The following is a 57,671-nucleotide window of genomic DNA, read 5'->3' as shown; positions in this document are numbered from 1 at the left end:
TATTATGATAAAAAGGAGATCGAGCCAGCTTATCCTTTTGGTTATGGATTAAGTTATACCAGCTTCAGGTATGATAATTTGAATATTTATCAACATTCTAAAAATGATATTGATGCCAGGGATTTAAGTGAGATTATAGCTGAAATTTCTTTTACTATTACTAATACAGGAGCTAGAGCTGGTAGTGAAGTAACTCAACTTTATATATCAGCTGAAAATTCCCAGGTCAGGCGCCCAATTAAAGAATTAAAGGGCTTTGATAAAGTCAAACTTGAACCTGGAGAATCAAAGGAGATTAGTTTTAATATAACTGCAGATGATCTAGCTTATTATGAGCCAGAGATAGCCAATTGGCTTACTGAACCAGGAGATTATCAGGTCTTAATTGGCAGTTCTTCTGATGATATCAGGCTTAGAGATGAGATTAATATTGCCAGCCCGATTACTCCAGGGGTGTCGATTAGACCAGAGTATCATCAAAATTCAACAATTGGAGATATTTATCAGGATCCAGAAGCCTGGGAAGTTCTTCAGGAGGAAATTTCAGATAACCCCAAATTAAAACGGTTTGTTTCATTTGATAATGCTGAAATGGATATTGGCATACCTAATTTTCTGGAATACCTACCATTAAGAAATTTAATTACTTTTACTGAAGGTAATTTTACCAGTAAAGATATTGATCGTATTGTTGATAAGTTAAATAAAAGTTAAAGCATGAAAAAATAAAAAACTAATAAATATCAATTAATCAGAAGCTCCGCCTTATTCCTGGGCGGAGTTTTTTTGAACTTAAATTTAAAAATCCTGATGATTCAGGGGGAACTGCTTTTGTAATATTTATTAAAAGTTTTCTATACTGATAATATTTTAAAAAATTATGATATAATAATAAAAGAAGGAGAATTATTATATTGGAGGGATATGATGATAGATCATAAATTAAGAAAGATATTGGATAATTCATATTTTATTGGCGGTTCTCCTTGTAGCGGCAAGAGTACTATTTCAGAGATCTTATCAACAAAATATGATCTAGAATATCTTAAAATAGATGATTATGAACAGGAACATATAGAAAATGCCAGCCCTGAACAGCATCCTATTATGTATAAATGGTCTCAGATGAGCTGGGATGAAATCTGGATGCGTTCAGTTGAAAAACAGGTGGAAGAGGAATTTGAATTTTATCGAGAAAGATTTTCGATGATTTTAAATGAACTAAAGAAATATCAATCTAATAGTAAAGTTATTCTAGAAAGTGCTGCTCTTTTGCCAGAACTGTTAAAAGAATTAGATTTAGAAAAACACAGAGTTATTTTCTTAATACCATCTAAAGAATTCCAAATTAAATATTACTCGAAAAGAGGTTTTAAAGATGGGATTTTAAAGGAATGCCGTCAGCCAGAGGTGGCTTTTAATAACTGGATGGAAAGAGATCATCTTTTTGGCAAAAAAGTCAGGAAGCAGGCTATGGATATTGGCTATAAAGTAATTGATGTTAATGGGGATAGATCTATTAAAGAAAATTCAAGGCTAGTTGAAGCTCATTTTAGATTAAGAGCCAATAGTTAATTTGATCTGGTTTAATTTTTTGCTTTCTGCTATATTATATTAAAATAAGGAGAAGGTTATATGGAAATAATAGGCCATAATAATTTGCATTCATATTTAGAGGTTGTAGAGGATTTTTTATTAGAAAAAGAAGTAGTAAATAACATGCCTATTGGGGTCCTTTATTCATTAATGGATACGGAAGATGATATCATGAAGGACTTATTTTTGAGCAGGGTTGTAGATAATAATAAAAATATATTACTGGCAATAATGACTCCTCCACAAAATTTAATTATTGTTGGTGAAGATAACGATAAAACAACTGAAAAACTAAGATTTTAGAAGAGTGTAAAAAATTAATTTAAGCTTGAATTTGGAGGTTTAAACATGGAAGATGTTTTATTTAATTTTGTGGATTTCAAAGTTATAAATGAGCCTGATCAGAAAAGTGAAATTTGTTTTAATATAATAAACAATCTAAATGACTGGTTTGGTAACGAAGATGCCAATAGAGAGTATTCCCGGGGAGTAAGAGAAGAGTATTTTCTATCTGCTCTGGTTGAAGATATACCTATAGGCTTTATTTCAATTAAAAATCATAATCAGTTTACAGGTGAAATTTATGTTTTGGGGATATTGGAGGAGTTTCACAATAAGGGTATTGGTAGGAACTTGATTGAGATTGCAAGTCAGCAACTGATTAGAGAGAATAAGAAGTTTCTGACAGTTAAGACCTTAAGTGGCTCTAATCCAGATAAGTATTACAAAAAGACCAGAGCTTTTTATAGGTCAATGGACTTCTATCCCCTTGAAGAGATGCCAGAACTCTGGAGTGAAGAAGAACCCTGTTTATTCATGGTTAAAGTTTTATCTTAGCTATATTCATCAGAAATAAGCCTGATTTTAATCTAATTTTAATCTTATTTAAATTTGTTTTAAATTTCTCGGTGTTATCATTAGGCTATCAAACAAAATAAGGAGGTTATCATAGTGATAACATTTGAGAAAGTTGAGAAGTTAAGAGAATATGCAGGTATTTCTTATGAAGAGGCAAAAAAGGAGCTAGAAAAAACTGATGGTGATTTATTAGAGGCTGTTGTTAATCTTGAAAAAGAGGGGAGAATTAAAAAGCCAGAAGCTAATGGTTATTATAAGTCATCTGGTCAGGAGAAAACAGAAGAATCTATGGAAAAGGTTGATATGAGAAAAGAAGAAAAAACCAGGGGGTCTAATTTCACTGAAACTCTTAAGAATATTTTAAGCTGGGTAAGAAAACTTATTGAAAAGGGTAATTCAAATAACTTTAAGATAATTAAAGATGATAATTTAGTTCTTGAGATACCTTTAACAGCCTTTGCATTATTATTATTCTTTGCTTTTTGGATAGTTATACCGGCAATGGTTATTGGGCTTGTCTTTGGATATCGCTATAATCTTGGTGGTCCAGATTTAGATGAGACAAAAGTTAATAAGGCAATGGATTCAGTTTCAGATGCAACCAGGCAGGCTGTTGATTCAATGACTGATGCAGCAGGTAAATTTTCTAAAGATGACAAAAAACCTAAGGGAGAAAATAATAATGGAGAAAATTCTAATTGTTGAAGATGAAGAAAAATTAGCCCGATTTTTGGAACTTGAACTGGAACATGAGGGTTATGAAGTATCTAAGGCATTAGATGGGAGAGAGGGGCTGGCTTTATTTAAAGCCAGTTCCTTTGATCTTATTTTGCTGGATATAATGCTGCCTGCACTTAATGGAATAGAGGTATTAAGAAGAATAAGGCAGGAATCTGATCTACCAATAATTTTACTTACAGCTAGAGATGCTGTTGTTGATAAAGTTTCAGGCCTTGATAGAGGTGCTGATGATTATATAACAAAGCCCTTTGCCATCGAAGAACTTCTGGCCAGGATCAGGGTTGCATTAAGAAAAAACCAATCTAAAAATAATGCTGTTAATCATATTTTAGAAATAGGAAGATTGTCTTTAAATTCTTCCAGCCGGGAGGTTAAGGTTGATAATCAAGTTGTTGAATTAACCAGAAAAGAATTTGATCTACTGGAATTTTTGCTACAAAACAAAAATATAGTGATGGAAAGAACGACATTGCTTGATAGGATCTGGGGTTTTGATTTTGTTGGAGAGACAAACTCAGTGGATGTTTATGTACGGTATCTTCGCTCAAAATTAGAGGAACCATATGGTTTAAATCTTATAAAAACAGTCCGTGGTGTCGGGTATGTGATAAGAGATGAAGAATAATCTTTCCAGGAAAAGCCGGTCATTAACTCTATCAGATAAGATTAGATCATCAATGGCTTTGAAATTAAATTTTAAGATGTTGATAGGTTTATTTTTTGCTTTTATGGCAATCAACCTATTATTATTTTTTATTTCTGCAGGAATTATAATCTGGCAGGCCGAATCTAAGGCTGTAGATATATTAAATAATGATGAATTATTGGAGATATCAACTAGAGGAGAAGAAATATTAGGTTATCAAATTGAAATAACTGATAGAGAGTTAGATTTTTTAGTTTTGCCAGATTTTATTCAAAGTTGGCTGCCAGTTTCAGGTTATATTAATGGTAGGTCTTTAAATTCAAGTAGTTTAAGAGGTCCAGTCTCCGGGTTGCCTGTGGAACAGATAGAGGCAATCAATTATAAAATAGCAATACCTGTTGAATCAGGATATCAATTGATTAGTTATTCTATTGGTCATGATCTAAAATTACTAATCTATTTAATTTTGATGCTTTTATTCTGTCAGTTGCTTTATATTTTAGGTAGAATTAGAAAGAATAACAGAATGATTAGAGAAACCTTAAAACCACTCTCTGATATGGCTGAGAAGGCAAAGAAACTTCAATCTGAAATAGCTGATTTAAGTTCCAGAAATCCAAATGAAACAATAAAGGACCTTGCTGGTGCTATCAGCAGTATAGATGCTGAGAAACTGGATTATCAATTATCAGTTGATGGGTCTCAGGATGAGCTGAAGTCTCTGGCCCATGCAATTAATGATATGCTAAGAAGGATTAATCAGGCATATCAATCTCAGATACGTTTTGTTTCTGATGCCTCACATGAATTGAGAACACCTATATCTGTTATTCAGGGATATGCAGGTATGATTGATCGCTGGGGCAAACATGATGAAAAGACACTGCAGGAGGCCATTGATGCTATTAAAAGTGAAACTGAGAATATGAAAATGTTAGTTGAACACCTTCTCTTTCTGGCCAGAGGTGATAATGAAGCCATTCAGCTAAATAAGATAAGATTTGATTGTTCTGATTTGATTGAAGAGATAATCTCTGAGACTCAAATTATTGACCAGGACCATAAAATTATAACTGAACTTGAGAAGCCAGCTTTTATTGAGGCTGATGAACAACTATTAAAGCAGGCAGTTAGAATACTGGTAGATAATAGTCTTAAATATACTGAGCCAGGCCAGGAGGTGAAGTTGAAAGCATTCAGTAAAGATGACGAGATTGTGATTCAGGTCCAGGATAATGGGATTGGGATAGCACCAGAGGATTTACCAAATATCTTTGAACGATTCTATCGCTCTGATGAGTCCAGGGCCAGAAAGACTGGCGGTACCGGGCTGGGTCTGGCAATTGCAAAATGGATTATTGAACGTCATGGGGGCCATTTTGAAGTCCTTAGCCGTCAGAATATTGGAACTAGAATCAATGTAATTTTACCAATTAATTAAGGATGTGGTCAGAAAATGGTTCAGTATAATGATTATATTAAAGGGATAAAAAATGCACTTGAAGCTGAAGCCAATCCTGAAGATGCTATTCATCAAAAGAGTTATATGAGAGATAAATTTGAGTTTTTTGGAATTAAAGCAAATTCAAGAAGGAAGGCTACCAGAGAGTTCATGAGGAAGGAACGGAGACCTGATTACAATGAATTAGATAATGTGGTTAAAAAGTTATGGAAATTACCTGAACGGGAATATCAGTACTTTGCCCAGGAATTAGTTGAAAAATGTCTTCAGGATTTTGATAGAGAGATTATCGAGCTTTTTGAATATATGGTTGTTAATAAATCATGGTGGGATACAGTTGATTTGATAGCAAAGAAACTGATTGGAAGTTATTTTATAAAATTTCCTGAAGAGAAAGAAAACTATCTGGATAAATGGATTACCTCTGAGAATATCTGGCTTCAACGTTCAGCTCTTTTATTTCAATTAGGATACAAAGAGAAAACAGATGTAGATTTATTATTTGATATTATCATGCATTTAAAAGCTATTGATGAATTTTTTATTCAAAAAGCTATTGGCTGGTCATTGAGGGAGTATTCAAAGGTCGATGCTAAAGTTATCAGGGAGTTTGTTAAAAATAATGATCTGTCTTCCCTGGCTACAAGAGAGGCTTTAAAATCAATAAAAAACAAACAATGATTTCATTTATTTAAATATATTAAAACATAAAATTAAATTTATTAATTTATGTATTGACATATTTAAATGAGTGGTGTATATTAATATTATTAGTTAACATTTTAACATGAATAAAAATTTGAGAGGTGAGGATATTGTTTTTAAAGGTTAAAAGGTTTTATCCGCCAGTGGTTGAAATTATTCCACTATTAATTCTTTTATATACAGTTTTTCTTTTAAGCTTTAGTTATGGTCGAATTTCAAATGGTGTTCCAGTTAATTTTACTTTAACAGGAGTTCCTACTGCCTGGGGAGATAGAACAGTTTTATTAGCTTTTGGAGCTGTTGCAGTAGGTGTTTATTTTTTGCTCTCAATTATAAATTATAAGTTTATATTATCACCTGCTAATCTAATCATAATAAATAAGCATAAAAGTTCAGAAGAAGGAAATCTTTCAAAAAATCAATTTGAAACAATTAGAGTTATTGCAGCCAGGACAATTCTTCTGATCAAATCTTTAGTCGGATTATTATTGCTCTATATTTACAGGGGAGTTGTCGGGATTTCTCTTGGTAATCAGTTCGAATTAGGATTAGGGATCTTGTTAATTGTAGGTGCGATTATTTTTACTGTAATTATAATGACTTCAAAAATTTATTTTATTAAGGAGCGAGGTTAATGAAAATAACAGTTTTTAATGGAAGTCCCAGGGGAATAGAAAGCAATAGCCACAGAATTGTTAAACCTTTATTAGAGGGAGCGGCTAAAGCAGGGGCTAATGTTCAAGAAATATTTTTAGTTGACCATAATATTCAACATTGCAGGGGTTGTTTTAACTGCTGGGATAAAACTCCAGGCAAATGCACTATTAACGATGATATGACTGATATGATTAGTTTATATCTTGAATCAGAGATTATTGGTCTGGCAACACCTGTATATAATATGTATATGACTGGTTTGTTAAAGAATTTTACCGATAGGCTTTTACCACTTGCCACTCCTCATATTCAAGTTTCTGAGGAGGGGGAATTTTATCATGAGGGAAGAGTGAATAGTTTTCCAAGTCAATTTATGATTGCAAACTCTGGTTTTCCTGGTGATAATAATTTTAAGATCATTCAGGCTCTGACATCTTTACAACCAATGGTTTTAGAAGTCTATCGGAATTGCGGTGAATTACTTGCACAACCAGAATACGATAAATATAAAAAAAGGGTAGAAGATTTTTATTCAGAATTATCTAAAGCAGGAAAAGAATTAGTTAATAATGGTTATGTTTCTGATGAGATCGTTGAAAATATTCATAAGGAATTGATAAGTGATAAAGATTACATGAACTTAGGTAATCAGTACTGGGATGACGAATTAGAAAAAAATAAAAAGGGGAATTGATAATGAACAATAAAATAATAAGAAAAGGGATGTTTTTTATTCCTGGCATATTTTTGTTGGTTTTAGTTTTTGCTACTCCAGGTATTGCAGTAGATAATTTTATTGGTGAATGGGAAGGTGCTATTGAAATACCTGGCAGTCCCCTTGAACTTATAGTCGAGTTTCAGCTTGAAGATGATAAATTAACAGGTTCAATGGACATTCCTGCTCAGGGAGCTTATGATATTAATTTAATAATTAATTCTGTAGATAGTAAAAATATTGAGTTTTTATTAGAAGGTCTACCTGGTGATCCTGCAGTAAAGGCAGAGATATCTGATGATGGCAGTTTGATTTCAGGAGACTTTATGCAGGCAGGTATGACTTTTCCTATTGAATTAAGGCCAGAAGGGTTAAAAGAGGTTGAGTTAAATATTTTAGCTTTAGATGATTTTGCTGATTATATAGAATCTATCCGGAAAGACTGGAATACACCCGGGATTGCTGTTGGAATTGTTACTGATAAAGAGGTTTTATTTGCTGATGGATTTGGCTATCTGGATCTTGATGAATCTCAGCCTGTAAATTCTGAAACTCTCTTTGGAATTGGTTCAACTACCAAACCTTTTACAACTATGATACTTGGAATGTTAGTAGATGAAGGAAAATTAAGCTGGGATGAACCGATAAGAAATTATATTGATTTTAGATTAGATAATGACCCAATTAGTGGTTATATTACAGTTAGAGATTTAGTCAGCCATAGATCAGGCCTGCCACGTTATGATTTTACTTTGATCTTTAATCAGGATCTGACCAGAGAGGGAATTCTTGAAAATATTAGATATATGGAAAGAAATCAGGATTTCAGAAATTCTTTTCATTATGGAAACTATAGTTATATTTTAGCCGGGCTAGTAATTGAAGAGATAACTGGCATGAGCTGGGAAGAGGCTGTTCAGGATAGAGTTTTTAAGCCCCTTGATATGAATATTTCTAATTTAAGCATATATGAACTTAAACAGACTGAAAATTTTGCATTTCCATATGTCTCAGAGGATAGATTTGAATCTCTTGCTGAGATTGATTTCTGGGAATTGGGAGCAGCTGCACCAGCCGGTTCAATTAATTCAAATGTGGATGAAATGAATAACTGGATGCAGGTCTATTTAAATAATGGAAGAATAGGAAATGAGCAGTTAATCAGCGGAGGTTCAATTAATAGTTTCTTTAATTCGGCTAATAATATTTCCAGCAGGGGAATGGATTCTTATACAGACCATTATGGCTATGGACTTGGCTGGTTTATCAGTTCATATAGAGGTAATTTTAGAGTTAACCATGACGGAGTTACCATGGGTTTTAGTGCTGGAGTCAACCTGATTCCAGATAAGAATATAGGTATTGTTGTCCTTAGTAATCTCCATGGCAGTCCAGTGACTCAAATTATAGCCAATGAAGCTATTGATCGTCTCCTTGATTTAGAACCAGTTCAATGGAAGGATGATTATCTTGAATTATTAGCCCAGCAGCCAGTAGATTTTACTATGTCATTATTTGACCGGGATAAAAGAAGGGAAGCTACTCTGCCATCTCATGCTTTAGAAGATCTAACTGGAGAATATAATCATCCTTTATATGGCACTTTTTCTGTATTTATTGATGATGATAGGCTGATAGCTGATTATCATGGTACAGAGCTGGAAATGGAGCACTGGCATTATAATGTCTTTACCGGGCATGTTGATATTGCCGGGCCTATGGAGATAGCAATGGAATTTAAAAGTGATTTAGACGGGGAAATTAATCAATTAGATGTTGGACTTGATGTATTTATGACTCAAGATATGATCAGATTTGAAAGGTAAATATTTTTGTGGTTTTTGAATAAAAAATTAACAGGTATTCCTGGCAGGATATAATTGTTTTATATTGAATTAATAAATAGAGCCTGTATTATTTAAGAGATATGAAAGGTGACTGAAATGAAGAGATTATTATTAATTTTTCTTGTTAGCTTATTTATTATTCAGCCGGTTACTGTAATGGCAGAACAGGAAGATAGGATTGATTTAGATGAAATCCAGCAGTCCCCAAACTGGACTGGTTATAATGTGAGAGTGGGGGGTGGCCCTGAATTAGGTCTGTTTCGCCTTGACTTAGGGGATTTAAATAATATTTTAACTGGTAGTGGTTTTCCAGAGTTAAGTAATAATGTATTTGTTTATGGAAGCAGTGGTATAGCTGGCAGAAAAGTTGGCAATAGGTTTGGCGGTATAACCATGAGAGGAACTACCAATAATATTAGTGGGGAGGCAAAATCAGAACTCTCAGTCAATTATAAAGGTCTCCTTTATAAGCGTGGTTTCTATGCAACTAGAGATTTAGAAATTTCAGCAGGGGCATTATTTGGAAGAGGAAATATGGAATTAAGGCTTTTATCTGATGAACCTGGAGACTTTGAGAATATTATAGGTGATATTGCAGATAGTCGTCATAATACTTCAACTATGGAAAAGAGCTTTATTGTATTTAATCCCAGGGTTAATTTGGCATATTCAATCATAGGGCCAATTGATATTTCTGCATCTGCTGGTTATTTATTTACACATGACTTTGGGAGTAGCTGGGAGATAAGTGATAGGAAGATTTCTAATGGGCCTTTATCTAATTTTAGAGCTTTTAATTTAACTTTTCAATTATTTATTGGTTTCTAATTTCAGGCAATTACTTGATGTTTAAACTAAAATAGACTCTATATAAATTAATCGGCTAAAACTATAGCTGATTTTTTTATTTAATTAGTTAAATAATGCAGGAAAAACAAATTTAATCGTGAAATATAAATGTAAGCTTGATATCTCAACATAAAAATTCTTGGGGGTTTTTAAATGCGAGAAGGAAAATATAAGGTATATCAGGTCGGCGAGGAAAGGGTTGTAGCTAAATCTCATGAGGAAGTTGAAAATTATGCAAAGGAAAAGGGAATCTCATCAGATAAAGTTAAGTACAGATTATCTATTGACAATCCTAAGGGCTTAAGTGAAAAATATAAAATGCTTTAATCTATAAGGAATTGATATTATGAGGAGAATCAGCTAATGTCAAACTATATTGATAGATTACGGGAGCAAATTGGAAAAACTCCGATTATACTGGTAGGGGCATCAATTCTTGCCAGAGATGACAATGGCAGAGTTTTATTACAGTATAAATGTGAAACTGGTAACTGGGGTCTTCCAGGAGGCACCATGCGTTTAGGGGAGACAATCAAAGAGACTGCCTGTCGAAAATTATATGAGGAGACAGGGATTAAAGCTGATAATTTAAAGTTGACAGATATATTTTCTGGTGAAGATTTTTATGATATTGATCCTGATGGCGATTGTACGTATAACCTGATTGTACTTTATGAAGCATTTGGGGTTTCTGATGAGCTAATTTCAGAGAGTGAAAAAAGTTCTCTGAATGTAGAATATTTGTATCCAGAAGAAGTTTCAAATTTAGAGTTAAGATCTATGAAGATATTAAATCGTATTGGAATTTTTAGCGAAGATTATATTAGTTAATATAAAAATTATTAAACCCTGGTCTGAGCTTTAGGCCAGGGGTACTTTAGTTATGGCTATCTTTAATGGTATTAGAGGCCTTTTACTTTTAAGAAATATAATATTATAATTGAATTGGGTATAGCTAAAAAATTCTGTAAAAGGAGGTGGAGGTTTAATAGCAGGTTAATAATTTTTCGCTATTAGACCTTAATTATGGAAAGAAGATCTGAAGAATTCAAAGATTTTCTGAATTATTATGTTGATGAAGTAATTCGCCGAAAAATTAAAAAAGAAGATGAAGAGCTTGAATCAGTTGATGAAAATGTTTTAGCTGAGGAACTGAAGTTAAATATTGAAGAGGATATCAAAAATTATTTTAATAATAGATTTGATACAGTTATTTTAAAAGAATTAAAGCAGGAAACTGTAAGATTTTTAGATAAAAATCTGGAGGATTATGATATAATAGCTAGAGAAGATGAATTTGGGCTGGAGATGGAATACTATATTAAATAAAAATTTGAGATTTATAACTGAATAAGTTAGAAAGGAAATGCCATGAAAAAGAATTTTTTAATCTTTTTAATAATAATTTTAATTGGAGGTTTTTTTATAATGACAGAAGTTAATGCAGAAGAAAAGAATCCTATTGTTACAATATCTATGGAAGCTGGCAGAGAGATAGAGGTTGAGCTTTATCCAGAGGTAGCTCCAAATACAGTTAATAATTTTATTTATCTTGTCGAACAGGGTTATTATGATGGCCTCATTTTTCATCGGGTTATCGAGAATTTTATGATTCAGGGAGGAGACCCTGATGGAACTGGAAGAGGGGGACCAGGTTATTCTATAAAAGGGGAATTTGCACAGAATGACTTTGAGAATGATTTAGAGCATACCAGAGGTGTTATCTCAATGGCAAGATCTCAGGCCTATGATTCAGCTGGATCTCAGTTTTTTATAATGCATAAAGATTTTCAACGTCTAGATGGTGCTTATGCTGCCTTTGGTCAAGTTATAAATGGTATGGATGTCGTTGATGAGATTGCAACTGTTAATACAGATCAAAATGATAGGCCAGAAGAGCCAAAGGTTATGGAAACAGTAGAAGTAGAGACTTTTGGGGTAGAATATCCAGAGCCAGATAAGCTCTAGAGGAGATTTGTATATGAGTTTAAAGAGAAAAATATTAATTACAGTTTTACTCTTAGTTCTGGCTGGTTTTATAGCTACAACTATTTTTATCGGTCTGGCTGTTTCTGATGGGTCTACTCAGATGACCAGTCCAGAAGGGACCAGTCTGGCAAGTACAGAGTCATGGCTGGAGGCAAATTGGGATTTTGATATTGATGAATTTAGAGCCAGGTATAATATAGAAAATATCAGGATTGAGTCGACTTCCGGGGATCATGAAATACCTGCTGATTTAATATTATCAGATGGTGAGAAAAATAATGATACAGTTATTTTAGTTCATGGACTTGGAGGTAATCGAGTTTCTGTGTATCCCCAGGCCAGAATCTTTTTAGAAAATGGATATAATGTTCTGACCTATGACCAGAGGAGCTCAGGTGAAAATCTGGCTGATTATAATACCTTTGGATATTTAGAAAGCAATGATCTTAAAGATTATGTTAATTATTTAAGAGAGTTAATTGGTAATGAGTTTAAATTAGGTGTCTGGGGTAATTCATTTGGTGGGGCAACTGCTGGAATATATGCAGGTTCTGACCATGCCAACCAAAATATTGACTTTGTAATCCTGGAGTCTGCTATTAGCAATAAGCGCGAGATGGTCTTGCAACAGTTAGAGCAGGAGTTTGGTTCCGGTCTAATTAGAGATTATATGCTCTCTGTTGGAGAATTATTTACCAGATTTAGACTGGGATATAATTATGCTGATGCAGATGTAACCAGGCAGATAAAAAATTCTGAAGTACCGCTGATGCTTATCCACAGCAGAGCCGATCAATTAACTCCATATCATATGGCTGAAGATATTTATAATTCAATTTCTCATGATAATAAAGTTTTCTATACTGTGGAGGATAGTAGTCATCAGACTGTTTACTGGGATAATTTAATTGAATATGAAATAGAAGTGCTTAGTTTTATTGATGAATATTTAAATGGAATGGAATGATATAAATGGAGCTAACTAATGCAATAGTTAAGAAGCCTGGCAAATCAATGGTTGATGGGATTTCAAAATCAAATTTAGGTAAACCAGATTATGAAAAAGCAGTTATTCAACATAATAATTATATTAAAGCTTTAGAAAAAGCTGGGCTGGAAGTAACTGTACTGGAAGCCGAGGAGGATTATCCTGATTCAGTATTTGTTGAGGACCCGGCAATTGTAACCAGTGATTTTGCTGTGATAACCAATCCAGGTGCTGATTCCAGAAAAGGAGAAACAGAAGCTATTGAATCAGCTATTAAAGAATTTTATTCTGTGGATAATATTCACAGGATTGAAAGCCCGGCTACACTAGATGGCGGTGATATTATCCAGGTTAATAATATATTATATGCCGGGATTTCTGATAGAACAAATACAGCCGGGGTTGAACAGCTTTCTGAGATAGCTGGCAATTATGGCTATAAGACTTTCGGTATAGAAATTGAGAACATGCTTCATTTAAAGTCTGGTGCATCATATATTGGAGATGATACAGTTCTGATAACTGGTATGTTTCTAGGCAGACCTGAATTCTTAAAGTATAATCAGATAATACTTGGTGATTCAGAGGATTATGCAGCCAATTCAGTTCGGGTCAATGATTATTTGATAATTCCATCAGGCTATCCGATGGTTAAAAAGAAATTAGAAGCTGCTGGTTTTAAGCTTATTACTTTAGATGTTTCTGAATTCAGGAAACTTGATGGTGGGCTAAGCTGCTTATCACTGAGGTTTTAAGGGGCAGCTGGAGGTGTGTTAAATTAAAAATATATTAATAGTTGATGATGTTAATCTCATAAGAATAAAATTAAATAATATGCTGAGCAGAGAGGGGTATAGGGTTTTTCAGTCTGGTTCAGTTGAAGCAGTTAAAGATCATTCCTTTTCCAGTAATATTTCTTTAGAAGAAATAGATCTTGCCCTGATAGATTTATATTTTAAAGGTGAAGATGGCTTTGATCTATTAAAATATCTAAAGACTAATTATCCTGATATAAAGATTGTAATAGTCAGTATGGAGGCCAGAAAAGAAAAAATTAAAAAGGCGATTAATCTTGGGGCAGACAATTATATAACAAAACCCTTTGATAAAAGAACTCTGCTGCAAAAAGTTAACTTAATTTTATCTTCGAAAAAACAATATAAAAAAGAAGCTGTACCTTCAAAAGATTTTAATGAGGTTATAAGCAATTTGAAAACTGATCTCTCAATGGAACTCAGCAGGTCTATTAGGTCTGGTCTGGATTTTGCTGTAGTCAGGCTTAATTATCTTAACAGAATAAATAGTTCTGAAATAATAAAATTGAAATCTAACATAACCTCTAAAATTAGAGATATTGATAGGGTTTATTATACCAGTCCCTCTGAATATACTTTTTTATTACCTCTAACTGACAGAGAAGGGGTCAATATTTTTGTGGATAAAATCATGTCTGAGTTTGATGAAAATATAAATGATAATAATGGTAATATCCAGGTTGAATCAATGGTTTTTCCTGAAGAGATTATAAATGAAGCTGATATTAATTATGATATGCATAAGGAATATTTAAATAAATTATTGACTGAAATAGAAATTGATTGAATATTTCAAGAATATAATAATTTATGTTAGCTCCTCCATTATGGAGGAGCTATTTTATGGAATTAATCATTATTAATTGTAAGCTGCATCCTATCATTAAAATAGGTTTTAACACCTAATTTAACCAGTAGATAGGTAGTCAGGGTGACTGCACCTAGAATACCCATCATGATAGCAATCTGATATCTGATTGCTAGAAAAGGACTGACACCTGAAAGGATCTGACCGGTCATCATTCCTGGAAGGAATATAATGCCCATACCGATCATTGAATTGACAGTTGGCAGAATGGCATTATAAAAAGCCTGATTGGCAACCTGTCTGGTTGCCTGTTGAGGAGATGCTCCTAACATTAAGGCTGCCTCAATTTTTTCCGGGTTCTTTTTGATCTGATTAACCAGGTGTTCAACACCTAATGAGATGCCTGTCATTGAATTACCGATTAACATACCTGCAATTGGAATGAAATATCTTGGATAATACCAGGGTGATAAGCCGATTACCAGAATCAAAAAGAAAAATAGTGTAAAAACTGTTCCTGCAAACATTGAAATAGCAGTAACTTTTTTCATATTAAAAGAAAGTTCTGTGCTGACTCTGGAGAAAATATTCTGGATTGCAAAACCTTCCATTATAAGCAAGATTAAAAGGGTTATGCCGGGATGGGGCATCTCAAATATATATTCAAGGAGGAACCCAACTATCACTAATTGGAGGGTCATTCTGGTTGCTGCCAGAATTATCTGTTTTTCTTTATCTATTTTTTGTTTTCTGACAATGATAATTAAAACGAGGACGAAGAAGTATGCTATAATGAGCTGGATTAGCGGAATATCAATTACTCCACCATCTATTCCATTAGTCATTAATTACAGCTCCTTCCTGAACTTTCCCATCTGATATAATAATATGTTCTTGGGCAATATCTTTAGTTAATTCTGGTGAATGGGTGACCATAATAATTTTGCTGCCATTGGTTTTTGCATATTCAGATAAGAAATCAAGGATATGCTTCTGGTTACCTTTATCCAGTGATGCTGTCGGTTCGTCAAGTAATAGTATCTCTGGCTTTAATAAGAGCAGTCTAGCCAGAGCAAGTCTCTGTTTTTCTCCTCCTGATAATTCTGAACTTTTATCGTTAAGTTCTTTATCCACACGTACAATTTCAAGGAGTTCTTTATAATGATCTATATTATCTTCATTGATATTTGCAAAATTTAAAGCTATCTCAAATTCTTCTTGAATGGTTTCCCCAAACATTATTGGCTGCTGGCCTAACATTTTTATTTTTTTACGGATAACTTCTGGACTATATGATTCTAGAGGCTTATCTTTATAAAGAATCTCACCAGAATCAGGTGAGATAAAATTAATTAAAAGCCTTAAAAGTGTTGTCTTGCCACCGCCACTGGGGCCACTGATCGCAGTAATTTTTTTTGATCCAAGCTCCAAATGGTCTATTTTAAGTATATCCCTGTAACTGACTTTATCTAATTTGAACATATTATCCCTCCTAATCTATTATAGTATCTCTATCAATTTAATTCAATAAAATTTCTTTAAATAAATGAGACTTTTGGAGGAGGAAATTTGATTTTTATCGAGAATAAATAGTATTAGAGAATTTTATTATAAATTGTGGAGGGTTCTATGAGAGACTGTAAGTTAAGAAGTTTAATATTAATATCAATTATAGCAGCAATTTCATTTTTGATAATGATCTTTGAATTTGCTCTACCTGTTTTCCCGCCATTTTTGAAACTGGATTTTAGTGATCTCCCGGCATTGTTGATTGGTTTCTCTCTGGGGCCGGCATCAGGAATTGGAGTTGTCTTTATTAGAAATTTACTTCATTTAACTATTACAGCAACTATGGGGGTTGGTGAGCTGGCTAATTTTTTAATTAGTGGAACATTTGTATTTATTTCAGCTTATTTTTATGCCAGGTACAAAAAGGCAGTACTCAGTCTTATAGTTGGTACGGCAGGCATGGTTATTATGGCATTAATAACAAATCTTTTAATTATAATCCCACTGTATGAGGCTATTTTAGACCTTCCCCTTGAGAATACAATTTTAGCAGCAAGGGCCGTTAACCCGGCAATTGAGGGAATTAATAGTTATCTTGCTATGGTAATAGCTCCCTTTAATCTGTTAAAGGCTACTCTGGTTTCAATAGTTTTTTATCCTATTTTTAAGAGGATTAGATTAACATCAACCTATAAAAATATTAAAGGAGATGATTAAGAATGAAAAATATTTCATTATACGAAGAGATTTTTGATAAAGTTGAAGCTCAGCAAAAAAGTTTAGGTGGGGATGCTAATGATGATGTCTTAAGTAAGATGTCTTTAAAGTTTGATAGTAAGGTTTCAAGTCTTGAGCAGATGTGTTATTTAATGGAGGCTACTTTACTTAGAAAGCCAACTGAAGCTACAGTCTATGCTGGTTTTCAGAAGGTTTCCAGGGCTGAGGCTATCTGGGATAGATATCATGAGTTAGCAGATAATGTAGATAAAGTCTATTTATTTGGGGAAAAGGATAAGGAACTTGAACTCCATGAAAATATTGAGTTTGTATATCTACCTGCGAATCATAAATTAATTAGAGAATGGTTTTTGGTAATTGATAAAAAGATAGGGTCCAATATGATGGTTGCTTATGATGAAGATGGTTTTGGAGTTGAAGATTTAAAAGAAGACCGCAATTTTAAAGGTGTTAAGACTTCGAGACCAGAACATATTGAAAAAGCAGTCAATTTACTAGAAGAAATAGTTTAATTTAAAACTAAATATAATAAAAAAAAAGTAGCATTACAATCTGTGATGCTACTTTACTTATTTAAAGATTGAAATTATTCTTGGTTAAAGGTATTATATAATTAACTATTAATTGAGAGGATGATTGCAATTAAGATTTTAAGGTTTAAAAAAGATGAGAGGATAAATTATGGAATTTATGAGAATGGAATATTAAAAGAGATAAAGGGTGATCTTTTTAAGGAATTTAAAATATCTAATAATACTTTTAATCTGGATGATGTTGAGATATTGAGCCCTGTTGAGCCACCTAATATAATTGCCATTGGTTTAAATTATCAAAATCATGCAACTGAGACAGGTCATGAATTTCCTGAGAGGCCGGTAATTTTTCTTAAAGCGACAACAAGTATTACTGGACCTGGGTCTAACATAATAATCCCAGCACAGGCGCCAGATTATGTTGATTATGAGGCTGAACTGGCTGTAATTATTGGCAAGAAGGCTAAAAACATTGAAGCTGCTGAAGTGGATGATTATATTTTAGGTTATACCTGTGCCAATGATATATCGGCCAGAGATTGTCAGTTAGAGATTGACCAGCAGTGGGCCAGGGGTAAATCCTTTGATACTTTTTGTCCTATTGGGCCCTGGATTGAGACTGAGCTTGAGCCTGATAATTTAAGGATTGCATCTATTTTAAATGGCGAGATTATGCAGGAGTCCAATACTGCTGATATGATTTTTGATATCAGGGCTATTGTAAGTTATTGCTCAAAAAATATGACTCTATTGCCAGGTACAGTTATTTTATCTGGAACTCCTGAGGGGGTTGGTATGGCCAGGGAGCCTGAAGTTTATCTTAAACCTGGAGATAGGATAGAGGTGGAGATTGAAGGGATTGGGAGATTGAGTAATGATATTGTTGCTGAATAATAAAATAGAAAAAGGCTAGCAGGATTGCTAGCCTTTTTAGATAGAATAAGCATTAATTTATTCGGCTCTGGTGACTCTATCAAATAACTGGATCCAGTTATTTGCATTATATGGATGGACTTCAAAACCTTCAAAATCAGCATGGAGTACTGAAATTTCTTCATCATAGTCGATAAATGCTTTAGGGTTATCCTCTAAGATAAGTGCCTGGATTTCTCTATAAATTTCTACAGATTCCTGGCTATTAGGATCGACAGTTCTACCTTTATCAAGGAGCTCGTCTACCCGCTCATTATAGAAACCTACCCTATTTAAACCTTCACTATGGAACTGACGGTACATGGCTCTATCCGGATCGATTTGACCGGTCCAGCCAAATACATACATGTCAAAGTCTTTGGTGTCATATAGTCTATCAAGATAGGCACCATACTCCTCGATTCTTATATTCACATTGATATCTAAATTGTTTAATTCATAGGCCAGGATTTCGGCAACTGATTCCCAGAAGTCTCCTTCAGTTACATATAGATTGACTGTTTCTCCACCTTCAAGGCTTGACATTTCAATATACTCTCTGGCTTTGTCCATATCATATTCAGGGTAATCAAGTTCATCATTAAAATGTTCCATATAGGGCATTACTGCTGATTTTCCAGGCTGTCCTAATCCTGCTTTAATATTTTCAATAATTCCTTCTCTATCTAAAGCATGGGTTACAGCTTTTCTAAAGTATGGGTCCTGCATGATTTCAGGATTTTCTGTTGATTCTTGATTGAGAGCAACATAATTATATCTTGGTGTCGCTGTCCTTTTGACCAGAAAATCAGGATCTTCTTCAAGTCTGGCTATATCATCAGTAATCACATTACCGTGATACATATCAATTTCACCGGCTTCAAAAGCTAAAAGTCTGGAAGAATCTTCTGGAATAGGACGGAAATCAAGACGATAGAAATTGGGTACTCCACCCCAGTAATCTTCAAAGGCTGTCATTGTATGATATTCTCCCCGGGTCCAATCTTCATGGACATAGGGGCCAGTTCCTAACGGAGCTTCTGCGAACTCATCATGGCCAACTTCTTCATGATATTCCTCTGGGATTATTCCTAATCTAGCCATATTATTGATCATAAAGGAGTTTGGACTACTTAGATGAAAAACCATTTCATAATCACTAACTATTTCGATTTCATTTATATCGGCATAAATATCTCGATTCGCTCCTGGATTATCCTCGTCTAATAACCATTCATAAGTATACTTGACATCAGCAGCGGTAAACTGGCTGCCATCATGCCATAGAACATCGTTTCTTAAAGTCATTTCAATTCTGGTTGCTCCCTCAAGAATTTCAAAATCACTGGCAAGCCAGGGAATAGGTTCCAGGTTATGGTTTAATTTTACCAGCGGCTCATTGATAAGGTTGACCCTTTCGAAGACCGGAATGCTTGTTTCAATTAATGTGTGAAGCCCTGGTGCTTCAGCTGACTGACCAATAACGACTGTATCTTCTTCGGCGATTACATTACTTGCTCCTCCAATAAATAGACTGAACACCAACATGAGAACTACTAGGCTACTTAGATATACTCTTCTCATTGTTTTCCCCCTTTAAAATATTATATCAAATTTCGACATATTATAATATTATCACTTTAAGGAGTTAAAAGCAATAATAGAATTATTTGCAGGACTTTTAAATTTAAAATAGAATATTGTAATATAAAATAGAGGCAGGTGACAGAATGAATCCACAGAAAAATAAATTTGAGAAGATGGAAGAGTTTTTTGATCTGAGAGCTACTGGATATGATGGACATATGGCTGAAAATGTTAATGATTATGAAGTTTTTTATAACTCTATTGCTGAGCCTATCTTAAAGACTGAAAGTCCGATAAAGTTACTTGATTTAGGCTGTGGGACTGGACTTGAGCTTGAATATATTTTTGCTAAGGCTCCTAATGCAGATGTGACTGGAATTGATCTTTCTCAGGAGATGCTGGATCAATTAATTAGTAAGTATATTGATAAGTCAGATCAGATAGAGGTAATTAGAGGATCTTATCTTGATGTGGAATTATTATCAGATGAATATGATTATATTATTTCTGTAATGTCCTTACATCACTTTCTGCCAGATATTAAGCTGAATTTATATAAGAAGATCTGGAGAGCTCTAAAACCTGGTGGATTTTATATTGAAGGTGATTATATTGTCTCTAAGATTAAAGAAGTCGAGCTGCTGGCAGATTATAATGATAGGCTAGAGAATAATGAGTTTTTGCAAGAGGAGTTATTTCACCTTGATATTCCTTTCTCTATTGAAACTCAACAGGAGTTATTTGATAGAGCAGGATTTACTGATTTTGAACTGATATTTGAAGGTGATGAGGCTGGAGTATATTCTGTGAAGAAATAGAACTGGAGATTTTTGAAATAATTATTTTATTCTGCTTGCACTAGCTGGTTATTTACTTTTATTAGCCTGGTTTGATATAATTAATTAGAAATACTAAATTGACAGGACAGGGTAAAACTGATTTGAAAAGTATATATCTTTAAGGTGTTTTATAAGTTTAATCTTAAAAGTAAGCTTGATGAATTCTGGCTTAATACTAAATGAGAGCTGTAGCAGACCCGGAGGAAAGCAGGAGCAGTCGGAGGATAACTGGAAGATATATATAAAGAATATTGATTAATTAAAACCTGGCTCAAAGATTATTGGGTCGAAGTTAAACCGGAACAAGACCGTTGCAATACCGAATCAATACCGAATCAATACCGAATCTAAACCGAAGAAGTACCGAGGAAAGACCGAGTCTAGACCGAAGAATGACCGTATTTATACTGGATTGATTCTGGAGTGGAATGGAATTAATTTAATAGCTGATAACTAACTCTACTGGAATTTAAATCTGGTAGAGTTTTTTGTTGTTATCTTAAATCTTGATAAATCATTAAATTGATGATATTGTTCAATTAGATTGATTATATTATGAATTAGGTGGTTACAGAGGAGGAAAACTAAATGAAGACGGTATTTAAGAATTTGAGATACATAGATGTTAAAGAGGAAAGGGTTATAGAGGATGGGCTGATTATTATTGAAGATGGCCGGATTGAATATGCCGGCGATGCTGAGAAAGGTCAGGGAGCTGATGGTGAAATAATTGACCTGGAGGGTATGACTCTTCTGCCTGGACTGGTTGATGGTCATATACATTCTTTATTTGATGCCTCTTCTGACCCCTTTGGCTCGCTTGCAGAGGATTCAGCTTCGCTGATTACGATTAAAGCTGTTTCTTTTATGGAGGAGACTGTCAGGAATGGGATTGTTGCTGTCAGGGATATGGGCGGCCTGGATTATTTAGAGTTTGGTTTAAAAGAATCTATTGATAATGGATTGATAGCTGGTCCTGAGATGCAGCTTGCCGGCAAGTTAATAACTATGACTGGTGGCCATGGCCATTTTATTGGCAGGGAAGTTGATAGTCCTGCTGAGGCCAGAAAGGCGGCCAGGGAGCAGTTAAAGGCTGGTGTGGATTTTATTAAGATAATGGCCACTGGTGGCGTTATGACTGAAGGGGTTGAGCCTGGCGCTCCTCAGCTGACTGAAGAGGAGATGGCTGCTGCTATTGCTGAAGCCCATAAAGCTGGCCGGAAAACTGCCAGCCATGCCAAGGGGACTGATGGTATTGAGAATGCTATCAGGGCAGGGATTGATAGTATTGAGCATGGTGTGTTTTTAGATGATGAGGCGATTGAGCTTATGCTGGAAAATGAAGTTTATCTGGTGCCGACTCTGGCTGCAGTACACTGTATTGTGGAGGAAGGTGTTGAAGCTGGTATACCTGAGTTTGCTGTTAAAAAATCTGAAGCTGTTATGGAGAGTCATATTCGGAGTTTTCAGATGGCAAGAGAGGCCGGAGTTAAGATTGCCATGGGTACTGATGCTGGCACGCCTCTTAATATTCATGGCAATAACTTATATGAGATTGAGCTGATGGTTGAATATGGAATGGAGCCGCTTGAGGCAATAAGAGCTGCTACAGTTACTGGAGCTGAGATGCTTGAGCTTGATGATAAGTTAGGCACGCTGGAGTCTGGAAAAGCTGCCCATTTTGTTGTAATTGATGGGAAGCCGGATCAGGATATTAGAGACATCTATAATGTTAAGCAGGTTTATAAAGATGGCAGGCAGGTCAGGTAGTTATAAGTAGTTTAAACTAATACTACATAAATAGGAGTTGAAATTATGGCAATTGAATTTAATCTGGCAATTATAATAGTCTTCATGCTAGGATTGCTGACAGATCATATATTCAAGAAATATAGCAAGAAGAAGCGGAGAGAGGAGTTTTTAAAACATCTGCTGATAGATATGAATCATATCCACCAGGGGTTTGAAGAGGATGTTATAGATAAAATAGATATGAGTATCTGGGAGGATGTTGATGAGCGGTTTTTTAAAGCTGCTAAAAGCCATGAGGAATTTTATAGATTCTATAATTTTTATGAACTATGTTATGACTATAATGAAAAAGATAACCAGGAGGCAATTCAAGAAAGATTAATGGAGATTATTGAAGAAACATTTAAGTCAGAATCCTATCGGAGAATTATTGGTGATAGCAGATAAAAATATTCAGGCCATGCAGGAATTTATATAGTTTTTATATAATAATGTATTATCAGCTTAAATTTTAAGGATGTGGCCAGTATGAATAAGTTTATATTAAAAGATAGGATTAATCCACCATTAATTCAGAGTTCTGTTGAGAAGTTTGAGCTTTACGATGAAATTAGCCGTTCTCTTGAATTAGATAGAGGTTTCTATAGGAATTTAACTCTAATAATTGCTCCTGCCGGTTATGGCAAGACTACAACTCTGGTTAATTATTATAATAGGATTGATAGAGCTGGATGCTGGCTGAGCCTTTCAGAGGAGGATAATTCAATCAGCAGATTTTTAAAGGATTTTTTTAATACCATTAATCAGAGCTTAGATAATCTGGTGATTGATCCTGAAAAATATTTTCAGGCTGCTGGTTCTAATCCAGCCGACAAAATTCTTAAGAACGCTAAAGAACTGATTGCTGATTTTTATAAACAGATTGAAGCTGAAGATATTAATCTATATATATTTATTGATGAGTTAGAGGCTATTAGTTCTTCAGAGCTAAATGCTCTCTTTATCTATCTGATAGAAAATCTTCCTGCAGGCTTACATATTGTGGCAGCTAGCAGAGAAGAGCCTGACTGGCCTTTGATTAGATGGAAAGGTCGTGGGAAAGCAAAAATATTTGATCAGGAACAGCTTATTTTTAATTCTGATGAGATTAAAAGATATATGGCTGAAAATAATCTGAAGATTTCTGCCTATGAGGCTGAAATTATTTACAGGATAACAGAGGGCTGGATTACCGGAATTCAATTCATCTCTCTGATGCCTGACCTATCAGTAAAAAGGCTGAAAGAAAAAGCTTTTAAAGTAGCCAGAGTTGAGATGGTTGATTTTCTTTTAGAGGAGATTTTTTATCAACAGTCAGAAGAAGTTAAAGATATTCTTTTGAAGACAGCACCATTAAAGAATTTCAACCTGGAACTTGTAAGTTATGTGACTGGTTACCAGAGAGAAAAAGTTGAAGAAATGATTGGTTTGATTTATAAGAAACAGCTATTTTTGAAGGTTATTGATAGTAAAGATGAGTCTCAAGATTACTGGTATAGTTATCATCAGATTTTTACCGATGGTATAATAAAGGTTATGGGTCAGACTGAATCTGATTTAATTAAAAGTATACATAGTAAGGCAGCTGATTGGTACCTGGATAAGGGTTTAATTGGTGAAGCAGTTCAGGAATTAGTAAAGGCCAGGGATTTTGACAGGGCAGCATCTGTAATCTTTATGGAGAGTGGTGAACTTTTCCGCCTGGGTTTACAGACAAGTATTTTAAACTGGTTTAAAAAATTTCCTGAAGAGATGTTAACTGACGACCCAAGGCTGATTACTATCAAAGTTATTTTAGAGCTGTTTCAGGGTTATCTGGTTAATGTAGAACCTAAGTTAAAGGTATTAGAGGATTTAACTGGAGCTGGATCTTTTGATAATTGTTCTGAATTTGAAAACAAGAGGTTGGCTGGTGTTGTGGCAGTAGCCTCAATTGTTTATAGGATTTTTTCTGGCCAGAGATCTAATATTGAAAAATATTATAAAATTGTAAATCAAAATTTAGATTTATCTTCATACTGGCGCCAGCTTGCCACTATCTACCATGGAGACAATCAATCATATTTTGGAAAACTTGATGATGCATTAAAGTCTTACCGGTCAATTAGATTAAGTAATAGAGGAGAATATAATTTTTTTGTTGGTTTAGCCGGGCTTAAGGAGTTAGTCCAGCTCTGGTGGCAGGGTCGTTTGAATGAAGCAAGACATCTAACAAAAGAATTATTATATATGGCTGCTCAGGCTGGATTTAACAGGTCTCCGAGATTTGGCTCAATCCAGGCGATTTATGGTGACCTATTTTGTGAGGGTAATGAATTAACTAGAGCTATTGAATTAATTGAATCTGGTTATAAGAATAATGAGGAGAAGGGAGAAGTACTAGGTCAACAGTTAGTTCTTATGTATAAAGTTAGATATTTATTTTCAAAGAGGGAATTTGAGGAGTTAGAGATTTTATTCTATAAGATAGAGAGTATGATGAAGGAGAAGTCTTTTAGCAAACTCCATGATAATTTATCTGGCTGGAAAGCCAGGTTTTTGCTTGAACAGGATGGGGCTACTAATAACCACTGGCTGGAAGCAGTGGAATTGCTTAATTCCAGGGGGATAACTATAGACAGTGAACCTGTTATTACTCAGGAGATGGAATATCTTGCACTGGCCAGGGCTTATCTGGCTGGAGGCAGGTTAGAAGAGGCTGAAGAGTTTTCATATAAGATTTTAAAGCAGTGTAAAAAATATAAAGTTTATCGCCACGAACTGGAATCCTATCTAATTCTGGCAAATATTCATTATCAGCAGGGTGACAAAACTAAGGCTCTTCTACTGGCAGAGGATGCAGTCAAGTTAGCTAGAAGATATGGGTTTTTTAGATTTATTGTAGATGAAGGCAGAGTTATTGGAGAGATTTTACATAAATTAAATTTAAAAGAGGAATATAAAGATCAATTTATTGATAGGCTTATTCAGGAGATTTTATATAAAGAACCTGATTTATCTGAAAGTATTGTTTCTAATAGGAAAGAAACTGAATTGATAGAACCTCTTAGTGATAGGGAGATAGAAATACTTGTTGAGATAGCCGCTGGATACTCAAATAAGAAGATTGCTGATCGGCTGGCAATATCTCCTGGAACGGTCCGCTGGCATAGCAGTAATATCTATGGTAAATTAGGAGTTGGAAATAGAACTGAGGCGGTGGCCAGAGGTCAGGAGTTAGGTTTTATTTAAAACAAAATAGTTGATTTTATCGATAGCAGGCTTTTCTGGTCTGCTATTTTTTTATGTTCCCAACAGAAAACAAACGGAAAACCTATCATTTGTCAGGTTACATTATCTTTTATTAGAGATATGATTTAATTAAGAAAAATATTTAGGAGGAATTAAAAGATGGCCTTAATTAAATTGAGTTCAGTTAAGAAAATTTATCAGGATGGCGAGATAGCGGTCAAGGCATTACGGGGAGTTAACTTAGAGGTTGCAGAGGGGGAGTTTGCAACAGTTTATGGTCCATCAGGTTCTGGTAAGACTACGCTCTTAAACCTGGTTGGCGCTTTGGATAAACCTACAAGTGGCAGGGTTCAGATTAATGGTTCAAGTATTGGTGAGTTAAATAAGAATGAGCTGGCAATTTTAAGGAGAAATAATATTGGCTTTATCTTTCAGAGCTATAATCTAATTCCTGTACTGACAGCCTATGAAAATGTCGAGTTTGCTTTAAAGATTGCTGATGGGAAGAAAGTTTCGAAAAATAAGGAGAAAGCTATTAGGATTCTAGAAGATGTCGGTCTCGGTGATATGTTATCGAGAAGACCTAATGAGCTGTCAGGGGGTCAGAAACAGCGGGTGGCAATTGCCAGGGCTTTAGTCAAAGAGCCGAGGCTGGTCCTGGCTGATGAGCCAACAGCCAATCTGGATTCAGAGACCAGCAAAGAGGTTCTGGAGTTAATGTTAAGAATGAATCAGGAGTTAAAGACTACTTTTATCTTTTCAACCCATGACCCAATGGTTATGGATTATGCCAGCAGGCTTTTAGAGATTAGAGATGGCAGTATCTCCCGGGAAGAGAGGAGGTAGTTTCATGTATTTAATGAAGATAGCAGTTAGAAATCTTTTCAGGAGGAAATCCAGAACATTTATAATTGCAGGGATGCTGGCCCTGGCTATATTCTTTGCCCTGATCTTTGATTCATTTATGGGGGGGATGATGGATCTGTCTTTCTCAAATATTATAGATTTTGAATCAGGTCATATGGAGGTCGGACTGGAGAGCTTTTTTGATGATGACGATCTTGATTTGGATAATCTATTTTTCTATAATAGTGAGCTGACAGGTGAAATAGATTCTCTAAATGGGCATATTGAAAATACTGCAGTTATTGATTTTTCAGCTAATTTGATTGCCGGCAGAGAAGAATATCCGGCACTGGTCAGGGCTGTAGAACCTGAATCTTTTCAAAGGGTCTTTAAATATGATGAATATTTAGTTGCCGGCGAGTTTGTTAGAGAAGGACAGCCAGGACTTGTGATCGGACAGGATTTAGCCGACCTTTTAGAGCTTGAGGTTGGAGATTATTTCACTCTTTTATTCCAGGATAGAAATAATTCCTTTAATACTTTACAGGGAGAGGTCCAGGGTATTGTTCATACCCCTAATCCAGATATGAATTTAGGGATGGTTATTGTTGATAAAAGTTATGCTGCCAGTTCATTAGGGGCAGAGTCGGCAGAGGCAAGTCAGATTCTGGCCAGGTTTGAAAATAGAGAGATTGCCGTCGAGCAGGCTTTTTTATTGTCTGAAAGGCTGCAGGGGACTGATTTTTCTGCCAGGTCCTGGCGTGAATTCTCTGATACGATGGTGGCCATGGAGGCCTGGGGCGATTTAGAGATCCGCTTTATTATGGCATTGATTCTTTTAGTTGGGGCGATTGGAATTGTTAATTTAGTCGTGCTCTCAGCCCTTGAGAGAGTTGAAGAGATCGGTATGATGAAGGCTATGGGTTTAAAAGAGTCAGAGATTGTTAAAGTTTTTCTTCTTGAATCAGCCGGGGTTGGAGTTGCAGGAGGCTTATTCGGACTCTTTTTAGGAAGCCTGGCAACAGTTTTTTTAAGTAATATTGGAGTAGATTTACAGGTTTTATATGGTGATGCGACCCTGGCCATGGGGATTCCAATAATCGGCAGGGTTTATGGAACCTGGAATTTAGACTCTTATATTATATTCTTTGTTTTTGGTCTGATTGTTTCAGTTGGAGCAAGCCTGATACCATCTTACTGGGCTGCTAGAAAAGACCCGGTAGATGCTATTTATCATAGATAGGAGGAATTTTTAATGGGAGATTATATAAAGATAGCCTGGAGAAATTTAAACCGGAATTTTGTGAGGACTTTGATTGCGATACTGGCAATCGGGGTCGTTGTTGCCATAGTTGTATTTAGTAGAGGTACTATTATTGGTTTTGGAGAAAATAGTTATGGGATGTATATAGATTATCAGTTTGGCCATGCCAGATTGATCAACCAGGAATATGAACACCGGCAGTCGCTTTTAAGTCTTGATTATACAGTTGATGGTTATGAAGGGGTTAATATAAATGTGATGATCTCAGAGCTTGAATCTTTAGCTGAAGTTGATTATTTATTGCCCAGACTCCAATTTGGGGCGGCATATAGTGGAGATAATCTTTTCAGGATGGCAGGAGTTGGGGTTGACCCTGAACGAGAAGAATATCATGGAGTGATTGAGAGTGACTTAATTGCTGGCAGGCTTCCTCAGTCAGGTAATGAGATTGTTGCCGGCGCAGAGCTTTTAGAAGAATTAGGCTATAGCCATGGTGATAGCATAACACTTATGTTTAGCGATCTCTTTCAATCTCTGCAGGGGAGGACCTTTGAAATTGTCGGGGTAAGTGAGACAGGGTTTTCAGAGTTAGATAGATATTTATTTTATTTACCTTTAGAGACTGCTCAGAATATCCTGGGGCTGAAGGATCAGGTGACTGAACTGATGGTCTATATCGATAGCAGGGATAATTCAGGTCTTTTACAGGGAGCTTTAGGAGCTTATATTTCTGATAAGGGAATAGCTGATATCTATGCTGTTGTTCCCTGGGAAGAAGGCAATCCGATGCTTGAATTATTATTGGAATTTGATAGCTTCTGGGCAATAATCTATGCCGGTTTTATTTTAATGGGTTCTGTTGTTGTAATCAGTACTTTGAAGATGATAATCCGGGAGAGAAAGTCTGAGATTGGAATGATGTCAGCACTTGGTTTGAAAAATAAAGATATCATGAAAATTTTCATTTTTGAAGGATCGTTTATCGGTGTTTTAGGAAGTCTGATCGGAGTATTGTCAGGAGGGTTTTTGACTTATTATTTATCGATGAATGGACTTCATGTTGAATCCTATGCCGATACAGTTGCAGGAACAGATATGCTGGTAGATACTGCATTTTATCCTGTTCATAGTTTTGAGAATTTAGTTATTAGTTTTTTATTTGGAGCTGTCATTGTAACGATTGCCTGTCTTTATCCGGCCTGGAAGGCTTCAAGACTCAATCCGGTAGAAGCTTTAAAAGTAGATGCATAATAATTTATGGAGGTATTAAAATGAATAAGCTAAATAAATTTATTGGAATGGTGGTTTTCATTATGGCAGTTACTATAACTTTTCAGTTTAATATTTCGGAAGTTTATGCTGATGACTTATCAGGGAGAGAAATAATGGAATTGGTTGATCAGAATCAATTTTTAGATTCAGTTCGGCTTGAATCTGTTATGACGATAATCGATGGAAGGAGAGAGTCTATTAAGGAGCTAACCACTTATTTAAGGAGTGATGGTCAGGAGACCAGTGCTAATGTTGAATTTACTAATCCGAGAGATCGGGGGACCAGGTATTTGATGCTGGACAATGAATTATGGATGTATTTTCCTGATGCAGAGGATTTAATTAGAATCTCCGGTCATATGCTGGAGCAGGGAATGATGGGAAGTGACTTTTCTTATCAGGATGCCCTGGAATCTGAGCGACTGGCCGATCTGTATTACTTTGAAATTATTGCTGAAGAAACTTTTCAGGACCGACCAGTTTATGTTGTTGAAGGTATAGTCAGGGATGGCGAAGAGGTTGCTTATTATCGGCGAAATTTTTATGTCGATGCTGAAAGGTATGTAGTTTTAAAAGAAGAGATGTTTGCCAGAGAAGGTAGACTTTTGAAAGTTATGGAGGTTGAGGAGGTCGAAGAGATTATTGAAGATCGCTGGCTGCAGATAAGGATGGTAATGGAAGATAAGATCCGTCAGAGTACAGAAACGATTTATGAGATAAAAGAGATTGAATTTGATTATGAGATTCCTGATAGTTACTTTGAGCTTGATGCATTACAATAATCAATAAAATTTTGATAATCCCCTGATCTGGTGTTTTCAGCATCTAAATCAGGGGTTTTTTAATTTATTTTTGTATAATACTTGACAATCTTACTAAGAATACATATACTAATTATAGAATCCCATAGGGGGTATATAAATTAGCTTTATAAGGAGGAGTAAAGTATGTCTACTAAGAAAATAACTTTTTCTGTAATGGGTATGACCTGTGCATCCTGCTCTCAGGCTGTTGAGAATACTCTTGCTGATACTGATGGCATCAGTGAAGCTTCAGTAAATATAAATACAGAGAAGGCAACAATATCATATAATCCTGAAAGTATTGGCTTTGATGATTTAGAAGAAATTGTTGAGAAAAGTGGGTATAAAATTAAAAAGAGTAAGATTGAGTTACCGATTGCCGGGATGAGCTGTTCATCCTGTGCTCAGGCAATTGAAAAGAATATTGCTAAGCTGGATGGTATTTTAAAAGTTAATATTAATTTTGCAACAGAGAAAGGCATGGTTGAGTATATGCCTGATCTTGTTGGCAAAAAAGAGATGATCAAGGCTATAGAAGATGCTGGATATCAGTTGAAACAGGAAGAAGTATCAGAAGAATCTGGAGAAATAGATCAGGAAGAAAGGGAATATACAGATGCCAGAAAGAAGGTCATGGCTGCATTTGCATTGACCATTCCAGTATTTATTTTGATGTTTGGAAATTTATTTGGCTATTCGCTACCTGTAGCTGGCTGGGTGCAAGGATTGATTGAGGCAACTCTAGCTTTCCCTGTTGTATTTATTCTTGGCTATGAGACCCATAAAGGTGCCTTTAATTCTCTCCGTCATGGCAGTGCCAATATGGATGTGTTGATAACTCTTGGTACCTTTGCAGCTTTTGGCTATGGAGTTTCGGCTTTCTTCTTTGATGTAGATCGTTTCTTTGGGCTGGCTGCCGGTATTATGGCATTCCATTTAATTGGCCGTTTTCTGGAAGCCAAGGCCAAGGGTCGGGCTTCTCAGGCAATCAAGAAACTTTTAGAGCTAGGGGCTGATACAGCCAGAATAGAAGTCGACGGTGATGAAATCGAGGTTCCAGTGGAAGATGTTGAAATTGATGATATTATGATTGTTAAACCTGGGGAGAAGATTCCGACTGATGGTACTGTTATCAGTGGCAGGAGTGCAATTGATGAGTCAATGGCAACAGGTGAATCGATGCCTGTTGAAAAGTCAGAAGGCGATGAAGTAATTGGTGGAACGATTAATAAACAGGGAGCTTTAAAGGTTAAAGCGACAAAAGTTGGCCAGGATACTTTCCTTTCACAGGTAATTAAAATGGTTGAAGAGGCCCAGGGAACTAAAGTTCCGATTCAGGCATTTGCTGATAAGGTAACATCTTATTTTGTGCCAACAGTTATTGGGCTTTCAATTTTAACCTTTATTCTCTGGATGATCTTTGGTGGAGCAGATATTGTTACTAATGCTATCTTTGCCAGTATCGCCGTTTTAGTTATTGCCTGTCCCTGTGCTTTAGGCCTTGCAACTCCAACTGCTCTAATGGTTGGTACAGGTAAAGGCGCTGAAAATGGAGTATTAATCCGGGATGGAGAAGCTGTTCAGACAATGAAGGATATAACAGCGATTGTTCTGGATAAGACAGGAACAATTACTAAAGGTGAACCTGAGGTTACTGATATTGTAGCTGTTGGTGATTATAATGAAAATGAGGTACTCCAGCTGGCTGCCAGTGCAGAGAAGTCATCTGAACATCCTCTAGGAGATGCAATCTTTAAGAGGGCTGAAGAGAAAGGTCTTGAATTTAAAGAGATATCAGACTTTGAAGCAGTCGTTGGTCGAGGCATTAAAGCCAGCATAAATGGTAAAGATATCCTGGTTGGTAATCAGAGATTAATGGAAGAAGAAAATATTGATATTGAAGATTTAAAGGAGAAAGTTATCGGTTTTGAAGAAGAGGCAAAAACAGCAATGCTTGTGGCTTATGATGGCAGGGCAGCTGGAATTATTGCAGTTGCTGATACTTTAAAAGATGATTCAGTTGCAGCTATTGCTGAATTCAAGAAGATGGGTTTAACGACTATTATGATCACCGGAGATAATGCAAGAACTGCTAAAGCGATTGCTGATGAAGTTGGTATAGACAGGGTAATATCTGAAGTCATGCCTGATGATAAGTCATCAGAGGTTAAAAAGCTTCAGTCTCAGGGTGAGATTGTGGCCATGGTTGGTGATGGTATCAATGATGCACCTGCTTTAAAACAGGCTAATGTTGGAATTGCAATCGGTACCGGTACTGATATTGCGATTGAATCATCAGATTTAACTCTGGTTAGAGGAGAATTGAGTGCAGTTGTCTCTGGATTTAAATTAAGTCGCTATACTTTCTCTACAATCAAGCAGAATTTATTCTGGGCCTTTATCTATAATACAGTAGCGATTCCAGTTGCAGCCTTAGGTTTCCTTAATCCAATAATTGCTGCTGGTGCTATGACAATTAGTTCTATAAGTGTTATTTTGAATTCGACTAGATTAAAGGGTAAAGATATTTCCATTTAAAGAATCTAATATTAAATTGATTAAACCTGCAGCCAATCAAAAGCTGCAGGTTTTATTATGGTTATGCTTTTCTAACTTTTGGGAACCAGTGTTGTGTCCTTAAACAGATCTGAACTATAATTAGCATGACAGGTACCTCAATTAACATGCCAGTAACAGCTGCAAGAGTTGCACCTGAATCTATACCAAAAAGAGTGATTGCCATGGCGATTGCTACTTCAAAATGGTTGCTGGCAGCAATCTGAGAGGTTGGAGCTGCATCTTCATAGGTTAAACCAATTTTCTTAGAGACAAAGTAACCGATTGCAAAGATCAATGTTATTTGAACTGTAAGTGGAATTAATACCATTAAAACGTTGGTGGGGTTAGATAATACCAGCCCGGATTGAGGGGCTACAATTATAATTATTGTAAATAGTAAGGCTGCTGTTGAAATATAGTGAAGTTTATCAGTAAATTGTTCAAACTTTTCTTCACCATATTTATTTAATAAATACTGTCTTGTGAAATGGCCAGCAATCAAAGGCAATCCTACATAAGCAAATACACCAAAGGCGACTCTGGCTATAGGAACTGGCACATCAGCAACTGGTAATAAGAGGACTGCGAGAGGCCCATAGAGAACAACCATTGATAAAGAGTTAATAGCTACCATTACGACAACATGGCCCATATTTCCTCTGGATAAGTAGCCCCAGACTAATACCATTGCAGTACAGGGGGCTATACCAAGAAGAATCATTCCAGCCATCATTTCACTGGCCAGTTCATAACCTATAAAGTTGCTATAGACTATTCTCATGAAGAACCATGCTATAAAGGCCATTGTGAATGGTTTGACTGCCCAGTTTAGAATTAGGGTTGTTGCAATTGGTTTTGTCGATTTACCAGCTCTTACTATCTTCTGGAAATCAGTCTGGACCATTATCGGGTAGATCATTAAAAATAGTGCTATTGCAACTGGTACAGGGTAGCCAGCGATTTCAATAGCTTCAAAGGTTTCAGTTATCTGAGGAAAGATCTGTCCTAAAACCAACCCAGCAATTATGCATAATCCGACCCAAACTGTGAGATATTTCTCGAAGAAACCTAAGTCATGTTCTTCAGACATATATATTCCCCCCTATTGATAAAATTACTATATTCGTATCTGCTCATATTAATTATAACAATTTGAGATTTGACTTTCAAATATAGCCATTAATTGTTGACATTTTAGATTATTTAGGTTATTATTTGATTGAATTCGGTTAAAGTAATATCGATTAAAGATTGGAGGAAATCATGATGGCTGATTTAATTGATATCATTAAAGCTTTAGGCCAGGAGAATAGACTTAGGATTTTAAATCTGCTGAATCAGCAGAAACTCTGTGTCTGCGAACTGCAGAATATCATGGATGAAAATCAATCAAATATTTCTCGTCATTTAAATGTTTTAAAGAATGCAGGTATTATCTCCAGTGAAAAAGATTCTCTCTGGATTTACTATTATCTGGATAAAGAGACTTTAGAAGAGTATCCTTTCATTGTTGATGTTTTAAATAATGAACTTGAAAAGGTTGAATACTGCCAGGCTGATAATGAGAGATTAAATCTTTATCAGGAGAGCAATTTAGATTGTAGTGATTTAAAAGATAGTGATGTGTTTGAGCCTTTAGAAAAATAATTTGATCTATAGATTTTGCCGCCGTTATTATTACGGTGGTCTTTTTTTATTTGATAAGATATAATTATAATATAGTAATATTTTAAGAAAGGTGATAATTATGATTTCTCAAAAGTTGATTGATAAAATTGAGCAGCGTTTAAACTGGTTGCAGGCTTATTTTTATAATACTATTGAAATTTTAAATACTGAGATAGCTGAATCGGCTGATTATATAGATAGGTCTGAAATTCATCAGCTTGAATTTGAGGAAATTGAGCAGGGAGAAAATTGGGGTAGTGAATGGAGTTCAGCCTGGTTTAGGGCTGAATATGAGCTTGCTGATAATATTAGTGACAGGGACTTGTTTTTAGCAGCAGATTTAGGTGGGGAGTCTATTGTTTATATTGATGGTCTGGCCGCCGGTGCTATCGATAGAGAGCATAATGAAATTCCACTTCAGGACAGGGAATTAGTTTCTGGAAAACACCAGGTTCTTATTCAGTCATATTGTGGTCATGAAGTCCCTGACTATTTTAGTCCAAGTCCGACTGATATCGACCCCAATATGATTGCTAATGATGAGTCACTTTATAGAATACCCTCCAGTTTTAGTTACATAAAATTAGTTGAGAGAAATAAGGCTGCCTGGAAGCTCTATTATGACCTGGCAACATTACTGGGGACTGCTAAAGAACAGGATAAAAATAGTTTGAGATTTAATCAATTAATTAAGAAACTATCTAAAGCGGTAGATTTGATTGACTGGGAGACAGAAGATAAAGTTAAACAGAATAAGCAATTTAATAATGCTGCAGAGTTTATTCAAGCTGAATTAGAGAAAAGGAATTCTCCGACGACTCCATCTTTAAATCTGATAGGCCATGCCCATATAGATGTTGCCTGGCTCTGGCCATTGAAAGAGACCAGAAAAAAATCTGGTAGAACCTTTGCAACCCAGCTTAGAATGTTTAAGAAATATCCAGAGTTTAAGTTTTTGCAGAGCCAGCCCCAGTTATATAAGTATTTAGAAGAGGACTATCCAGAAATTTATTCGAGAGTTAAAGAGGAGATAGAAGCTGGTAACTGGGAGCCTGAAGGTGGAATGTGGGTTGAATCTGATACCAATGTACCGGCAGTTGAGTCATTAATCAGGCAGTTTTTATATGGGAAGAAATATTTTAATGATAAGTTTGGGGCTGAATCTAAAGTCCTCTGGTTACCGGATGTATTCGGTTATAGCGGGAATCTTCCCCAGATAATGAAGGGCTGTGATGTTGATTACTTTATAACTTCAAAAATAGGCTGGAATGATACCAACCGATTTCCCTATGACCTTTTCAAATGGCAGGGGATTGATGGTTCAGAGGTTTTAACTCATTTTATCAAGACGACCTATAATGGTGAAGTCGATCCCTACAGTGTCCAGCAGATCTGGCAGGAATTTAATCAGCCAGAAGATAGTGAAAGGGTTATCCATTCAATTGGTTATGGTGATGGTGGTGGCGGTATAACAATGGAACATCTTGAATATGCCAGGCGCCAGCAGGACCTTGAGGGTCAGCCGAAATTAGAGTTTGGCTTTATAAGAGAATTCATGGATGAATTGAATGAAAATAGGGAGGAGTATCCTGACTGGCAGGGAGAGCTCTATCTTGAGTATCACAGGGGAACCTATACCAGCCAGGCATTGACTAAATGGTATAACCGGAAATTAGAGATAAAGTTAAGGAATACTGAAATATTAGGAGTTATGGCCAGAGGTAATGGTTTTGATTATCCTGCTGAAGAACTGGAAAGCTGCTGGAAAGATTTACTTGTAAATCAGTTCCATGATATTCTGCCTGGGACTTCAATTGCGGAAGTCTATCAGGATACTGTCAGAATGTATCAGGAGATCGATGAAAAACTGGATAGAATTATAGAAAATTCAATTGAATCTTTATTAGAAGATGAAGTTAGAGATGAGTATATTAATGTCTGGAATCTGCTGGTTAATCAGAGGGATAGTATTATTAGATTGGATCTGGCTGATATTGAAAATAGGATGATAATTGATGATGCTGGAAGAAGTTTGCCTGTTCAGGTTGTTGAAAATCAGCTTATCTTTATGCCAGTTGAGCCGCTGCCGGCAATGGGAGTTAATAATTATAAAATTCAGGACGCCACTGAAAATCAGCAATATGTCAATGAAAATATTGTTGGTCCTGTCAGGGTCGACGAGATTTCTAATGGTGATATACTTTATAAGGTTGAAAATAACAGGGTAAGTTTAAGTATTGACAGGTATGGCAGGCTAGTATCATTTATTGATAAGGACAGGAATCGGGAATTAACTAAAGAGACTGAGAGTTTAAATCAGCTTATTCTGGCAGAGGACCTGCCAAGAAATTGGGATGCCTGGGATATTGAAGATTATTATTTTGATAAAGCAGAAAGCTTAAAACCAGAGTATGATATAGAACTGATTGCAGCCGGTCCTTTAGAAGTCAGAATTAGATTTAAAGGGAGCTTTGGTGAGAAATCAAAGCTTAGCCAGGATATAATTATTCAGGCTGATAGCAGAAGAATTGATTTTGAGACTGAAATTGACTGGCAGGAGAGGCATAAACTTTTAAAGGTAGAATTCCCCTTTGATATCCATACAGATCAGGCGGTTTATGAGATCCAGGGAGGATATTTAAAAAGACCTGTCCATGATAATACTTCCTGGGATAGAGCCAGGTTTGAAGTACCTGCTCAGCGCTGGGCTGCACTGGAGGAACCTGACTTTGGAGCTGCTCTCATAAATGATTCAAAATATGGATATCAGGCTATTGATAATAGATTAATGCTAACATTATTAAAATCAGCTACTGGACCGGATCGACAGGCTGATCAGGGTTATCATAAATTTACATATTCGGTATTACCCTATCAGGAAGGAGTCAGTCATGGCCTGGTTAATAGAGAGGCAGCTGATTTAAATAACCATTATATCGTAAGTAATGGGAAATCCAGTTACAGTAATAATTTATTGGATTTAGACAGGAATTTGAAGGGAATAGAGCTTCTTGCCATAAAAGAGGCTGAAAATAGTAATGGTATTATCATAAGATTAAATGAAACTAGCGGTCGGAGGCAGTTTGTTAGTATAGATTTGAAAGAAAAATATACTGAAATAACTGAGGTTAATATGATTGAAAGGGAGCAGGCAAATCTAGCAGGAAATACAGACCATTTAAAGATTGAATTTAAACCATTTGAAATTAAAACTATAAAATTAAATCCTTAAAAATCAGTCTAAAATAGTTAAAAAGCTTTATTTAAGAAAGTTTCTATTATATAATATGATGGAGTTTGATAATAAAATAATGGAGGGATAAAGATGTCAGAATTAAAGGGAACAAAAACAGAAGAGAATTTATTAAAAGCATTTGCCGGGGAGTCGCAGGCCAGAAATAGGTATACATATTATGCCTCTCAGGCTAAAAAAGAAGGTTATAAACAGATTGAAGCAATTTTTATGGAGACAGCCAGAAACGAGAAAGAACATGCCAAAAGATTTTTTGATCTTTTAGATGGAGGTATGGCTGAAATTACAGCAAGTTATCCTGCTGGCGGGATTGGAGATACTGAAGAAAACCTTGAAGATGCCGCATCAGGAGAGAATGAAGAACATACTGAACTCTATCCAGAATTTGCTGAAGTTGCCAGGGAAGAAGGTTTTCCAAAAATAGCTGCAGCCTTTGATAAGATTGGAGAGGTGGAATTAGAACATGAGAAGAGATTTCTCAAGTTACTGGAAAACTTAAGAGAGAAGAAAGTCTTTGCCAGAGACGAAAAAGCACGCTGGAAATGCGATAACTGTGGCTATGTCCATGAAGGAGAACAGGCGCCTAAAAAATGTCCTGCCTGCCTGCATGGTCAAAAATACTTTGAGTTAAAAGAAGTTAATTATTAAAACTTCATAAATTGATTTATTTCGCCCTCTATATTTTTTATAGAGGGTTTTTCTTTTTTTGCAGGAAAATTTTCTTTAATGGTTAATTATAAGCAGATACAATAAAATATAAAGGGGTTGATTTAATTGATTAGTAATTCAAGGGTTATAACTGTAAGAGGTTCAGGTAATGTTTTGATACCACCAGACTGGATAATAATTGACCTGGATTTAGTTGCTGCTGAATATAAATATGATGATACATTAAATGCTGCCAGTAAACAGTTGTCTCAACTTAGAGAATCCCTATATTTTGTTGATTTTGAGAAAGAGGATATTAAAACTAAGAGATTTAATGTCAATACTGTATATAGCAGTTATAAAGATAAAAATGATAACTATCGACGGGTTTTTGAAGGTTATAAAGCCAGTCATGACCTTTTTATTGCCTTTGATTTAGATACTGCTAGATTAGGGGAAATTCTTAATGCAATTACAGAATCAGAGGCCAATCCAGAGTTCTCCATTGATTATACAATTAAAGATAAAGCTGCTGTAAAAAATCAGCTTCTTAAAAATGCTGTTGAAGATGCTAGAATAAAGGCAGAAATTCTGGTTGAAGCTGCCGGTGTCCAGCTAGGTAAGGTTTTGAGAGTAGATTACGATTGGAGCGAAGTTAGATTTCGACATGATTATAATGTATCTTATGAAGATTCTATGATGCTATCTGAGAGTCTAGATTTTACGCCCGATGAGGTTAAAGCTTATGATAATGTAACAGTTGTCTGGTCGCTCGAATAGTGCTAATATTTAATGTAGTTATTTAATATAAATTTGCTCCAGACTATTATATAATAATTATATGGTAGGTGATAAAATGAAAATAAAATTGATTTTAATATCACTTATAAGTCTTATGATTATTATGAATCCAGGAATAGATGCTGAGGAAATAGATTTTACAATCCTCCATACCAATGATGAACATTCTGAGATAGTTCCTCATTCTCCATATCTAGATGCAATTCAGGGGGATGAGGATAATAGTTATGGTGGCCTGGCCAGGCTGGCTGGAGCTGTTCAGGATGTCAGAGCTGAAAGGGATAACACTTTACTCTTCAGTGGTGGAGATATAATAGGAGGGACCCCTTTTAGCTGGCTGGCATCTGAAGGATATGGGGCTGAAATTAGTATTATGAATCAGATTGGCTATGATGGAATAGTTTTAGGTAATCATGAATTTGATTATGGAGTTGATATTTTAATTGAGTTTTTTGATTATGCCGGTTATCCTCAAACTTTAGAGGAGACAACAATTTTAGGCAGTAATATACATGGTCCGGAGAATTACCAATTTAATAATTATTACAGACAGGAAGAGATAATAGAGATAGAAGATTTAAAAATAGGTTTATTCGGATTAATCGGAAGAGATGCATCTTCTATAGCTCCTGATACAGGTCAACTTGAATTTGAAGATCCAATAGTTGAAGCTGAAAATAGAATTGAGAATTTAAAGGACCAGGATGCTGACATTATAATTGCCCTGACCCATTCTGGCCTGACTGAAGATAAGGAATTGGCTGAAGAATTTAGTGAGATTGATCTAATAATTGGTGGTCATTCTCATGATCTATTAACTGAGCTGATTATTATAAATGATACAAAAGTATTTCAAGCAGGCGAGTATCTTGAGTATTTAGGTGTTATAGATTTTAATTATCAATTTGCAGAAAATCAACTAATAATGGAGAACTATGAGCTTGTGGAATTAGATAGTAATATTGAAGAAGACCCAAATATTCAGGGAGAGATAGATTATTATATTGGAGCGTTGAATCAGCTTATTTCAGAAGAGACCGGCGGCAGGTTTGATGATATTAGAGAACCGATAGCCAGAACCGACTATCCAATTGAGAAAGAACCTTATAAATCCGAGCATCCAATGGGGAACTTTGTGACAGACGCAATCAGGCTTATTTCTGACCAATACCTTGAGGAGGATGTAGATATAGCTTTTCTAGGGAATGGCCAGATTAGAGGAGAATTAATTCCAGCAACTAATACTGGTGAAATTGCATTGTATGATTTAATTAAGCCTGCTACTATGGGGACTGGCCCAGAAAACAATTATGGATTTCCATTAGTTGGGGCTTATTTAACTGGTGAAGAAGTAATAACTTTATTAGAGGTGGCCGCACTGGTACCAGTAGTGCAAGAGGATCGTCATTTCATGCAGTTTTCTGGTATCAGATATAGTTATAACCCTGAGAATACAGTGCTCTTTAATATACCTGTGCTAGATTTTCCAGTGCCAACGACCAATGCAGTTTTATCAGCAGAGAATTATACTGGTGATGGTTATCAATTAGAGGACTCAAATCAATATGAAACTTTTGATGAGGATGAATTATATTATCTGGTTACAGATTCTCATATGCTCTCATTAATTAGCCTGGCTGAAGAGACTATACCCTGGCTGGATTTAAAACCTAGAGATAGTGACGGGGAGCCAATGGTAATTGATGAGATGGAGGAGTATTTGATTCAAGGTGAAACCGGTAATTTAAAAACCTGGGAGGCTATAATTGAGTATGCTGAGAGCTTTGAATCAGGGGATCAACTCCCTGAAATATCAGATTATTATCAGGCAAGTTCAGGAAGAATTAATGAGGTAGATTCATTAAGTTATAGCCAGGTTATATTAATTATACTGGCAATATTTATTGGAGCTATAGCTTTATTTAAGTTAAAAGCTTAAGCAGGTTTATAATAGAGAGGGTGAGATATATGTTAAAAAGCTCATTAACAATAATGAAAGTTGCTGGCATACCAATAAGGATTCATGTAAGTTTTTTAATTATTCTCCCCTTTTTTAGCTGGGTTATTGCGACTAATATTGGCCAGATAGCCAGGATGGCTGCAATTGATCCAGGAAATGTTGCTTTAAATCCACTTATTATCGGTTTTATTCTGGCGGTAATGCTTTTTATCAGTGTGACATTTCATGAGATTTCCCATTCGCTGGTTGCCCAGAAGAAAGGGATCAAAATAAATAGTATAACATTGATGTTACTCGGTGGAGTAGCCCAGATGGATGATGATCTTCAAAATCCAAAAGACGAGGCATTAATGGCTGCAGCTGGGCCATTATTTAGTCTGATCTTTGGCGGTCTGCTTCTTTTTATTATTCGGCCTATGATTACAGGATTTAATGCAGATATTAGATTGATGGTTTATTATCTCGGCTATATAAATATTTTTCTAGCTATATTTAACCTGTTGCCAGCCTTTCCTTCAGACGGTGGTAGAATACTCAGATCATTAATAGCCCTGAAAACAAGCCATTATAAGGCAACTAAAATCGCAACGGCAATTGGCAAAGCATTTGCCCTTCTTATGGGCTTTTACGGTTTTCTATATGGCCAGATAATTCTTATGCTAATAGCATTCTTTATCTATATAGGTGCAAGCCAGGAGAAAGAGACCAGTCTGATGCGGGATGTCTTCGGTCCATTTAAAGTTAAGGATCTGATGACCGAAAAGGTGATAACAGTTAGAGAAGATATTACTATCTCGGAGTTATTAGATAAGATGCTTAAAGAAAAACATTCAGGATATCCAGTTGTTGATAGCGAGGGCAACTTATCAGGTTGCGTGACTCTTGAAGATATTAAGGATATTTCAGAGCAGAGCCAGGAATTAAAATCAGTTGAAGAAGTTATGGCCTGCAATATTATTTCAGTTCATCCTGAGGAAGATCTCTTTGAAGCCTTTAAGAAAATGTCCAGGTCAGAGATCGGGAGATTAATGGTAATAGAAGATGGTGAGCTGATAGGTATTTTAACCCGCTCGGATATTATGAAAGCCCATCAGCTCAAGATAGTTAAAGATAAAAAAGAAAATAAATAATTTATCCAGTTTAATCATCGTCTTCTTGTCAGATAGAGGTTTCTCAGATAGTTTATTTTCTCTCTTAATTTAGATTTTTCTGATTCAGATATTTCAGGTTCTGGTCTGTCAGTATCTTTTAGTTTTCCTACAGGTTGGAACCTTTTATTATTAATTAAATAAAGATGGTCCTGATATAAGACCTGGGGTACTTCATGGAAATAAAGTATTGGATACTCCTTATCATCAAATATCGACTTTCCTAAGAATTCCTCAGGCATTTCTTTTTTGCCTAATAAATCAAGAATAGTTGGTGAAAGATCAAGGATACTAACTGCTCTTTCATCAATCGCTGGTTCGATATCTGGATGCTTGATAAACAGGGGGACATGTTCAGGCTGTTTAATATTTCTACTTAGTTCATATTTTCTGCCAGAGCTGTAAGATTCCCTATTTATTAATGATTCGTGATCTGAATAGATAATTATCAGGCTATTCTCCTTTAAGCTTCTGGCTTCAAGCTCATTAATAAACATTTCAATAGAACTATCGACAAATGATAAAGAATTATATAAATTCCTTACCAGTTGGTCATCAATATCTTTAAAAGCTTCGACTTCTTCAGATTGGGGATAGTAGTCAAAAGGATTATGACTGGTGACAGTTATAAAGAATCCGAAAAAAGGTTCACTGGCTTCTTCTAAAAAATCAAGGGATTGTTTAAAGAAATCATAATCATTAACTCCCAGGTCCCTATCTGTTTCCATAACAATATGATCAAATGAGTAATCATCCTCAGTATAGAACTTATCGAAGCCGAGTTCGTTAAAAGCGACATCTCTATTAAAGAAATCACCTTCATAACCGTGAAAAGCCAGGGTCTGGTAGCCGGTTTGATTTAAAATATTTGTAATTGATTGAAATTGACTCATATCATTTATTCGATAAGTATAATTTTTATTAACCGGGTATAAAGATGTTAAAAAAGAAAAGTCAGCATTAAAGCTAGCTCTAATATGCTGGACAATAAAATTAGGAAAGTAGAGGCTTTTATTTTTTAATTTATTAAGGTAAGGGGTGATTTCCTGATTATTATGTTCGTGATTGATCATCTTCTCATCTAAGGATTCAACCTGGATTACTATTATATTTGTTTCACCATCAATTAAACCACGGCCTGCAAGTTCATTATCAATAAAGTCTGGAACAGGCATATCGTATTTAGATTTGGCCTGATAAGGGTTGACTTGTTCGTATATTTCCATCAGATATAGAGGAAAATAACCATAGACATTAACAAATTTAGAGCTAGATCTATGATAAAGTTCCTGGGGGCCATAACCATCAAATATATTGTTGGTATAATAAACCTGGCCAATCAGAAGCAGTAAGACCATGATTAGATAAACTGTCAGACGCTTTTTGCTGTATTTAAAACTTAAGGTTTTCTGGAAAGACTTTCTATTATTTTTAAACTTATAATATAGAAATGAAATAAAAGAAATATCTAAAAAGAAACCAAGCAATATTAAAGGATTTATATTTTCAAAGAATATTCTCATATTACCATAACGGCCTGTATTCTCACTCATTAGATAATCTATAATACTAAAGTAATTACCGAAATAAGAATAATAGAGGTAGCCAACAAAAAATATTATTGAAAATATGATATATGTCCAGTAAAGTTTACTTGATTTTCTTTGCCTGATAAACGGAGTTATTATCAGGAGATAGAATAAAATTATTGTCAGATTCCTTATAATCAGGCCGAGATAAGAGGGGACATTAAAAAATATCAAGAGAATATAATTATATTTAAATAAAAAAGCTAAAAGAATATATAATTGAAATGAATTATTAATATAATAAGAAGTTTTTGCTTTATTAATAAGTATCAACTCCTTTAGAATCAAATGAATAATATGCTAAAAAAATGAATATTATTCGCTTTGTATTTTGTTTATTATATATGATTGCCGGTTACCCGACGGTTACCAGGTGGTATCTTTTAGCAAATTTCACAAAGTAATAATTATGCATATTTATCCTTGATTAATGCCTTGTCGTGGTTGCCAATTAAATCTTCTCGACCGGCTTTTTGCAATGCTTCGTAGACCAGATTATAATTTCTGGAATACCTATACTGGAGCAGTGCTCGCTGCATCTTCTTTTCCTTACGGGATTTTGGGACATAGACCTGTTCCATAGTTTTAGGGTCGTATCCGGTATGATACATTGTAGTTGATGAAGTTCCTGGTGTCGGATAAAAATCCTGGACCTGCTCAGGCTGATGGCCAATATCCCTTAAATATTCAGCCAGTTCAATTGCCGATTTCAGAGTGCTGCCAGGATGGCTGGAAATAAGATAGGGTACCAGGTATTGCTCTTTATCAATTTTATCGTTAATTCTATAAAACTTCTCCCTAAATTTATCAAAGACCTGGCTATCAGGTTTGCCCATTAATTCCAGGACCTCTGGTGAGATATGCTCTGGTGCCACTTTTAGCAGTCCACTCACATGGTGTTTGCAGAGCTCTTCAAAAAAGGTATCATCATTATCAGCCATTATATAATCAAATCTTAATCCGGAGCGGATAAAGACTTTCTTAACACCTTCAAGATTTCTTAAAGTTCTTAAAATATCAAGGTATTCGCTATGGTCGACCTTAAGGTTGCCACATGGCTCAGGAAAGAGACATTCTTTATCCTTACAGACACCTTTATGAAGTTGCTTTTCACAGGCCGGATTTCTAAAGTTAGCAGTCGGCCCACCGACGTCATGGATATAGCCCTTAAAATCATCATCAGCAATTATCTTTTTTGCCTCTGCAACAATTGATGATTTGCTCCGGCCAACGACCATCTGGCCCTGATGAAAATTTAAGGCACAGAAAGAACAGCCACCATAACAGCCCCGGGAGCTGGTTATACTAAATTTAACCTCCCTGATAGCCGGTACCCCGCCAGCAGATTCATATGCTGGATGATAATCTCGCTGATAAGGTAGAGAGTATACTAAGTCCATCATCTCCCTATCTAAAGGTTTAGCAGGGGGATTTTGAACCAAATAGCGATCTTTATGGCGTTGAATTAAGATGTTTCCCCGAATGGGATCTTGTTCATCAGACTGGATCTTAAAACTTTTAGCATACTTTCTCTTATCTGCTGCAACTTCTTCATAGGAATTCAGTTCAATTCCACCATAAAGATTGTCCTTATCTCCGATAATATAGCAGGTACCTGGAATATGTCGGATATATTCTATATCAAGGCCACTATCAAGATTCTCTGCAATTTCAACAATCTGTCTTTCACCCATGCCATAAACTAAGAGGTCAGCCCGGCTGTCAAATAAAATCGACCTCCTAACTTCATCATCCCAGTAATCATAATGGGCGAAACGTCTGAGACTGGCTTCAATTCCACCAATTATAATCGGGACATCTTTGTAAGCTTCCTTTAACCTATTGCAATAAACGATGGTAGCCCGATCAGGTCGCCTGCCAGATTGGCCACCAGGTGAATAGGCATCATCCCTCCGCTTCCGTTGATTAACTGTATAATGGCTGACCATTGAGTCCATATTGCCAGCAGTGACTAAAAAGCCAAGTCCAGGTTTACCAAGTTTTTTGAAATCCTCGATAGATCGCCAGTCAGGCTGGGCAATTATACCGACTTTAAAACCGGCATCCTCAAGTACTCGGGCTATGATTGCTGTTCCAAACGAAGGATGATCAATATAGGCATCACCGGTAACTATTATAAAATCCAGTTGTTGCCATTCTCTTGCTTCCATATCTTTTCTATTTATAACCATAAACTGGTCACGATTCATAAAATTACACTCCTAATTAAATTACTTAAAACAATAATGTAGATTGTTTTTAATTATATCATTTATAATAATTCTCTACAATTGCAGGTATTTTTGATTATTTAGAGAAATAAGATAATAGGCCTGATTAATCATGAGAGGAGATATAATTATGGTTAATAATAGTCAGCTTGATATTTCAAGTCTACCTGATATTCCAAGCGAAGTTGCTAATGAATATAAAGATAAGTTAAATCTAATTATCAATAGAGTTAATAATACTTTGAATAGTAGAGATGATATTAATAAATTAATCGGTTATAATTCCTTAAGTACCATGCATGATCTCAATGAAAATAATGCAAAATTCATGAGTAATCTTTTCCAAATTAATGACTATCAGCTATTTAAAACAACGTTACCCTGGGTATATAAGGCTTATTATAATCAGGGTTTCAGTTATAAATATTTCCGGGTTGAAATTAAGGTCTGGATTGAGGCAGTTAAGGAATTCATAAAACCTGAGTTCAGAGAAGAGATAATAGCTGTCTATAAATGGATTTTAGATAATCATGAAAATATCATTCAGCTTTCAAAAGAAGTAAAAGTAAATAATGAAGAGATTCCTGAGAAATGGCAGAAGACATATAGCCAATTTTTACAGTATCTTTTAGCTGGAGATCATCTTGAAGCAGATAAACTATCTAAAGAAATTATAGAAACAAAAGAAGATGCTAGAGATTTTTTTGAATATGTAATTAAAAATGCTCTTTATGAAGTTGGCGAACTCTGGGAAAATGGCAAAGTATCAATAGCAGAAGAACATATGGCTTCTTCAATTTCTTCAAGAGTTCTCTCAAATATTTACATGAATTTTTTAGATAATATTTCCGAAAAAGGTAAGATTGTAATTACATCAATTGCCAATGAATTTCATGAGCTAGGAGCAAGAATAATTGCAGATTCTCTGGAATTAGAAGGTTGGGATGTTAAGTATTTAGGGGCAGATACTCCTTTAATTGATTTAATTAAGTTATTGGTCGACCATAAGCCATTTGCTCTAGGATTATCAGTTTCTATGAGTTTTAATTTAGAAAATCTTATAAATGCAGTTAATAAGATTAAAGCTACTCCAGAGCTTGAAGATTTAAAAATTTTTGTTGGTGGTAAAGTCTTTAATGAAAATCCTGGACTCTGGAAGAAGACTGGGGCAGATGGATGGGCCAGGAATTCAGAGAAAGCAGTTGAGATTGTAGAAGATTGGTGGCAGGAGGAGAATAAATAATGATAGAAAAAATTCATCAAAATTGTCCTCATCCATTTGACACCTATCTTGACAGGTTAACTAATAATATTATAATTTTTTATGATAATCAGCAGAAAATATTAGAATTTAATCAGGGGTTTAAAAAAGCAGTTAATATTCCTGAAGAAAAGTTATATAATCAAACACTGGAAAACATTTTTACTGGTAATAGCATGGAACTATTAAGTTTTCCAACAAAAGAAAATTATAATAAATTTAATTTAGAATTAGATCAAAATATTACAATTAAAAAAGTGGAAAAAGAATATATCTGTCATATATTCAAGTTAGAAAATTACTATTGTCTGATCGGTGAAGATACAGGTTCAGAGGGAGAAGAAGTTTTGAATAAGATATCCAAATTAAATAATGAGTTATCAAGTATTACCAGAGAACTAAGCAAAAAAAATATGAAATTAGAAAAAGCCAATCAACGGATTAAAGAACTTTCTAGAAAAGATTCACTAACAGATCTCTATAATCGACGAGCCTTCATGGAATATTTTGAAAAACAGTTAGCTCAATCCCAGCGGCATCAGCACAGATTATCTTTAATCATTGCAGATATTGATGATTTTAAAAAAATTAATGATACATATGGCCATTCTGCTGGAGATGATGTTTTAGAAAGTTTAGGCCAGTTACTAAATCAGGAAACTAGAAAAGAAGATATGGCAGCCAGGGTTGGCGGTGAAGAATTTGCAATTTTACTCACCAAAACTGATACAACTAATGCATGTAATTATGCAGAAAGGTTTAGACAGAAACTTAAGAGTATAAAATTAGAATCTATTCCAGAGACTGTAACTTTAAGTTTTGGGATAACTGCAATAAGACCTGATGATGACCTTGATAGTCTTTATAAGAGGTCAGATGAAGCTTTATATAAAGCCAAAGAAGCTGGCAAAGATCGGATTGAGATTATAGAATAATTATAGAAATTAATTGCATTAGTCGTCTAGCCTGAAAAATGGCTAGATTTTATTTTGTATATATATTTATTATATATACAATTCTAAAAAAACTTAAAATTTTTAAATTTAATAACCCCCTTGACTTAATGTTATTGGTGTTAGTATTAAGCAGACATTTAGATATGGTATTGCCAGAGGTTTATTTTCTAATGAAGCTGGAATGGGATCAACTCCTCAGGCTCATGCAGTTGCTAAGGTTAAGCATCCAGCTCAACAGGGTTTAGTTGGTATTTTTGGAGTTATTTTTGATACATTTATTGTCTGCACAATGACAGCAATGGTTATTGTTACTACAGGAGTTTTTGAAGCAACTGACGCTAGAGGAGCAGCTTTAACTCAGGCAGGTTTTGTTGAAAGTTTTGGAAATGCTGGAGAAAACTTTATTGCAATTGCATTATTCTTTTTTGCCTTTACAACTATTATAAGCTGGTATTATTTTGGAGAATCAAATATAAAGTATCTATTTGGTAAATCAGGATTAACTCCTTACAGGATAGGCGTTTTATTATTTGTAATTGTTGGTGCAACTCTTGAAGTTCCAATAGTCTGGGAAATGGCTGATACTTTTAACGGAATAATGGTCATACCGAACTTAATTGCCCTAATAGGAATGGTATCATTAGTAGTTGATATCTATGATGATTATGAGGATAACTTCTTAAAGAATCAATCAGCAAAGTATGAAAATAAAAATTATAAGCAGGCTAAATAAAATATTAATTATATAATAAATTAATACTACTAAATTGGCAGGGCTAATTACCCTGCCTCTTTATATTATTACCTACTTTAGGTTTTTTAGCAGGAATTAGAGGAGAAAACGAGAATTATATAATAGATAGAGTGATAAAATGAAAATAATGCATGTAGTTTAAATTACTGGTAGAGAATGCTGAATCAGGCTTTAGAGGCAATTCAGTTCAGATAGAATATAGTTAATAGGTATCTGATTTTGAGTGAAATTAAATCTCTATAATTTGAATTAAATAAAACCAAAATAATTTTACTTATATCTATGAATCAGGGTAGTAGAGATGAAGGAGGAGGTAGGAGGGGTGCTGAATCAATTAAGAAGAAATTTTATTCTAATAGTATTTATATTATTTCTTATTGCCTGTATTTCTGGGAACAGCAGTGCAGCCAATATATGGAACTGGCAGAGTTATGAAACAGACCATTTTGAAGTATTTTTTCAAGAAGGTTATCAGTCTCAGGCTATTGAAACTCTTTATTATTTGGAAAAGCATCGCTCTGAAATTGCAGGATTAACAGGGAATGAACTTGACTATAAAATAAGTTTAACCCTTGAAGATATTGGACTTTTTACAAATGGTTATGCCAACCCTGTCTTTAATAAGATGGGTATATTTACTAATAATCCTGCCAGTATTGCTGGCAGAGCCACTTATGAAAATTGGTTGAGAAGACTGGGGATTCATGAACTTACCCATATGGCTCATCTCCAGAATCTTTCTGGAGGCAGCAAAGTGACTACTAGAATATTTGGTGATATAATGTCACCTAATATTCATAGTCCTCTCTGGTTGATTGAGGGTCTGGCCATCTACATTGAGTCTCAACAGTCACCAGCAGAAGGAAGGTTAAATGGTGGCTATTATCGCTGGTTTGCAAACAGAGCAGCTGCTGAAGAAAGTTTACCAGAATTAGAGGAGATAATTTATAATCATAATTATTTTCCTGGAGGCCAGCAGTATTTATATGGTGCTGTTTTTATTGATTATCTTGCCAATCAATATGGTGAAGCTAAGTTCTCTGAATTATTTAATACCTATGGTGCTTATTACTGGGCGGCAATCACTGGTAATTTTTTCCCTGGGATTGGACTGGATAGAGCTGCTAAAGAGGTTTATGGCAAGGCTTTTTCAGAGTTATATCAGGATTTTAAAGAATTTCTTATCGAAGATAATTGGGATTTTGAATTTTCAGGTCAGGAAATTTTATCTAATGAAAATGGCTATCTGTCCGGGATGACATCTAAAGATGAGAGCTTATATTATTTTAAATCCAATAGTTATAGTTCAGCTCCATTTGAATATCACAGGATTAATCGGCTGATAGAATTTGATTTGATTAAAGGTCAGGAGAAAGTTCTATTAGAAACTGTAGCAGGTATTCATGGTGGCATAGAGGTTCAAAATGGTTATGCTTATTTTCTTTTAGGTGATAGCAAGTCTGGCTATCCAAATATTTATAATAATACCAGAGGTATTGTTACTAATTTATATCGATTGAATTTAGAAACTGGAGTTAAAGAAAAGCTTATAAGAGATGAAATTAGAGATTTTGCTGTATTAAATGACAGCATATATTTTGCCACTGCCAGGAAAGATAATTATGGCTCATATGTATATCAATATAAGGATCGAAAAGTTGAAAAGGTTGGCTATATTTCAGAGTTAATCGGAGAATTAAAAGCCTATCAGGATATGCTAATAACGGTGAGCAAAGGTAATCAGTCTGCCTGGAATATTAATTTATTGGATCCTGAGAATCTTGAATTGAATCCGATAGTGGCAACTAAAATGCCTGAGAAACAGATAAGTATTGCTGGAGATATTATTTATTATGTAGCTAATTATTTTGATTATGAAGCCATTTATAGTTATGATTTAAAGTCAGGCAAATCTTATCAACTAACAGATGATATCTATGCAAGAAATCCAGTAATTGCAAATGATCAACTTTATCATTTAAGCTTTAACCTGGATGGAATGGCGATTTATAGACAGGATATTAATGAAGTGAATTATGACCAGGCAAGACCTGTTGAAAATTTAACTGTTGGCTCGGAAATTAATTATGATCTTGCTGAGGTTGGCCAGGAGCTTAGAGTAAACAATGGGTTCACCAGTAATATAGGTTATCTATTAAATCCTGAGGTTAGATTGTTGCCAGTATTTATATATAGTGAAGATGGAACCGGGCTTAATTCTTATCAGTTGAGTTTAAATCAGGCAGGAAGCTTTGATTTTAATATTACCAGTAGATTGCTGGCACCATTAACTATTAGCTATAATAATTTTGGTCAGGAATCAGGGAGATATAATCAGTTGAGATTTAATTATCCTCTGTATCGTTCTAATTTAAATGGCCTTTCAGTAATTGATCTTTTTTATCAGACTGATTTTAATTATCATAGATTTGGTTCAGGAATTGGTTTTAGGTATCCTGGCCACCGACTATCATTAAATCTTCAGGCAAATTTCTCTGGCCAGGAATATTTTGGCCGCATAAGATATCAGAAACTTTTTTCAAAGGGCAGGTTGACTATTGATACATCATTAAGTCAGGAATTAAAGCCAGGCTATTCTGCCAGAGAGTTTGAGGTATCAGGGAATAGTGGCTATAAAATAGGCGCTGATTTAACATATAAATTAATTGAAATTCACCAGGGAAGTTGGAATCCAAATATATTTTTTGGGGATCTTTTTATTAAACCATTTATTGATTATCAGAGTTATGATTATAATCTGTTAAGTGGTGGATTTGAGCTACTATTAGAAACAGGAACTGCCAACTGGTTGCACCTGGTTCCTAGGCTTGGGCTGGCAGCCAGTTCTGAAGAGGTAAAGACATATTTCGGTTTAGAACTTAAATTTTAATATCTGAGGTGTGAAAATGACAGAAAGATTATATTATAATGATTCCTTTAAACAGGATTTTAAAGCAAATATCATAGATTATTTTGAAGAGAAAGGGAAATATCATATTAGATTAAATAAGACTGCTTTTTATCCAGAAGGTGGCGGACAGCCAGCAGACAATGGAAGTATAGGAGAGAGTAAGATCAGTTATGTTTATGAGGATAGTGGCAAGATATTTCATGTTGGGGATAAACTACCCTCTAAAAAAATCGATTTGGATTGTAAGATTAACTGGGAAAGACGTTTTGATTTAATGCAGCAGCATTCAGGTCAGCATCTTCTTTCTGCAGTTGCAAAGGACTTATATCAGGCAGAAACAATAGGTTTTCATTTAGGAGAATCAAGCCTTACTATTGATACAGATATTAAACTTGCTCAGAAAGAGATAGAAAAGATTGAAACTAGATGTAATCATTTTATATACAAAAATAAGGATATTTCAATTGAATATCCTGGTGACAACGAAGATGATATCAGGATTGTAAAGATAGCTGGCCTCGATAGAAATCCCTGTGGAGGTACACATCTTAAAAGTACTGGTCAGATCGGAATCATTTCAGTAATTGGGTCAGAAAATTATAAAGTAGGTACCAGATTTCATTTTTTGTGTGGACAAAGAGCAGTTGAAGATTATCGTTTCAAAAATAATTTAACAGCTTTTTTAAGAGATAAACTATCTGTTAATAATAAGAAAATTATAGCTGAAACTAATAGGTTATTAGAAGAACTAAATAATAAATCAAATACAATAGATAATCTTAAAAGCCAACTTTTAAAATATAAAGAAGCTGAATTAATTAAGGATGCAGAGGAGATAGGAAAGTATAAACTTATTATTAATAGTTTTGATAATCTCGGGTTTACAGAAGTCCAGGAGTTGGCCAGTTTGCTTGTTTCAGTTAATCAGCGAATAGTAGTTTTCGGGCAGCAGGATGGCAAGACTGCAAGAATGATACTGGCAAGATCAGAAGATATAGCTGAGTTTAATTTGAACCCAGTAATTCAAAAAGTAATGCCTATATTGGATGGTAATGGTGGAGGACAGCCCGATTTTGTTCAGGGAGGAGGCAGTAATCCAGATAAATTACCAGAAGCACTAAGTAAGGTTAGAGAAATTATTTTAAAAAGTATCTAAAAAAGAGATGATAGTATGAGCTCATTTCAGTTAAAGATAATAGCTATTACAACAATGTTAATTGATCATATTGGTTATGTTATTTTCCCTGATCTTATTATTCTGAGAATCATTGGAAGACTGGCATTTCCGTTATTTGCTTTTTTAATAACTGAAGGTTATTGCCATACTTCAAATTTTAATAAATATCTGGCCCGGCTAGCTATACTTGCAATAATATCCCAATATCCATTCTGGCTGGCCTTTGGTTTTGATTCTGGATTAAATATATTTGTCACTCTAGCTTTAGGATTAATTGCAATTGCTCTTAGTGATAGATTTGGAAGTATCATACCAGTTGTATTGCTAGCATCTCTGGCAGATATTATTGGTGCTGATTATAGGTTTTTTGGTGTTTTTTTAATCTACTTTATTCATCATTTCAGGTATGATTATAAGTATATGTTAATATCAGTAACAGGTTTATATGGATTTTTTTATTTATTTATTGGATTAATGAATCCTGGAGATTCAACATTTTATTATATTCAGCTTTTTGCTCTTATTTCATTTATTCTGATAAAATTTTATAGTGGTAAACAGGGGTTAAAATTAAAATATTTCTTTTATTTATTTTATCCTGTTCATTTATTAATTCTTGGGTTATTCTTTTGAACGTAAGTAGTTTATAATAAGTTAGGAAAATTATAAAATAAAAATTTTATTATATTATAGTCCTAAAAAAATTAAAATTTGGCAATAGAAAGTCAGGTGATAGGAATTAAGATATTAGTCGATGGAGATGGATCTCCAGTAATTCAGATAACTGAAAAGATTGCAAAAGAATTTAGCTATAAATTAATTATTTTTACTAATTATGCCCATCAGATAGAATCTGATTATGCTAAGATTAAAAAGTTAGATATAGAATCTCAGTCAGTTGATATGGAGATAATAAATAGAGTCGAAGCAGGTGATATAGTTATCACTCAGGATTATGGACTGGCTGCTCTGGTTTTAGGAAAAGGAGCTACTGTTCTCAATAACTCAGGCAATAGATATACTGAAGAAAATATAGATAATCTTCTGGCTAAACGCCATTTATATGCTAAAATGAGGAGAGCAAATAAACGTCACCCAACTCATAGCAAGAGAACTCCAGAGGAAGATAAAAATTTTAAGAAATGTTTAATTAGGTTATTAGAAGGGCGGGATTAATATCTTTAGAAAAAATAAATTTTTAATTTTAATATTCGCACTCGCATTTCTGCTGATATTCAGTTTTAATGTTGCAGCAGAATTAACAGTTCATTTTATCGATTTAGGCCAGGGAGATGCTATTCTCTTGCAGCATCAAGAAGGTGATACAGTTTTAATTGATGGTGGTGATAGATTTGCCAGTGTTGAAGAGAAATTAATTTCATATCTAAATGAGGCCGGCGTTGATAGATTTGATGCGATTATTGCTACTCATCCTCATGCTGATCATATTGGAGGTTTATCTGCAGTAATTGAAAAATTTCCAGTTGATGCTATTTATGATAGTGGTAGAGTCCATACATCTCAGACCTATGAAGATTATTTACTTTTAATAGATGAAAAAGATCTTACTTTTAAAACGCCTAGAAGAGGAGATAAAATAGAACTGGATAATCTGACATTTGATATTATTCACCCTGGCGAAGATACAGAAAAATATAGCTTGAATGATTCTTCTATTGTAACTTATCTTCAATATGATCAGATATCATTTATATTTACCGGTGATATTGAGGAATTTGCTGAAAGAGAAATCTTAGGTACTGGTATTGATATTTCGTCAACTATCCTTAAGGTGGCTCACCATGGCAGCAGAACTTCTACTAATAATTATTTTCTTGAAGCTGTAAATCCTGAAATAGCTGTTATCCAGGTAGGCGAGGATAATAGATTTAATCATCCAGCGCCAGAAGTTATAAATTTACTCGAGAAAAATGATATTGAGATTTATAGAAATGATTTAGATGGTGATATAATTGTTAATACAGATGGGGAGTATTATTCTATTGAAACAAATAGATTAAATCAAGATGATTTAGATCAAGCAGAGGAATCTGAAATAAGCGAACCTGAAGATTCAGAAACTAATTATAGCCAAATTAATATTAATCAGGCTTCTAAGTCTCAACTTGAATCACTCTGGGGGGTTGGACCTGTAACTGCTGATAATATTATTGAATATAGAGAGGACAATGATGAGTTCCAGACAATTGAAGAAATAAAAGAAGTCGATGGAATTGATTCAAACAAGTTTAATAGATGGAAAGATCAAATAACTATATAATCCAGGAGTTGTATATTATGAAAGTAACAGTCGATAGGATTGAAAATGGAATTGCTATTTTATTAATTAGACCAGAAGAGAAATATAGTTTTGAAATACCAGTTGAATATCTTCCAGAAAAGTCAAATGAAAGTGATATTCTTTCATTAGAATTTAAAAAGGAGATAAGTGAAACTGAGGAAGCAAAAAAAAGGGTGAAAAATCTTATTGAAAAATTAAAAAATAAATAGCAAAACCCCATCTGAGGGTACAGATGGGGCAAATGAAAATTACTGATGTTATTATTATAACACTAACTATAATTTATGGCAAGTAGTTTAATAAATTATAAAAAGATAATATTTAAAATTATCCCAATTAAAAAGGCAACTGATGGAGTTCCAATCCAGCCAAAGAGAATTTTTTTAGCCATTTCAAAATCCATCATATTAGTGCCTTTGACCAGACCAATCCCTAATACTGCTCCAACAATAGCCTGGGATGATGAGACCGGTATACCTATTCTAGCAAAGATATAAAGTGTTATAGAATGAGCTATGACTGTTATTAAAGCAGTTAATGGCGTTAAAGCAGTAATTCTTCTGCCAATGGTTTCCATGACTCCTCTACTAAAAAATATACCAAGTCCAATAGCCATACCACCTATAATACCAGCAAGTTCTGGTTCAAACATGCCAGCTTCAACAAATACACCTACAACATTGGCGACATTATTGGCCCCTAATGAATAGGCTCCATACATTCCTGCCAGTACAAGTCCAACCCTAACAAATGTCTCAAAATATTTAAGATTATTAATTCTATGTTGTACAAATATTGAATATAACTTATATAGAATAAAAGAAATCACAAGGCCTCCAATCGGAGTTAATATCCATGCAAATAAAATTGGTATAAGTGGCGAAAAGTCAACAGTTCCTGTTAAGATGTTGCCACCAATTATGGCTCCAACAACAGCCTGTGATGTTGACACTGGCAATTCCAGTACGGTCATTAAAGTAACAGTAAGGGCAGCAGCCAGTGAACTTAAAAAGGCTGTTAAAAGTGTCTGTTCTGCCAGGCCACCAAGGGTTTCCATGCCTCCAGCACCCTCAAGACCAGAACCGATAATAACAAAAATTACACTTAATAAAGCAGCTGTTTTAAATTTAAGAGCTTTAGTAACAACAGCAGTTCCAAAGATGTTGGCTGCATCATTTGCTCCAAGAGTTCCGCCTAAATATACTCCAGATAAAAGGTACCACATAGAAATTCCCCTTTCTTAGCTACTCTATCCTCGTCTTACTGAGATTACTATCTCTATTACATCTCCAACCTTTTCAATAACATCTGCCAGGTCAGATATATTTTTTATCAGATTTCGATGGGAAAGTTTACTGGCCGTATCTAGATCTTCATTCTGCCCAACACTTCTAATTAATTCTTCTTCTATATCATCAAGTTTAGATTCAATTTCTTCAAGTTGATGGGCATAGACTAAAGCCTGGTCCATATCTTTAAAGAGAAGGTTTAAACCTTTAGTTAATTTACTATATTGTTCTAAAAGCAATTCTTTCATCTCTTTAGTTTTTTCAATTTCAAGATACTCAAATTTTAAGCCAAGAAAGATTATCTCATCTATAATATCTTCTGAAAAGTCAGCTATATCATCAATAGATTCAATTAAGTTTAACATATCACTTCTGGTATGGGGCATTAAGCTACCGTTTAAAATGCTAGTAATAATATCCCGTCTTTTCTCATCTGCTTTGCTTTCATATCTATGGACAATACTGGTAAGCTCTTTAACCCTTTCACTTTCTCCTTCTTCTAAATAAAGAAAAAGGGCTTCAAGAGATTTTGTCATACAAACCCCAACCATTTCACCAAAATCAGCAAAATCAGATTCTAGCTTATCGAAATCACCAAATAATTTTGCCATACTTTTATACCTCCTCTAAATTTTTGAAATAAAAAACCTTTTTGACACAGAAATCCAGCGGAGAATTTACTGCTCAAAAAGGCCTCTCTAATATCTCAACCTAAATATTTAAATTTTTTAACAATTTACTTGCTCAAATTATACTATAAGTATTATTTATTTGTCAAGTCTTTAAGATTTTTGCTATCCAATATATTTGATGTTATATTATATTAATAGAAATAAAACTTATTAATTGGAGGAAAAGATGAATTATCAAGAGATAGCAAAATCATATAATTTAGATGAAAGTATTAGTAAAATATTAATAAAGCGAGGCTTTAATACCAGAAAGAAGTTAAATGATTTTTTTAGTCCTTCTATAGATAAACTTCAGTCTTATAATGATATTCCAAATATAGAAAATGTGATTGACTTATTAAAAGAACATATTGAACATGGCTCAATAGTTATTTTTTGCGATTTTGATTGTGATGGTCTGACATCGGCTGCTATTCTTTATAAGGCAGTTAAAAAATTTGATTCTAGAGCTAATATCAAAATATTAAGTGG

General features: G+C 34.7%; 54 protein-coding genes and 1 pseudogene (2 of these 55 only partly in view). 47 read left to right on the top strand and 8 right to left on the bottom strand.

Annotated elements, in window-relative coordinates; genetic code table 11:
- The 19 genes from I0Q91_RS04735 to I0Q91_RS04645 all read left to right on the top strand — a co-directional run.
- Positions 1 to 714 carry the end of a glycoside hydrolase family 3 C-terminal domain-containing protein gene (locus I0Q91_RS04735; protein ID WP_270453221.1) on the top strand. The gene continues 1,629 nt to the left of window position 1, outside the view, so the window shows 714 of its 2,343 coding nt (coding positions 1,630-2,343); its start codon lies beyond the left edge, outside the window; the stop codon is at positions 712 to 714.
- A gap of 213 nt (positions 715 to 927) precedes the next feature.
- On the top strand, positions 928 to 1,575 hold the full coding sequence (locus I0Q91_RS04730) for a hypothetical protein (RefSeq protein ID WP_270453219.1): 648 nt from the start codon (positions 928 to 930) through the stop codon (positions 1,573 to 1,575).
- 60 nt (positions 1,576 to 1,635) lie between these two features.
- Complete coding sequence (locus I0Q91_RS04725) at positions 1,636 to 1,899, top strand: hypothetical protein (RefSeq protein ID WP_270453217.1); 264 nt, start codon at positions 1,636 to 1,638, stop codon at positions 1,897 to 1,899.
- A gap of 45 nt (positions 1,900 to 1,944) precedes the next feature.
- Complete coding sequence (locus I0Q91_RS04720; protein ID WP_270453216.1) at positions 1,945 to 2,433, top strand: GNAT family N-acetyltransferase; 489 nt, start codon at positions 1,945 to 1,947, stop codon at positions 2,431 to 2,433.
- 114 nt (positions 2,434 to 2,547) lie between these two features.
- Positions 2,548 to 3,159: a DUF4342 domain-containing protein gene (locus I0Q91_RS04715; RefSeq protein ID WP_270453215.1), complete on the top strand. Its 612-nt coding sequence runs from the start codon at positions 2,548 to 2,550 to the stop codon at positions 3,157 to 3,159.
- Positions 3,137 to 3,820 (top strand): response regulator transcription factor, encoded by a 684-nt coding sequence (locus I0Q91_RS04710; protein WP_270453214.1) that lies wholly within the window; start codon positions 3,137 to 3,139, stop codon positions 3,818 to 3,820. Before I0Q91_RS04715 ends, I0Q91_RS04710 begins: the two co-directional genes overlap by 23 nt.
- Positions 3,810 to 5,282: a sensor histidine kinase gene (locus tag I0Q91_RS04705; RefSeq protein WP_270453213.1), complete on the top strand. Its 1,473-nt coding sequence runs from the start codon at positions 3,810 to 3,812 to the stop codon at positions 5,280 to 5,282. The genes I0Q91_RS04710 and I0Q91_RS04705 overlap by 11 nt, the downstream gene beginning before the upstream one ends.
- Positions 5,283 to 5,297: 15 nt before the next feature.
- On the top strand, positions 5,298 to 5,984 hold the full coding sequence (locus I0Q91_RS04700; protein WP_270453211.1) for a DNA alkylation repair protein: 687 nt from the start codon (positions 5,298 to 5,300) through the stop codon (positions 5,982 to 5,984).
- A gap of 134 nt (positions 5,985 to 6,118) precedes the next feature.
- Positions 6,119 to 6,643: a hypothetical protein gene (locus tag I0Q91_RS04695; protein ID WP_270453210.1), complete on the top strand. Its 525-nt coding sequence runs from the start codon at positions 6,119 to 6,121 to the stop codon at positions 6,641 to 6,643.
- Positions 6,643 to 7,359 carry a flavodoxin family protein gene (locus tag I0Q91_RS04690; protein ID WP_270453208.1) on the top strand — a complete coding sequence of 239 codons (717 nt, stop codon included), beginning with the start codon at positions 6,643 to 6,645 and terminating at the stop codon, positions 7,357 to 7,359. The genes I0Q91_RS04695 and I0Q91_RS04690 overlap by 1 nt, the downstream gene beginning before the upstream one ends.
- A gap of 2 nt (positions 7,360 to 7,361) precedes the next feature.
- A complete protein-coding gene (locus I0Q91_RS04685; protein WP_270453207.1) occupies positions 7,362 to 9,206 on the top strand; it encodes a serine hydrolase in 1,845 nt (614 codons plus the stop codon).
- 108 nt (positions 9,207 to 9,314) lie between these two features.
- A complete protein-coding gene (locus I0Q91_RS04680) occupies positions 9,315 to 10,055 on the top strand; it encodes a hypothetical protein (RefSeq protein ID WP_270453206.1) in 741 nt (246 codons plus the stop codon).
- A 174-nt stretch (positions 10,056 to 10,229) separates the two neighbouring features.
- The gene (locus tag I0Q91_RS04675) at positions 10,230 to 10,403 is read left to right on the top strand and encodes a hypothetical protein (RefSeq protein ID WP_270453205.1); all 174 of its coding nucleotides are present in this window, start codon (positions 10,230 to 10,232) and stop codon (positions 10,401 to 10,403) included.
- Positions 10,404 to 10,439: 36 nt separating this feature from the next.
- Positions 10,440 to 10,907: an NUDIX domain-containing protein gene (locus I0Q91_RS04670; protein ID WP_270453188.1), complete on the top strand. Its 468-nt coding sequence runs from the start codon at positions 10,440 to 10,442 to the stop codon at positions 10,905 to 10,907.
- 195 nt (positions 10,908 to 11,102) lie between these two features.
- Positions 11,103 to 11,405, top strand: a complete 303-nt coding sequence (locus I0Q91_RS04665; protein WP_270453186.1) for a hypothetical protein — start codon at positions 11,103 to 11,105, stop codon at positions 11,403 to 11,405.
- Between the two features lie 99 nt (positions 11,406 to 11,504).
- Entirely contained in the window at positions 11,505 to 12,044 is a 540-nt protein-coding gene (locus tag I0Q91_RS04660) for a peptidylprolyl isomerase (protein WP_270453185.1), read from the top strand.
- Positions 12,045 to 12,057: 13 nt separating this feature from the next.
- Entirely contained in the window at positions 12,058 to 13,032 is a 975-nt protein-coding gene (locus I0Q91_RS04655; RefSeq protein ID WP_270453184.1) for an alpha/beta hydrolase, read from the top strand.
- A 5-nt stretch (positions 13,033 to 13,037) separates the two neighbouring features.
- A complete protein-coding gene (locus I0Q91_RS04650) occupies positions 13,038 to 13,808 on the top strand; it encodes a dimethylarginine dimethylaminohydrolase family protein (protein WP_270453182.1) in 771 nt (256 codons plus the stop codon).
- Between the two features lie 22 nt (positions 13,809 to 13,830).
- Complete coding sequence (locus tag I0Q91_RS04645) at positions 13,831 to 14,655, top strand: response regulator (protein ID WP_345790955.1); 825 nt, start codon at positions 13,831 to 13,833, stop codon at positions 14,653 to 14,655.
- A 62-nt stretch (positions 14,656 to 14,717) separates the two neighbouring features.
- Here the strand turns inward: I0Q91_RS04645 and I0Q91_RS04640 are convergent, their stop codons facing one another.
- Together I0Q91_RS04640 and I0Q91_RS04635 are read right to left on the bottom strand one after the other, a co-directional pair.
- Positions 14,718 to 15,521, bottom strand: a complete 804-nt coding sequence (locus tag I0Q91_RS04640) for an ABC transporter permease (RefSeq protein WP_270453180.1) — start codon at positions 15,519 to 15,521, stop codon at positions 14,718 to 14,720.
- Positions 15,514 to 16,158: an ABC transporter ATP-binding protein gene (locus I0Q91_RS04635; RefSeq protein ID WP_270453179.1), complete on the bottom strand. Its 645-nt coding sequence runs from the start codon at positions 16,156 to 16,158 to the stop codon at positions 15,514 to 15,516. The genes I0Q91_RS04640 and I0Q91_RS04635 overlap by 8 nt, the downstream gene beginning before the upstream one ends.
- A 147-nt stretch (positions 16,159 to 16,305) precedes the next feature.
- Here I0Q91_RS04635 and I0Q91_RS04630 point away from each other — a divergent pair, with 147 nt between their 5' ends.
- The 3 genes from I0Q91_RS04630 to I0Q91_RS04620 all read left to right on the top strand — a co-directional run bounded on the left by I0Q91_RS04630 (position 16,306) and on the right by I0Q91_RS04620 (position 18,350).
- The gene (locus I0Q91_RS04630; protein WP_270453178.1) at positions 16,306 to 16,902 is read left to right on the top strand and encodes an ECF transporter S component; all 597 of its coding nucleotides are present in this window, start codon (positions 16,306 to 16,308) and stop codon (positions 16,900 to 16,902) included.
- 2 nt (positions 16,903 to 16,904) lie between these two features.
- Positions 16,905 to 17,435 (top strand): DICT sensory domain-containing protein, encoded by a 531-nt coding sequence (locus I0Q91_RS04625; protein WP_270453177.1) that lies wholly within the window; start codon positions 16,905 to 16,907, stop codon positions 17,433 to 17,435.
- A gap of 120 nt (positions 17,436 to 17,555) precedes the next feature.
- The gene (locus tag I0Q91_RS04620) at positions 17,556 to 18,350 is read left to right on the top strand and encodes a fumarylacetoacetate hydrolase family protein (RefSeq protein ID WP_270453176.1); all 795 of its coding nucleotides are present in this window, start codon (positions 17,556 to 17,558) and stop codon (positions 18,348 to 18,350) included.
- A 57-nt stretch (positions 18,351 to 18,407) separates the two neighbouring features.
- Here the strand turns inward: I0Q91_RS04620 and I0Q91_RS04615 are convergent, their stop codons facing one another.
- Entirely contained in the window at positions 18,408 to 19,952 is a 1,545-nt protein-coding gene (locus I0Q91_RS04615) for an ABC transporter substrate-binding protein (protein WP_270453174.1), read from the bottom strand.
- A 146-nt stretch (positions 19,953 to 20,098) separates the two neighbouring features.
- Between I0Q91_RS04615 and I0Q91_RS04610 the strand changes: the two genes are divergently transcribed.
- From I0Q91_RS04610 to I0Q91_RS04570, 9 genes are all read left to right on the top strand, one after another.
- Positions 20,099 to 20,773, top strand: a complete 675-nt coding sequence (locus I0Q91_RS04610) for a class I SAM-dependent methyltransferase (protein WP_270453172.1) — start codon at positions 20,099 to 20,101, stop codon at positions 20,771 to 20,773.
- Positions 20,774 to 21,382: 609 nt separating this feature from the next.
- Entirely contained in the window at positions 21,383 to 22,564 is a 1,182-nt protein-coding gene (locus tag I0Q91_RS04605; protein ID WP_270453170.1) for a metal-dependent hydrolase family protein, read from the top strand.
- Between the two features lie 45 nt (positions 22,565 to 22,609).
- On the top strand, positions 22,610 to 22,993 hold the full coding sequence (locus I0Q91_RS04600; protein ID WP_270453169.1) for a hypothetical protein: 384 nt from the start codon (positions 22,610 to 22,612) through the stop codon (positions 22,991 to 22,993).
- 81 nt (positions 22,994 to 23,074) lie between these two features.
- Positions 23,075 to 25,816 carry a LuxR C-terminal-related transcriptional regulator gene (locus I0Q91_RS04595; protein WP_270453168.1) on the top strand — a complete coding sequence of 914 codons (2,742 nt, stop codon included), beginning with the start codon at positions 23,075 to 23,077 and terminating at the stop codon, positions 25,814 to 25,816.
- Positions 25,817 to 25,975: 159 nt separating this feature from the next.
- Positions 25,976 to 26,662 (top strand): ABC transporter ATP-binding protein, encoded by a 687-nt coding sequence (locus tag I0Q91_RS04590; RefSeq protein WP_270453167.1) that lies wholly within the window; start codon positions 25,976 to 25,978, stop codon positions 26,660 to 26,662.
- Positions 26,663 to 26,666: 4 nt separating this feature from the next.
- Positions 26,667 to 27,905: an ABC transporter permease gene (locus I0Q91_RS04585; protein WP_270453165.1), complete on the top strand. Its 1,239-nt coding sequence runs from the start codon at positions 26,667 to 26,669 to the stop codon at positions 27,903 to 27,905.
- Between the two features lie 12 nt (positions 27,906 to 27,917).
- Entirely contained in the window at positions 27,918 to 29,177 is a 1,260-nt protein-coding gene (locus tag I0Q91_RS04580; RefSeq protein WP_270453163.1) for an ABC transporter permease, read from the top strand.
- A gap of 20 nt (positions 29,178 to 29,197) precedes the next feature.
- Positions 29,198 to 29,980 (top strand): outer membrane lipoprotein-sorting protein, encoded by a 783-nt coding sequence (locus I0Q91_RS04575; protein ID WP_270453161.1) that lies wholly within the window; start codon positions 29,198 to 29,200, stop codon positions 29,978 to 29,980.
- Between the two features lie 165 nt (positions 29,981 to 30,145).
- Positions 30,146 to 32,539, top strand: coding sequence for a heavy metal translocating P-type ATPase (locus I0Q91_RS04570; protein WP_270453159.1), 2,394 nt, complete (start codon positions 30,146 to 30,148; stop codon positions 32,537 to 32,539).
- A 61-nt stretch (positions 32,540 to 32,600) separates the two neighbouring features.
- Here I0Q91_RS04570 and arsB read toward each other — a convergent pair whose 3' ends face one another.
- Complete coding sequence (gene arsB / locus I0Q91_RS04565; protein WP_270453157.1) at positions 32,601 to 33,650, bottom strand: ACR3 family arsenite efflux transporter; 1,050 nt, start codon at positions 33,648 to 33,650, stop codon at positions 32,601 to 32,603.
- Between the two features lie 176 nt (positions 33,651 to 33,826).
- Between arsB and I0Q91_RS04560 the strand changes: the two genes are divergently transcribed.
- The 6 genes from I0Q91_RS04560 to I0Q91_RS04535 all read left to right on the top strand — a co-directional run bounded on the left by I0Q91_RS04560 (position 33,827) and on the right by I0Q91_RS04535 (position 42,020).
- Positions 33,827 to 34,207 carry an ArsR/SmtB family transcription factor gene (locus I0Q91_RS04560; protein ID WP_270453156.1) on the top strand — a complete coding sequence of 127 codons (381 nt, stop codon included), beginning with the start codon at positions 33,827 to 33,829 and terminating at the stop codon, positions 34,205 to 34,207.
- Positions 34,208 to 34,307: 100 nt separating this feature from the next.
- The gene (locus I0Q91_RS04555; protein WP_270453154.1) at positions 34,308 to 37,460 is read left to right on the top strand and encodes an alpha-mannosidase; all 3,153 of its coding nucleotides are present in this window, start codon (positions 34,308 to 34,310) and stop codon (positions 37,458 to 37,460) included.
- 93 nt (positions 37,461 to 37,553) lie between these two features.
- Positions 37,554 to 38,129 carry a rubrerythrin gene (gene rbr / locus I0Q91_RS04550; RefSeq protein WP_270453153.1) on the top strand — a complete coding sequence of 192 codons (576 nt, stop codon included), beginning with the start codon at positions 37,554 to 37,556 and terminating at the stop codon, positions 38,127 to 38,129.
- Between the two features lie 126 nt (positions 38,130 to 38,255).
- Positions 38,256 to 38,909 (top strand): SIMPL domain-containing protein, encoded by a 654-nt coding sequence (locus tag I0Q91_RS04545; protein ID WP_270453151.1) that lies wholly within the window; start codon positions 38,256 to 38,258, stop codon positions 38,907 to 38,909.
- Positions 38,910 to 38,985: 76 nt separating this feature from the next.
- Complete coding sequence (locus I0Q91_RS04540; RefSeq protein WP_270453150.1) at positions 38,986 to 40,869, top strand: bifunctional metallophosphatase/5'-nucleotidase; 1,884 nt, start codon at positions 38,986 to 38,988, stop codon at positions 40,867 to 40,869.
- Positions 40,870 to 40,898: 29 nt separating this feature from the next.
- Positions 40,899 to 42,020, top strand: a complete 1,122-nt coding sequence (locus I0Q91_RS04535) for a M50 family metallopeptidase (protein WP_270453149.1) — start codon at positions 40,899 to 40,901, stop codon at positions 42,018 to 42,020.
- A 14-nt stretch (positions 42,021 to 42,034) separates the two neighbouring features.
- On the opposite strand, the gene I0Q91_RS04530 is transcribed toward I0Q91_RS04535, so the two are convergent.
- Positions 42,035 to 43,591: an LTA synthase family protein gene (locus tag I0Q91_RS04530; RefSeq protein ID WP_270453148.1), complete on the bottom strand. Its 1,557-nt coding sequence runs from the start codon at positions 43,589 to 43,591 to the stop codon at positions 42,035 to 42,037.
- A 443-nt stretch (positions 43,592 to 44,034) separates the two neighbouring features.
- Complete coding sequence (locus tag I0Q91_RS04525; protein ID WP_270453147.1) at positions 44,035 to 45,837, bottom strand: YgiQ family radical SAM protein; 1,803 nt, start codon at positions 45,835 to 45,837, stop codon at positions 44,035 to 44,037.
- A gap of 151 nt (positions 45,838 to 45,988) precedes the next feature.
- Between I0Q91_RS04525 and I0Q91_RS04520 the strand changes: the two genes are divergently transcribed.
- The 9 genes and pseudogenes from I0Q91_RS04520 (at position 45,989) to I0Q91_RS04480 (ending at position 55,428) form a co-directional block, all read left to right on the top strand.
- On the top strand, positions 45,989 to 47,101 hold the full coding sequence (locus tag I0Q91_RS04520) for a cobalamin B12-binding domain-containing protein (RefSeq protein ID WP_270453146.1): 1,113 nt from the start codon (positions 45,989 to 45,991) through the stop codon (positions 47,099 to 47,101).
- Entirely contained in the window at positions 47,101 to 48,054 is a 954-nt protein-coding gene (locus I0Q91_RS04515) for a diguanylate cyclase (protein ID WP_270453145.1), read from the top strand. The genes I0Q91_RS04520 and I0Q91_RS04515 overlap by 1 nt, the downstream gene beginning before the upstream one ends.
- Positions 48,055 to 48,184: 130 nt before the next feature.
- Positions 48,185 to 48,808, top strand: a pseudogene (locus I0Q91_RS04510) (alanine:cation symporter family protein); the annotation flags it as partial.
- A gap of 343 nt (positions 48,809 to 49,151) precedes the next feature.
- Positions 49,152 to 51,719 carry a gluzincin family metallopeptidase gene (locus I0Q91_RS04505; RefSeq protein WP_270453143.1) on the top strand — a complete coding sequence of 856 codons (2,568 nt, stop codon included), beginning with the start codon at positions 49,152 to 49,154 and terminating at the stop codon, positions 51,717 to 51,719.
- Positions 51,720 to 51,735: 16 nt separating this feature from the next.
- Positions 51,736 to 52,896, top strand: coding sequence for an alanyl-tRNA editing protein (locus tag I0Q91_RS04500; protein ID WP_270453141.1), 1,161 nt, complete (start codon positions 51,736 to 51,738; stop codon positions 52,894 to 52,896).
- Between the two features lie 15 nt (positions 52,897 to 52,911).
- Complete coding sequence (locus I0Q91_RS04495) at positions 52,912 to 53,550, top strand: TraX family protein (RefSeq protein ID WP_270453139.1); 639 nt, start codon at positions 52,912 to 52,914, stop codon at positions 53,548 to 53,550.
- A 96-nt stretch (positions 53,551 to 53,646) separates the two neighbouring features.
- Positions 53,647 to 54,093, top strand: a complete 447-nt coding sequence (locus I0Q91_RS04490; RefSeq protein ID WP_270453138.1) for a YaiI/YqxD family protein — start codon at positions 53,647 to 53,649, stop codon at positions 54,091 to 54,093.
- Positions 54,089 to 55,198, top strand: coding sequence for an MBL fold metallo-hydrolase (locus I0Q91_RS04485; protein WP_345790953.1), 1,110 nt, complete (start codon positions 54,089 to 54,091; stop codon positions 55,196 to 55,198). Before I0Q91_RS04490 ends, I0Q91_RS04485 begins: the two co-directional genes overlap by 5 nt.
- Before the next feature lie 17 nt (positions 55,199 to 55,215).
- Entirely contained in the window at positions 55,216 to 55,428 is a 213-nt protein-coding gene (locus I0Q91_RS04480; protein ID WP_270453137.1) for a DUF3006 domain-containing protein, read from the top strand.
- A 95-nt stretch (positions 55,429 to 55,523) separates the two neighbouring features.
- On the opposite strand, the gene I0Q91_RS04475 is transcribed toward I0Q91_RS04480, so the two are convergent.
- On the bottom strand, positions 55,524 to 56,444 hold the full coding sequence (locus tag I0Q91_RS04475; RefSeq protein ID WP_270453135.1) for an inorganic phosphate transporter: 921 nt from the start codon (positions 56,442 to 56,444) through the stop codon (positions 55,524 to 55,526).
- Positions 56,445 to 56,468: 24 nt separating this feature from the next.
- Positions 56,469 to 57,119, bottom strand: coding sequence for a DUF47 domain-containing protein (locus I0Q91_RS04470; RefSeq protein WP_270453133.1), 651 nt, complete (start codon positions 57,117 to 57,119; stop codon positions 56,469 to 56,471).
- Positions 57,120 to 57,366: 247 nt separating this feature from the next.
- Here I0Q91_RS04470 and I0Q91_RS04465 point away from each other — a divergent pair, with 247 nt between their 5' ends.
- Positions 57,367 to 57,671: the beginning of a single-stranded-DNA-specific exonuclease RecJ gene (locus tag I0Q91_RS04465; RefSeq protein ID WP_270453131.1), read on the top strand. Its footprint extends 1,309 nt past the window's final position; the window shows 305 of its 1,614 coding nt (coding positions 1-305); it begins with the start codon at positions 57,367 to 57,369; the stop codon falls past the right edge of the window.

Origin of the sequence: Halonatronomonas betaini, from assembly GCF_015666175.1 — a bacterium.
Lineage (GTDB): Bacteria > Bacillota > Halanaerobiia > Halanaerobiales > Halarsenatibacteraceae > Halonatronomonas > Halonatronomonas betaini.
This window is presented reverse-complemented; position numbering and strand designations above follow the sequence as displayed.

Excerpts from the sequence above, each read along its gene's own strand:
- I0Q91_RS04525 (WP_270453147.1), bottom strand. The coding sequence starts at position 45,837 with ATGAATCGTGACCAGTTTATGGTTATAAATAGAAAAGATATGGAAGCA.
- I0Q91_RS04615 (WP_270453174.1), bottom strand. The coding sequence starts at position 19,952 with ATGAGAAGAGTATATCTAAGTAGCCTAGTAGTTCTCATGTTGGTGTTC.
- I0Q91_RS04610 (WP_270453172.1), top strand. The coding sequence starts at position 20,099 with ATGAATCCACAGAAAAATAAATTTGAGAAGATGGAAGAGTTTTTTGAT.
- I0Q91_RS04625 (WP_270453177.1), top strand. The coding sequence starts at position 16,905 with ATGAAAAATATTTCATTATACGAAGAGATTTTTGATAAAGTTGAAGCT.
- I0Q91_RS04630 (WP_270453178.1), top strand. The coding sequence starts at position 16,306 with ATGAGAGACTGTAAGTTAAGAAGTTTAATATTAATATCAATTATAGCA.
- I0Q91_RS04605 (WP_270453170.1), top strand. The coding sequence starts at position 21,383 with ATGAAGACGGTATTTAAGAATTTGAGATACATAGATGTTAAAGAGGAA.
- I0Q91_RS04570 (WP_270453159.1), top strand. The coding sequence starts at position 30,146 with ATGTCTACTAAGAAAATAACTTTTTCTGTAATGGGTATGACCTGTGCA.
- I0Q91_RS04575 (WP_270453161.1), top strand. The coding sequence starts at position 29,198 with ATGAATAAGCTAAATAAATTTATTGGAATGGTGGTTTTCATTATGGCA.
- I0Q91_RS04495 (WP_270453139.1), top strand. The coding sequence starts at position 52,912 with ATGAGCTCATTTCAGTTAAAGATAATAGCTATTACAACAATGTTAATT.
- I0Q91_RS04650 (WP_270453182.1), top strand. The coding sequence starts at position 13,038 with ATGGAGCTAACTAATGCAATAGTTAAGAAGCCTGGCAAATCAATGGTT.
- I0Q91_RS04665 (WP_270453186.1), top strand. The coding sequence starts at position 11,103 with ATGGAAAGAAGATCTGAAGAATTCAAAGATTTTCTGAATTATTATGTT.
- I0Q91_RS04725 (WP_270453217.1), top strand. The coding sequence starts at position 1,636 with ATGGAAATAATAGGCCATAATAATTTGCATTCATATTTAGAGGTTGTA.
- I0Q91_RS04620 (WP_270453176.1), top strand. The coding sequence starts at position 17,556 with ATGATTGCAATTAAGATTTTAAGGTTTAAAAAAGATGAGAGGATAAAT.
- I0Q91_RS04640 (WP_270453180.1), bottom strand. The coding sequence starts at position 15,521 with ATGACTAATGGAATAGATGGTGGAGTAATTGATATTCCGCTAATCCAG.
- I0Q91_RS04520 (WP_270453146.1), top strand. The coding sequence starts at position 45,989 with ATGGTTAATAATAGTCAGCTTGATATTTCAAGTCTACCTGATATTCCA.
- I0Q91_RS04705 (WP_270453213.1), top strand. The coding sequence starts at position 3,810 with ATGAAGAATAATCTTTCCAGGAAAAGCCGGTCATTAACTCTATCAGAT.
- I0Q91_RS04585 (WP_270453165.1), top strand. The coding sequence starts at position 26,667 with ATGTATTTAATGAAGATAGCAGTTAGAAATCTTTTCAGGAGGAAATCC.
- I0Q91_RS04710 (WP_270453214.1), top strand. The coding sequence starts at position 3,137 with ATGGAGAAAATTCTAATTGTTGAAGATGAAGAAAAATTAGCCCGATTT.
- I0Q91_RS04700 (WP_270453211.1), top strand. The coding sequence starts at position 5,298 with ATGGTTCAGTATAATGATTATATTAAAGGGATAAAAAATGCACTTGAA.
- I0Q91_RS04500 (WP_270453141.1), top strand. The coding sequence starts at position 51,736 with ATGACAGAAAGATTATATTATAATGATTCCTTTAAACAGGATTTTAAA.
- I0Q91_RS04670 (WP_270453188.1), top strand. The coding sequence starts at position 10,440 with ATGTCAAACTATATTGATAGATTACGGGAGCAAATTGGAAAAACTCCG.
- I0Q91_RS04515 (WP_270453145.1), top strand. The coding sequence starts at position 47,101 with ATGATAGAAAAAATTCATCAAAATTGTCCTCATCCATTTGACACCTAT.
- arsB (WP_270453157.1), bottom strand. The coding sequence starts at position 33,650 with ATGTCTGAAGAACATGACTTAGGTTTCTTCGAGAAATATCTCACAGTT.
- I0Q91_RS04660 (WP_270453185.1), top strand. The coding sequence starts at position 11,505 with ATGACAGAAGTTAATGCAGAAGAAAAGAATCCTATTGTTACAATATCT.
- I0Q91_RS04580 (WP_270453163.1), top strand. The coding sequence starts at position 27,918 with ATGGGAGATTATATAAAGATAGCCTGGAGAAATTTAAACCGGAATTTT.
- I0Q91_RS04470 (WP_270453133.1), bottom strand. The coding sequence starts at position 57,119 with ATGGCAAAATTATTTGGTGATTTCGATAAGCTAGAATCTGATTTTGCT.
- I0Q91_RS04540 (WP_270453150.1), top strand. The coding sequence starts at position 38,986 with ATGAAAATAAAATTGATTTTAATATCACTTATAAGTCTTATGATTATT.
- I0Q91_RS04600 (WP_270453169.1), top strand. The coding sequence starts at position 22,610 with ATGGCAATTGAATTTAATCTGGCAATTATAATAGTCTTCATGCTAGGA.
- I0Q91_RS04535 (WP_270453149.1), top strand. The coding sequence starts at position 40,899 with ATGTTAAAAAGCTCATTAACAATAATGAAAGTTGCTGGCATACCAATA.
- rbr (WP_270453153.1), top strand. The coding sequence starts at position 37,554 with ATGTCAGAATTAAAGGGAACAAAAACAGAAGAGAATTTATTAAAAGCA.
- I0Q91_RS04590 (WP_270453167.1), top strand. The coding sequence starts at position 25,976 with ATGGCCTTAATTAAATTGAGTTCAGTTAAGAAAATTTATCAGGATGGC.
- I0Q91_RS04635 (WP_270453179.1), bottom strand. The coding sequence starts at position 16,158 with ATGTTCAAATTAGATAAAGTCAGTTACAGGGATATACTTAAAATAGAC.
- I0Q91_RS04560 (WP_270453156.1), top strand. The coding sequence starts at position 33,827 with ATGGCTGATTTAATTGATATCATTAAAGCTTTAGGCCAGGAGAATAGA.
- I0Q91_RS04530 (WP_270453148.1), bottom strand. The coding sequence starts at position 43,591 with ATGAGTGAGAATACAGGCCGTTATGGTAATATGAGAATATTCTTTGAA.
- I0Q91_RS04475 (WP_270453135.1), bottom strand. The coding sequence starts at position 56,444 with ATGTGGTACCTTTTATCTGGAGTATATTTAGGCGGAACTCTTGGAGCA.
- I0Q91_RS04730 (WP_270453219.1), top strand. The coding sequence starts at position 928 with ATGATAGATCATAAATTAAGAAAGATATTGGATAATTCATATTTTATT.
- I0Q91_RS04675 (WP_270453205.1), top strand. The coding sequence starts at position 10,230 with ATGCGAGAAGGAAAATATAAGGTATATCAGGTCGGCGAGGAAAGGGTT.
- I0Q91_RS04595 (WP_270453168.1), top strand. The coding sequence starts at position 23,075 with ATGAATAAGTTTATATTAAAAGATAGGATTAATCCACCATTAATTCAG.
- I0Q91_RS04685 (WP_270453207.1), top strand. The coding sequence starts at position 7,362 with ATGAACAATAAAATAATAAGAAAAGGGATGTTTTTTATTCCTGGCATA.
- I0Q91_RS04655 (WP_270453184.1), top strand. The coding sequence starts at position 12,058 with ATGAGTTTAAAGAGAAAAATATTAATTACAGTTTTACTCTTAGTTCTG.
- I0Q91_RS04690 (WP_270453208.1), top strand. The coding sequence starts at position 6,643 with ATGAAAATAACAGTTTTTAATGGAAGTCCCAGGGGAATAGAAAGCAAT.
- I0Q91_RS04720 (WP_270453216.1), top strand. The coding sequence starts at position 1,945 with ATGGAAGATGTTTTATTTAATTTTGTGGATTTCAAAGTTATAAATGAG.
- I0Q91_RS04555 (WP_270453154.1), top strand. The coding sequence starts at position 34,308 with ATGATTTCTCAAAAGTTGATTGATAAAATTGAGCAGCGTTTAAACTGG.
- I0Q91_RS04480 (WP_270453137.1), top strand. The coding sequence starts at position 55,216 with ATGAAAGTAACAGTCGATAGGATTGAAAATGGAATTGCTATTTTATTA.